Origin of the sequence: Flavobacterium pokkalii (assembly GCF_014596575.1) — a bacterium.
GTDB lineage: Bacteria > Bacteroidota > Bacteroidia > Flavobacteriales > Flavobacteriaceae > Flavobacterium > Flavobacterium pokkalii.
In genome coordinates this window covers 1-57,671 of record NZ_NASZ01000009.1, presented here as the reverse complement: position 1 = coordinate 57,671, position 57,671 = coordinate 1, and the positions used below count along the sequence as shown (strand labels likewise).

Sequence of the window (57,671 nt, the reverse complement as noted above, 5' to 3'; positions counted from 1 at the left end):
AGCCGCTTCTTTAACTGATTTGGTAGAAAGAATACGTTGCAAGTCATAACTTGGTGTAGGTCCTGCAATACTGGCAAAAAAGCCTTTAAATAAAGACATTCCAACCAAGGCTCCAAACATTTTATAGCCTTCAGAATCTATCAAATTATTAAAAGTTTGAAATTTTTCACCCCAGTGCGGACCAAGTTCAGGCGAGAAAAACACATTCTTCCACTCTTCTGTAATCACCGAACTAATTTGAATATCTGTATAGGTAACCAAAGTGTAACCAGCTACTAATAATCCTGAAACAACCATAATACCATATTGTAAAACCTCAGTGGCTACAACAGAAAACATTCCTCCTTTGATAGTATAAATTGTAGTTAGAAAAATAACTAATAAGGCATAACTTTGTTCTGAAGTCAATAAAGAAAAATCACCTAAATGAATGGCTAAATCCCAAGGTAAAATGATAGTCATAAACTTACCGATTCCCTCAAAGAAGTAAGCAATAAAACCAATTGTTGATACAATAGCAAAAACAGCAACAATAATATGCGAAGCTCTCCCTGCTTTATCATTCCCAAATCGGGTCAAAATCCACTCAGATCCTGTCATGGTATTGGATTTTCTGATCCAAATGGCCAAAAACATCATCACAAAAACCTGATTCCAAATAGGCCAAAGCCACATTAAAAAGAAACTTTTAATACCATATAAAAATAGTACACCAACCATCCAGGCCGTTCCGGAAACATCAAACATTCCCGAACCATTACTTAATCCTAAATAATACCATTTTATCGAATTTCCACCTAAAAAATAATCATCAAGACCCTTAGAGGCTTTTCGTGAAATCCAAATTCCGATTCCTATTGTTAATAGGATGTAAAAAACGATTATCGATACATCTATGCTATCCATGCTTCATTTTGTTATTTAGTTAATCCCCAATTTTTGTTTGGCTCAGACCCCATAACAAAATGTAATGTTCCACCTTGTAATAGCTGTTGATGCGTAATTGTTGTTTTGTTAAATTCAACACCATTAAGTGTTGCCGATTGTATGTAAAAATTCTTGGCAGAAACATTTTCAGCTTCAATAGTAAAACTTTTACCTTCCGGAAGCTTTATAGTTGTTTTTTCAAAAATTGGACTACCAATTTCATATTCACCCGAGGCAGGATTCATTGGATACAATCCCATTGAACTAAAAATATACCAAGCCGACATTTGTCCACAATCTTCGTTTCCGCTTAATCCATTAGGAGTTGTATTGTATTGTGTATCTAAAATATGTCGAACCCAATATTGTGTTCTCCACGGCTGATTAGCGTGATTAAACATATAAGCAATGTGATGACTCGGTTCATTCCCGTGAGCATATTGCCCAATTAAACCTGAAATATCAGCCGAAACATTATTTCCGGTAATCTCTGAACTTTCAGTAAACAATTGTTCTAATTTTTGAGAGAATTTTTGATCTCCACCGTGTAATTTGATAAAAGCATTTACATCATGTGGTACAAACCAGCTGTGTTGCCAGGCATTCCCTTCAGTATAATCAGTATGTTCTCTGTGATTAGAGTGTTTTGGGTCAAAAGAAGGATTCCATGTTTTTCCATCAGCTGCTTTTCCTCGCATAAATCCAGATTTCGCATCAAATAAAAATTCGTAGGCTTTTGAACGTTTTAGAAAATAGTTGTAATCATCTTCTTTACCCAAAGCTTTAGCCATTTGAGCCACACACCAATCATCGTAAGCATATTCTAAAGTAATTGTAACCGACTCATCTAATAGATTATAAGGAATGAAACCATATTTTTTATACAAATCCAAACCACGTTCGTTTTGCATCATAGTATTTTTCATAGCTTCAAATGCTTTTTCAGCATCAAAACCTTTAATACCATTTTTATAAGCATTTACAATTACAGGAATCGCATGATACCCAGTCATTGTATTGGTTTCATTAGCATATAAAGTCCAAACGGGCAATATTTTTTTTGTTTCATAATAGGCCAACATCGAATTGATAATATCCGAAACCCTATCTGGAGCAAGTAAAGTCAACAATGGATTTTCAGCTCTGAAAGTATCCCAAAGTGACAAAGTAGAATAAGCAGTATAATCTTTAGCTGTAAGAATGGTATCGTCTTCTCTTCTAAACTGACCATTCTTATCGCTATAAGTCACCGGCGCTAATTGAGCATGATACAAAGCTGTGTAAAAAATTGTTTTAAGAGAATCAACCGTGGTTTCCACTTCAATTGTAAACAAAGAGTGATTCCAGTTTTTTTGAGCTTCTGATTTTACTTTCTCAAAATTAAAACCTCCGGCATCTAAATTATCTTTAGCATTAGCTACACTCACTGAAGACAGTGCTACTTTAGCCAATAATTCATTTGAATTTTTATTATCAAAAAACAATTGTGCAATTGTTTTTTCTCCTGAAGCATTTATGCCGGCTACATTCTTTTCATCAGCAACTAATCCCCATTTAGAAATAGGTTTTGAAAATTGAGCTACGAAATAAACTTTTTGATTTTTAGCCCAACCTGTACTGTAACGATAACCACTTATTGTCGTTTCATTTTCAATGGTAATTTCGGTTTTGGTAGCCTTATCCCAATTGATAGCAAAACCTAAATCGATAATTACGGATTGTAAATCTTTATCTTTAAAAGTATATTTATGAAAAGCGGTTCTTTGCGAAGCTGTTAATTCAACATTGATTTTAGAATCGTTTAAATAAACCTGATAATAACCCGGTTTAGAAGTTTCATTTTTATGAGAATAAGTAGATTTATAGGATAATGAATCTCTGGAAGTAGCTTTAGTTGTTAATTCAATTTTTTTATTGATTGGCATCAAAAGAATATCAGCTAAATCACCAATTCCTGTACCGCTTAAATGCAAATGACTAAATCCGGCAACAATCGAATCGGAATAATGATAACCCGAACACCAATCCCAACTTGAAATTCCATTATCAGGACTAAGCTGTACCATTCCAAAAGGAACCGTTGCTCCCGGATAAGTATGACCGTGTCCTCCAGTACCTATTAAAGGATCAACATGACGCGTTAAAAAAACATTTTTATGTTTATTTTTGTCTATATTTACCCTGCAACCCGCGACCAGAATTACACCTAAAATAACGATTCCGAATTTCCTCATATCAAACAATCTTTAATTTAACTTTAAATTTAGATAAATTTGATTTCTACTGAAATTAATTTAGACGGATGACATATAAACTTAGCTAAACATCAAAAAAAACGAATAAACAATCCATTTTTTTATGCTTTTTAACAATAACAAATTATACCGATTACCACTGCGCTACCATGTACTTTTTTGGATAGTCTATTTTATATTTAACACCTTTAGATGGGGCAGTTATTTTAATGATTATCTCTATTCTTTAAAGACAAACTTATTAGGTTTCCCTATTCACATGAGTCTTTGTTATTTGAATATTTTCATCTTAATGCCTTATTTGTTATTTCGAAAAAAATATGTCTTTTATATAATTACCCTGCTGGCTGTTATATTTCTTATGGTTGTGGTAAAATTTAATCTTACTTATTTTTTAATTAATCACAATGTTTGGCCGGAAGGTCCGGAATACATGGACAGCCTTTCCCTCAATTACTGTATCGATATGATGCTGGGAGAGCTTTACGTAATCACTTTTGTCACGGCTATTAAAATTACATTTGACTTTTTAGAAGAACATAAAAGAGTAACCGATTTGGAAAAATCACAATTAGAAACCGAACTCTTATTTTTAAAATCACAAATTTCCCCACACTTTTTCTTCAACACCTTAAATAATATTTATTCCTTATCAGTCGAAAAATCAAATAAAACGCCTAAAATTATTTTGAAGTTATCTGAACTAATGCGGTATATGCTTTATGAAACACAGAGTAAAAAACAAAGTTTAGAAAATGAAATTCTTTGCATTCAAAATTACTTAGACCTGGAGCGAATCAGACATGATGAGAGACTGGAAGTCAATATGTATATTTCTGGTGATATCCAAGATAAAGAGATTTCTCCTATGCTTTTACTGACCTTTATAGAAAATTCTTTCAAACATGGTGCTAATAAAAATGTGGGAAATGTTAAAATCGATATCAATTTTAAAATCAAAGAAGATTATCTCTATTTTTCGGTATCAAACCCGATGCCTACAGTAACGAATCATGTAGATAAATTGAACAAATCAAGCGGAATAGGTATCGAAAATGTTAAAAAAAGATTGGAATTAGGTTACAACAAAAATGATTATAAACTGTCAATTAAGAATAAAAATAATATTTTTGTAGTAAAGCTAAAAATCAAAGTTTCATAAACAAACTTTCAAAATTCAGCTAACAAACTTTCCGATTATTTTGACCCTAAAAATTACATATGAAAATTAAATGTCTAATAATAGATGATGAACCATTAGCAATTAATGTCATTAAAAATTATATTGAACAAATTGAAGAATTAGAATTTATAAATTCCTTTAGTAACCCTATTGAAGGGCTCAATTTTTTAAAAAACAATTCGGTCGATGTCATTTTTTTAGACATCAATATGCCTGTTTTAGATGGTATTAATTTTATAAAAAGTTTAGAAAATCCGCCTTTGTTAATTATTACGAGCGCCTATGGTGAATTTGCTATTGAAACCTACGAATTAGATGTTTTAGATTATCTGGTAAAACCAATTGAATTTCCCAGATTGATGAAAGCAATAAACAAAGTCCACAAAAGGCTTGATACTACTAGTAGAATAGCTATCGATAATAGTAAAGAGAATCCATTTATTTTTGTAAAAATTGACAAAAAAAGGATGAAGAAGATTTTTTTAAATGAAATTTTAGTCATCGAAAGCCTGAAGGATTATTTAAAAATCAACACCACAACAGGTAAATATATTATTCACAGTACATTATCAGACTTTACCAGTTTGCTACCCGAAAAAGATTTTTTAAGAATCCACCGTTCCTATACCATTGCTATTGATAAAATTGATGCTGTTGAAGGAAATAGCATTGAAATTGAAGGCCTTCGATATGTTATAGGTCGTTCTTATATAGACGAAGTGAAACAACGAATATTAAATGCTTCTATATAAATTATAAAACAACACTAATAAAAAAAGCAACCTTTTCAGGTTGCTTTTTCAATATAAATAACCAACCAAACAAATGTTATCTATATCTAGTTAAAAGAAAAGTTAAAAATGATAGCGTTTAAACGCTTCAATTGCCGCATATTCGGCTAATCCTAAATCATTATATTTTTTAGCTGTCGCTCTGTTTCTGTCTTCAGCTCTTACCCAAAATTCGCGGGAATCATCTCCTTGGAACATCACACCATCTTTTTGAGATTGATGATAGAAAATAGCATAACGTTTTTTAAGAACCTGATCAGGACTCATTGGCACCGCCATTTCAATCTCATAAGTTTCCCACTCATGCCAGGCACCACGATACAACCAAACCCAACAATCATCCATAAAACTTTTGCTTTTTAGTCGCTTTAAAGCCTCAAACAAACTATCCAAACAAACCTTGTGAGTTCCATGCGGATCGGCTAAATCTCCGGCAGCATAAATTTGATGTGGTTTTACCTCTTCAATAAGATTACACATAATATCAATATCTGCATCGGTAAGGTTCCCTTTCTTTACAGTACCGGTTTCGTAGAATGGAAGATTCAAAAAGTGAACCTGTTCATCCGGAACGCCTAAATACCTTGTAGCACCAAGAGATTCACTACGTCTGATAAGTCCTTTTAATTTTCTAACTTCAAGAGTATCAATATCATTTTTAGATTTATTTTTTAAAAAATTAATAATACTATCCGATTCGCTAGATTTTGAATTTAGAACTGTAGAAACTTCTGCAAATTTTAAAGCTTCTTCATTAGAAACTGCAATATTTCCGGATGTTTGATAAGCAATGTGTACTTCATGACCTTGTTCTACCAATCTGTCAAATGTTCCTCCCATCGAAATCACATCATCATCCGGATGCGGACTAAAAATAATGATTCGCTTCTTAGCCGGAGTTGAACGTTCCGGTCTGTAAGTATCGTCAGCATTAGGTTTTCCGCCCGGCCAGCCTGTAATAGTATGTTGCAGGGTATTAAACATCTTAATATTTAAATTATAAGCTGTTCCCTCTTCGGCTAACAAACCTGACATTCCATTATCATTATAATCTTTATCGGTAAGTTTCAAAATTGGTTTGCTTGTTAGTTCACTTAACCAAACGACTGCTTTCAATTTTAATTCATTTGTCCAAAAACATGATTTAACTAGCCATGGCGTTTTTACTCTTGTTAGTTCAGACGAAGCTTCGGTATCTAAAACAAAAGTTGTATTTGGATGTTCCTGTAAATAAGTTGCCGGAACCTGAGAAGATATTTCTCCTTCAATCGTTTCTTTGATAATATCAGCCTTACTGATTCCCCAGGCCAGAAGCACGATTCTCTTTGCATTTCTAACAGTTCCTATTCCCATAGTAATGGCTTTTCGGGGTACATTATCTACACCTAAAAAAGCGGGTGCCGCATCTACACGTGTAATATGATCTAATGTGATACTTCTGGTTGCTGAATTAACGTGTGATCCCGGTTCATTAAACCCGATATGTCCGGTTCTCCCAATTCCTAATAATTGAAAATCCAAACCACCATAAGAATTAATTTTCATATCGTAATCAATACAATATTGACGTAATTCTTCGGCACTAACTTTTCCGTCAGGAATATTAATATTTTCAGCCGGAATATCAACATGATTAAATAAATGTTCATGCATAAAATAATAATAACTCTGAATATTATCTTTATCCATAGGATAGTATTCGTCTAAGTTAAAAGTTATTACATTTTTAAAACTGAGACCTTCTTCTTTATGCATTCTAACCAATTCTTCATATACTTTTATAGGTGAAGAACCTGTAGCCAGCCCTAAAACACAAGGTTCATTTAATTCTTCTTTTCTCTGAATCAAATTAGCGATTTCATGTGCTACCAATAATGAAGCCTCTTTTGAAGAGTCAAAAATTACATTGTGAATTTTTTCAAAACGGGTTTCTTCAAACCTTCCTGCTTCTTTGAAATTAATATCTTCCTTAATCATTTTATTGCTGAATTAAATTATTAAGATAAAATTACTGTTCTTTTACTGCTTAAAATTATTTATTCGACTAACAACCCTTGTGCTTCGGCAAAAAACACAATTAAAACTTTTAATCTTTTTTTACCTTATTCTATTATTCCTCAATCACACTCAACTCCCCTATAGAAACCCTTTCTCCCTTACCAATCGCGGATAATGCCACAAAACGCAAATATCGCGCTTTAACCTTTTTAAATATTTTCAACTGTTCTATAGGATTGTTTTTAATATTTGAAAATTCTCCTTCTGATTGTTTTGTCCACTTTTTAGCATCTTTACTTGTATAAAACTCATAATTTGAAATTAAATTAAGTTGATCTCCCATTTGTAAAGGCATATAACTAAATCCCTTTATTTTTGATACTTTTCCCATATCTATAAAAACCTCCTGCGGAAATTTATGGGTACTATCTCCAAAAGTCCAATTTGTTTCAGGATTCTCATCAATAACCTTTTCTGCTTCTTTGATATCACCGCTGGAAACTTTCCATATTTTCCAATTGGTTTTAGAAAGACCAAATTTTACGGTTTTAACAGCGCTGTTTATTTGCTCTGAAGTATTTCTGGCAATAGCTTTTACAACTGCAGTTTTATCAAACATAAAAGTTCCTTGATATAATTGACTCTTTTCAGTTGGTTCTGTTCCATCAACGGTATAATAAATTGCATTTCCTCCGATGGTTTCCATAGTAACAACCCCGTTTTTATCTCTTTGAACTATTGGCATTTTTACAAAAGTAGGCGCATTATAAGCCTTAATTTCAGAAAGTACTATATTAGCTTTTGCATTAGTAATACTAACACGTAAAGCTGTCGCCTTTACACGGTTTATCCTTAATATCCTTTTGTAACCAATAGTTGTTTCATTTGCTACAATTAACCATTCCCCATCTACTTCAGCTTCAACAGTAAAAGCTTTAACTCTTTGTCCCAGCTTAATATACTCTTGAAGTAATATTCTATTAATTGCTGTTGGTTTTTCAAATTGAAATTCGATACTGGCATTTTTAACTCCGTCATCGGTAGCCCAATACGTATTTTTATCGCCGTCTATCAAATTTTCAGCCGAAAAAAGACGATTATTATCTCTGATATTTGAAGCTTTAACTTTCGTTCCTCTCAATAATTCCGTTTTAAAATCGGCTTTTATAACTGCTACTAATTCTTTTAATCGCTTTTCATCATTCTCATTCACCAAACCTCTTTTATCAACCGGAAGATTAAGCAAAAGATTCGCATTTCGCCCTACTGATTTATAATAAATATCTACCAGTTCATCCAATGAACGTACTTTATCATCTTCAGCAGCATGATAAAACCAACCTGGTCTTATAGACACATCTGCTTCACCGGATACCCATTTTTCTCCATCTTCATGTCCCGACATATATTCCGTATAATGTACTTTTCCTGCTAAATCATCTTTTTGACGTAAAAGACTCCAATTGGTTTTATTAGCATAACCATCTTCATTTCCTATCCATCTGGCTTCTGAAGGACCAATTCCCCAAACCAAAGTATTAGGTGCCAGATTATAAATCATTTTATAGGTTTCTTCCCAATTGTAATATTCCATCGTATTTATTTTTCTGATTTCATTAGCTCCTCCATAATAACCATCGCCACCATTAGCTCCGTCAAACCACATTTCGAAAACGTCTCCATGATTAGTCAACAATTCTTTCAATTGATTTCTGAAATAAGTAATGTATTCCGGCTTACCATATTGTGGATGATTACGATCCCAGGGAGAAAGATAAAGTCCTAATTTAAGATTGTACTCTTTACATGCTTCGGCTAATTCTTTGACCACATCTCCTTTTCCATTTTTCCAAGGTGAATTTTTCACCGAACGTTCAGTATATGCCGACGGCCATAAACAAAATCCATCGTGATGTTTTGCTACCAAAATAATTCCTTTCATTCCGGCATCTTTAACAATTCGCGCCCATTGCCGTACATCTAAATCTGTTGGACTAAATAATTGTGGTGATTCATCTCCAAAACCCCACTCTTTATTTGTAAAAGTATTTAATGAAAAATGGATAAAAGCATAAAATTCCATCTCCTGCCAGTCGAGCTGTTTTTGTGTAGGTACTGGTCCAAAAGGCTTGGGTTCATTAATTAATTCCTGGCTATGAACAAAGTAAAATATCGAAAAGAAATTTAATAATAAGAATAGTTTTTTCATTAGTATTTACACTTTTTCTTAAGTTATTCAATTAAGTTAAAGTATAAATTTAAAACTTAATAATTTTCTAAACATATAATTTCGACCAACAACAATTATAAAAGCACTTAAGAAAAAAAAGCTATCTTTTATAGATGTTGCTAAACCAAAAGAAAACAAATAAATCATACTTTTACGGCTTTAAAAAGCTAGTGTTATTTATGGAAAATGAGAATTTTATCTTTTGCCTGGAAGCCGTTCCGGATATAGATCATTTAATAGAAACTGAAGTGGTCAAAAATTTGGAAACGCTTGCTTTTTCTCACGAAATTGCTAGTATTTACAAAACTTGCGACACCATTGAAGGACTGGAAGAAAGTTTGAACGCCCTGCTTTATGACGAGCATTTTAAAGATTACGAAATCATTTATCTGGTGATGCCCGGTCAGCAAAACAACATTTGCCTACACGATTATTATTACAGTCTGGAAGAAATTGCCGAAATATTTGAAGGAAAATTAAAAGGTAAAATCATCCATTTTTCGAATAAAAAAATTCTGGATTTAACCGAAGATGAAGCACAATATTTTTTAGATATTACTAATGCCAAAGCGATTTCGGGATACGGAATTAAACATAGCAAAGTGGACAGTATTCATCTTGACAGAGTATTTTTTAGTCTCTTTCAGGATTCTGACGATCCTATTGAAAATGTGGAAGAATTGCATCAAAAACATTATGCTCTTTGTAAATTCCTTGATTTCAGATTGTATTATTAAAAGCTTTATTCTTTTTAACACTTCTTCAAAAGCAGATAAAATTCTACGGCATATTTTTTGTTTTTGGGTTAATCAATATAATTTTACACAAACTTATCTGTAATGAAAAAATATTATTTACATAACGGTGTGGAGAGCAGCGGTCCATTTAGTTTAACCGAATTAGAGGAAAAACAAATTACTGCCGCAACACCGGTATGGTTTTCCGGAATGCCCGATTGGAAAACTGCAGGCGAAATCGAGGAACTTCAAACGCTGTTAAAAGTAACTCCGCCTCCTTTTAAAAGCAATTCGCCAACTCCCAAAAGCAAAGAAAAAAGCAACAAAATTATGGTGCTGAACAAAGGACGATTCTATTTGTTTGCGTTTTTAACTTTACTGGTAATTGGAAGTTTTACTTTAAATTTTATTAACGAAAATCGAAAACAGGAATTAGAAGCAAGAAACAATAAAACCGAAAGGGAAAATCGTCAATTTCTATTGCAGGAAGAAGAAATTAAAGCCCAAAAAGAACAACTTGCCGAACAGCAAAGACTCGAAAAAGAACGTATCATCAAAGAAAAAAAAGAAATAATTACTAAAAGACTGGCTGAAATTCAGATTGAGAATACTGAAAAACAAAATCTTTTTGAAGCAACTAAAAATGAATTGGTTAAAGCAAATCAATTTCATTTTTTTAGAACAGAAGAGGAAAAGAATAACGAAATCAACATTATCCAAACCAAACTCAAGCTTTTGCAAGACGAACTGGAATCACTCGACCGAGAACGAACTCAATTGAATTTGGAATTAGAAAACATTCAATTAAAACACTAAAAAAATCATCGATAGTATTTAAAAATATGCAAAATCGTTATTCGTTAGTCATCAGTCCTTCTGAGGAAATCATTGCTTTTGTAAAAAAAATGAAAGACGATTTAGCCAAAGAAATCGGCTGGTTCAACAGTAAAAACTCATTGGCTCATATTACGATAAACGAATTCATGGCTACTGAAAACGAAATAGAATTAATCAAACAACAATTATTTCAAATTTGCGACTGCCTTAGCCCAAAATCAGTCTGCTTAGATTCTTTTGCTACTTTTCCAAACGGTGCTTTTTTTATAGCTCCTAACGAAAATTCCAAAAAAGAATTGAAAGAAATCATGAAACATATTAATCAATCCTTTCGTCCTAAAACGATTTTTAAAAACAATGAGCCTCATCTTTCAATTGCGCGCCGACTAAATCCTGAAAAAATTGCCGCAGCCTATCACCTTTTTTCTGAGGAAATTCAATTGAATTTTATTTGCGACAATATTGCACTTCGGCTTTTTAACCCAAAAATCAAACAATTTGAAATTATTGACCGCTTTCACTTCAACAGTAATTCCAAACCTTCATTCGAACAGGGAACACTTTTTTAGAAACTTAAACAACTAACTTTTAGCTATTTTCTAAATTTATTTCGGCATCAAACCGAAAAAACGTAAATTTAGAATATGGAAAAGCATTACAACATTATCATTGCCGGAGCCGGCGGTATAGCCGAAGCAGCCGCTTTAATTCTCGCCGAATGGAGCCTTATTACTCCCACCATATATATTGGAAACCGAACCCTTTCTAAAGCCCAATCTGTTGCCGGATGGGTTGAAAAAGGAACAGCCAAAAACGTCACGGTTAAAGCTTTTCATCTCACTCCGGACGAAATTACACCGGAAATGAGAGCTATTTTCACTCAGGGAAACATTATTTTAGATTGTCTTCCGGGAAATCAGGCTCCTAAAATTGCGCAAATTGCCAAAGATTATCATTTGTATTATGCTAATCTTACCGAATATGTGGATGAAACAGCTCAAATCATGGCTTTAGCCAAAGATGCCGAAACGGGATTTGTTCTACAAACAGGAATTGCTCCCGGTTATATTGATGTTTTGGCGAATCATTTGTTTCAGGAATTCTGCTCCGATTTCAATGTCAATTCAGCCGACAAATTAGAATTTAAAGTTGGAGCGCTAACTAAAAATGCCGTTGCACCTCATTATTACGGATTCACCTGGAGTCCAATAGGCGTTGCAACCGAATATTTGAAAAATGCGAACGTCATTCGAAATTTCAGCAAAATCGAGCTTCCCGCCTTATCCGAAAGAAGTTCCATAATTATTAATGGCAAAACTTATGAAGATGATTTAACTTCGGGCGGTGCCGCTGATTTACCGGATGCTTTAAGTGGAAAAGTTCGCGATTTAGACTATAAAACCCTCCGTTTTCCCGGACATTATAGCTGGGTTCAAAACCAATTAAAAACGATAGATTCTTCCAAAAACAAGATAAAAAATTTAGAAAAAATCATGCAGAAAGAAATTCCGTTAATGGAAGACGATCAAATAATTCTTTACGCAGCCGTGGAAGGAAAAGACATCAAAGGTATTTTAAGAAGACGCGAAATTGTCAAAGAAATTCAATCTTTGCAAGTTGGAAAACACAAATTAAGAGCCATACAAGTCACAACAGCAGCTCCTTTGGTACAATCAGCTCAATTATTACTGGAACAAAACTTAAAAGGTGTTATTTTGCAAAGTCAAATCGATGCTAAATCATTTTTAAACGGAAATTTCATCGTTCCGGTTTATGGAAAAATTGAATAGAATTTAATTACAGATTCAAACTTTTTTATCAAAAGAGTTGGAACACATATTTTAGAAATTACTTAAATCCCTAAAATCTATGTTCCAAATCATTTCAAATTCTTTTCGAAGACTGTCTGACTATCAATTCCGGTTCTAAAATAATTCGGTTAACCGTTTTTTTCTTCGGATGGCTCATTCGATTTAAAAAAGCTTCAGCAGCCAATTTGCCTATTTGGTCACTATGCTGATTAATCGTAGAAATGGAAGGTTGTGTAAGCGAAGTAAACGGCTCATCACTAAAACCAACCAAAGCTATTTCCTCCGGAACCTTGATATTGTTTTCCAAAAGCACCTGTAAAGCTCCTAAAGCCGCAATATCACCCGCCACGTAAACCGCATCCGGTCTTTCTGGAGCATCCAATAATTGTTGCATGATTTGGCGTCCGTCCTCAATACGCAAATTACTTTCAATAATCCAATTGTCCTGAATATCTAAATTCCATTTCTCCAATGCGTCTTTATAACCGTGAATTCGTTCTTTATAAATTCGAATATGATGAAAACCGGCAATATGTGCAATACGCTTGCAATTTTGTGACACCAAATGATCAACCACCAAATGACTACTTTTATAATCATCAATCCCCACATAATCCACATTCAGCTCCTCTTCTCCTCTGTCAAACAAAACCAATTCGGTTCCTCTGGATTTTATTTTTTCGTAAAACTCTAAATTGGTCGTTTCATTAGCCATCGATGCAATAATGCCATCCACCTGAATTTTAAGCAAAGTATCAATTTCCTGGCATTCTTTAGCATACAATTCATTCGACTGCGTCATGATGATATTGTAACCGTTGAGATTGAGCATTTTTTCAATATTTTCAACTACAGAAGAAAAAAAATGGCTGTTCACACGTGGAATTATCACACCAACCAGATTACTTTTTCCTTTTCGTAACGCACTCGACAAAAAATTTGGCTGATAGTCCAATTCTACCGCCATTTCTTTAACGGCAAGCTTGGTTTTTTCGCTAATTCTGGGGTGGTTATTCAAGGCTTTTGATACCGCCGAAGGGGTTAACCCCAGCGCCGCCGCAATATCTTTTATCGTAGATTTTTTTTTATTTTCCAATTAGTTTTTATATTTGTTCAAACGATGGAACAAAAATAGCATTTTAAATGAAAAACACAATAATTATCAAATTGTGTTTTTTTTATTTCTACAACTGTTCAAACGTTGGAACAAAATAAATAATTCATTAAAAAACCAAATAAACAATCAATATCAAATGAAATACATTGTTTGCGAAAAACCGGGAGAATTTATTCTGAAAGAAAAAGAAGCTCCGGTTAGAAAAGAGAACGAAGCTTTATTACAAATCAACAAGGTTGGAATCTGCGGAACCGATTTACACGCTTATGGCGGAAATCAGGCGTTTTTTACCTACCCTAGAATTTTAGGACACGAATTAGCATCCACTGTTTTGGAAATTGGAGACAATCCAAAAGGAATTAAAGCCGGAGACAATGTTGTGGTAATGCCATACGTGAGCTGCGGAACCTGTATCGCTTGCCGAAACGGAAAAACAAACTGCTGTACCAACATCAAAGTTTTAGGCGTTCACGCTGACGGCGGAATGCAGGAACAAATTACCGTTCCTACCTCTATTCTTTTACCGGCAAATAATTTAACTGATGATCAAATGGCAATTGTGGAACCTTTAGCAATTGGCGCACACGCTATCCGCAGAGCAGCCATTGTTCCGGGAGAAACTGTTGCCGTGGTAGGTTGCGGACCTATCGGAATTGGAATCATGAAACTGGCACAAATTGCCGGTGCTAAAGTAATTGCCATTGATATGAATGAGCAGCGTTTGGCTTACGCCAAAGAAAAAATCGGAGTAGATTACACCGTAAAAGCAGGAGAAAACACCGTTGCAGAAATTACTAAAATCACTAACGGTGATTTATGTACCGCTGTTTTTGACGCTTCCGGACACAAAGGTGCTTTAGAAACCTGCCCAAATTACATGTCTCACGGAGGACGTTTTGTATTAGTTGGTTTATCAAAAGGGGAATTGACTTACAGCCATCCGGCTATTCATGCCAAAGAAATGACTTTAATGTGCAGCCGAAATGCAACAACTGAAGATTTTGAGCATGTAATCAATGTACTCAATCAATTCCCTACAGATTCTTTTATTACGCATACTGTACCTTACACTGAAATGATTGAAAACTTTGACAGCTGGCTAAATCCTGCAACCGGAGTAATTAAAGCTACTGTTGATTTTAAATTAAAATAATATGGTAATCGATTCGCATCAGCATTTTTGGATTTACGAAGCCGAAAAACACGCCTGGATTGACGATAACATGAAAGTCATTCGTAAAGATTTTTTACCTGAAGATTTAAAAATCATTTATCAGCAAAACAATATTGATGGTTGTGTAGCGGTTCAGGCCGACCAAACATTGGCTGAAACTGATTTTCTTTTGGATTTGGCAGCCAAAAATGATTTTATCAAAGGAATTGTAGGTTGGACTGACCTGAGAGCAACTAATATTGATGAAGTTTTAGAAAAATACAGTCAATTTCCAAAACTGAAAGGTTTCCGCCATGTGGTTCAGGGGGAAGCGGATCATAATTTTATGTTGCGCCCTGATTTTTTAAACGGAATTGCAGCATTGGAAAAACACAATTTTACGTATGATATTTTGATTTTCCCACATCAATTAGGGGCAGCTTTAGAATTAGTCCGTCGTTTTCCAAATCAAAAATTTGTTATTGATCACATTGCAAAACCATACATAAAAGATGGATTTTATGATGGTTGGGCAACTTCAATGAAAGCGATAGGCGAACACCAAAATGTCTATTGCAAACTATCAGGAATGACCACCGAAGCTGATTATAACAATTGGACTTCGGAACAAATTGAACCTTACATACAATTGGTTTTAGACGCATTTGGAGCCGATAGAATCCTTTTTGGTTCCGATTGGCCGGTGTGTTTAGTAGCCGGAAACTATACAAAAACAAAAGAATTAGTAACCAATTTTATTGCAAAATTAAGTCCGGATGAACAAGCCGGAATTATGGGGAAAAACGCAATTAAATTTTATAACTTATAAATTATGGATTTAGGATTAAAAGGAAAAGTAGTTGTCATCACTGGTGCAGCTGGAATTAAAGGAAGTATTGGAGAAACTATTTTGCAACATTTAGCTGCCGAAGGTGCTATCCCGGCGGTTATTGACCGAAACGACCGAGGATTTGCCTATATTGAAGAATTACAAAAAAAAGGAATTGATGCTTTATTTTGTAAAACCGATGTAACAGATCCCAAACAAATCGAAGCTGCAATTACACAAATTGCTGCTAAATACGGTCGCATCGATGCTTTAATTAACAACGTTGGAGTAAATGACGGTGCCGGACTGGATGCTTCTTACGAAGAATTTATGGATTCTTTGAAATTAAACATGGTAAGCTATTTTGTGACCGTAAAAAGTGCACTTCCTTACCTAAAAGCTTCCAAAGGACCTATTTTAAATATTGGTTCCAAAGTAGGATTAACAGGTCAAGGTGGTACTTCAGGATATGCTGCTGCCAAAGGTGGCGTATTAGGATTAACCCGTGAATGGGCAGTAGATTTAATCAAACATTCTATCCGTGTTAATGCGATTATCATTGCCGAAAGCTGGACACCTGCTTACGATAACTGGATTAAAACTTTGGAAAACGGAGAAGAAAAATTACAATCTATCGTTAAAAAAATTCCTTTGGAAAACCGCATGACAACTCCGGATGAAATTGCCGATACTTGTTTGTTCACTATTTCCGAAAGATCTTCACATACTACAGGTCAGTTTATCTTTTGTGACGGTGGTTATGTTCACTTAGACCGTGCCTTACTAACGGAATAAAATTTTCAAAACAACAAAGAACAAATCATAAGTTTCTTATGCTTTGTTCTTTTTTTTTACCAATCAACCAATTTTATTAAATTTATAAAAATGAATCAATCCACTTCAATTGCGGTTGTAAAAAAGGATTTACTTTTTCCTTTTATCATCATCACTTCATTATTTGCTTTATGGGGAGTTGCCAATGATTTAACCAATCCTATGGTTTCTGCTTTCAAAAAAGTAATGCCTGAATTATCAAATACTCAGGCTTCATTAGTCCAATTTGCTTTCTACTTTGGTTATTTTTTCATGGCATTACCCGCCGCTTTATTCATCAGAAAGTACAGTTATAAATCCGGAATCATTTTAGGCTTATGTCTGTATGCTACTGGTGCTTTCTTATTTTATCCTGCAGCAGCCTATCAGGATTATAATTTCTTCCTAATCTCTCTTTGGGTAATCACCTGTGGATTAGCCTTTTTAGAAACAACATCTAATCCTTTAATTTTAGCTTTAGGTGATAGCGAAACAGCTACCCGAAGATTGAATCTCGCTCAATCTTTTAATCCTGTAGGTTCTTTAATGGGAATGGTGGTAGCTCAACAATTTGTTATTTCAGCGCTTCGATCCGACGATAAAGATGCTTCTGGAGCCTTAATTTACGATACACTATCTGATACCGCCAAAGCAAGTATTCGCGAAAATGATTTAGGAGTAATTAGTGTTCCTTATATCATATTAGGTCTAGTTGTTTTGAGTATTATGGCAATTATTCTTTTTACTAAAATTCCAAAAACTGCCGATCATGATAAAATGTCTATTTCGGAATCTTTTAAAAAGTTATTCGCAAATAAAACCTATATTCAAGGCGTAATTGCGCAGGCATTTTATGTAGGCGCTCAAATTATGTGTTGGACTTTTATATTTCAATACGTAGATAATATTAACGAAGGCTTACCACAAGAACAACAACTTACTGCGTCCTGGTATAATATTTCGGCAATGATTATTTTTCTGAGCGGAAGATGGATAGGAACAGCTCTTATGAGAACGATTAATCCGTCTAAAATATTAATGCTTTTTGGTATTGGCGGTGTTTGCTGTTGTGCCGGAGCTATTTTGTTACCGGGAACTATTGGGCTTTATTCTTTAATTGGAATTTCTTTATTCATGTCAATTATGTTCCCTACTATTTATGGAATTGCGTTAAAAGGAATGGGTGACGAAGCTAAAATAGGTTCGGCCGGATTAGTAATGGCGATTGTAGGAGGTGCTTTAATGCCGGTTTTACAAGGAAGCGTTTTAGACTGGGGAGGTCCCGGATTTTCAGATGTGAAAGTTTTAGGTTTTATTCCGGAAGTTAACTTTTCATTTATTTTACCGCTCATTTGCCTTGCTGTAGTAGCAAATTATGGAAGAATGACACTTAAGAAATAATTCTTATCTACATCATATAAAAAGTTCTTCATTTATAAATATGTAAATGAAGAACTTTTTGATTTTAAGTAATTTACCAAAACTTAATTATTCTAAAATTACAACTTACTGATGTAACTTCCATAAATATCCTTAAACTGATAGCCTTCAGAAATTCTATCCTTGCTTAATTTTCGAAATTCAACCAATCCCCAAAGCACAAATTCTTTCATGAATAACTTATCTTCTTTAACTAAATCAGCCTGGTATTTTTTTAATAATATTTCTAAAGGAACTATAGCTGCTAAAATGTTTTGATATTCCTCATCAGAACAGTCATCCAACAATTCAAAACCATTTTCGGCAAAAAACCATTCTATCAAATCAGAATAGGCTGTTTTTTCATTCGGTTTTTCTAATTTTTCAATTTTAGGAAAATAATTTGGGAATAAAGTGCGAACCGCAGCTGCAATTAAGCGCTCGGCTACAGCAGCAGCTCCCTCCTGCTCTCCTTCGTAAACCAACTCTACTTTTCCGGTAATGGCGGGAATAATTCCCATAAAATCCGACAAACGAACTGTAGTTTGAGTTTCTCCTGATTTCAATGCGCGACGTTCAGCAGTGCTGATTAAATTTTCATAAGCCGTGATACTCATACGGGCACTTACACCACTTTTATGATCGACATACTCACTTTCTCTGGCTTCAAAACTTATTTGTTCCAATAAATCTTTGGCTAACGAAGGCACATAAACGGTGTTATTCTGATTAGAATCAAATTGAGCTTCCTGTTCAGTAATGGTTCTGGCAATTTGAATATTTTCGGGATAATGTGTTAAAATTTGAGAACCAATTCGGTCTTTCAACGGTGTTACAATACTTCCTCTGTTAGTATAATCTTCCGGATTGGCCGTAAATACAAATTGCATATCCAATGGCATTCGCAACTTAAAACCTCTGATTTGAATATCGCCTTCCTGCAAAATATTAAACAGCGCCACCTGAATTCGGGCTTGCAAATCAGGCAATTCATTTATCACAAAAATACAACGATTGGCACGCGGAATCATCCCAAAATGAATCACACGGTCATCTGCATAAGACAATTTCAAATTAGCTGCTTTAATTGGATCAACATCCCCTATTAAATCAGCCACGGTAACATCAGGTGTGGCTAATTTTTCATAGAAACGCTCACTTCGGTGCAACCATGAAATTGGGGTTTCATCACCTTTGGCAATAATTAAATCCTTAGCAAATCGGGAAATAGGATTAAATGGATCGTCATTAATTTCAGAACCACTTACATACGGAATGTATTCATCCAACAATTCGACCATTTTACGCGCCAGTCGGGTTTTAGCCTGACCACGAAGTCCTAATAAATTGATATTATGACGCGAAAGAATCGCTCGTTCCAATTCCGGAATCACCGTATTTTCAAATCCATGAATTCCTTCAAAAGTTGGACTCCCTGATTTGATTTTCTCCCGAAGATTATCTCTCAATTCGTCTTTAATACTTTTACTTTGATAACCAGATGCCCTTAACTCACCTAAAGTATTTATATTTTCTATTTCCATGTTTAATTTAAATTGAAATATTTAAAAGATTAAATAATTAAAAAATGGTTTCCATTTTCATTATTTCTAACATCTTTTCTCTTGCTTCTTACTTCTATTTTCTAATTACTTAATTCTTTTCTTCCGATTGGTTTCATAATCTTCAAAAATCATTTCACCCAAACCTTTCAAACCGGTATAAAACGCTTTTCCCTGATTGGCTTCGGTGAATCTTTTGACAAATTTTTGCAAATAAGGATCACTCGCAATCATAAAAGTGGTGATGGGAATATGCAATTTCCGGGCTTGTTGCGCCTGCGTATAACATTTATCCACAATGTATTCATCCAACCCATTACTGTTCATATAATACGAACCATCCCGCTCTTTAACGCAGCTTGGTTTACCATCGGTAATCATAAAAATTTGCTTGTTGGTGTTGCGTTTTCTGCGTAACATATCCATCGCCAATTGCAAACCGGCAACCGTATTGGTGTGAAAGGGTCCAACTTTTAAATAAGGTAAATCTTTGATAGCTATGGGCCAGGCATCATTTCCAAAAACCAAAATATCGAGCGTATCTTTAGGATAACGTGTGGTAATTAATTCAGCCAAAGCCATCGCCACTTTCTTGGCGGGAGTTATCCGGTCTTCGCCATACAAAATCATACTGTGGCTAATATCAATCATCAAAACCGTACTCATCTGGGCTTTGTATTGCGCATCTTCAACTACCAAATCATTTTCAGTGAGCATAAAATCGGCAACACCATTATTGATTTGGGCATTTCGCAAACTTTCAGTCAACGAAATTCGCTCCAAACTGTCTCCAAAATGAAATTCACGAAATTCTCCCGTGTGTTCATCGCCACTGCCGGAATATTTGGTTTTATGATTTCCGTTTCCGGAGCGTTTTAATTTCCCAAAAATCTGATCCAGGGCTTGCTGACGAATGGCTCTTTCGGTTTTTGCAGTAATTCCTAATCCGGAAGTTCCATCTTCTTTGACTTCATCTTTAATATAACCTTTCTTCTTTAGGTCTTCAATAAAATCATCAATGGTATAATTTTCGTCGGTTAACTTGTATTCTTTATCTAATTCGCGCAACCAACTGATAGCTTCGTCAAAATCTCCCGAAGTATAAGTGATTAATTCTTTGAAAATTTCAAATAATTTATCAAATGGAGACTGATTAGGAGCCTGATACTGTTTAAAATAGAATCCTTTTTTAATACTGTTTTCCATAGTCTTTAAAATTACAGCATTTTAAAGAGTACTTCAAGCAAACAATTATTAATTTTTAGTTAAAAAGAACTCAGACAATTTCAATGACAATTTCAAAAAAACTAGTTCTTCAATTAAGGGAATTAATAATACTCCCCGTCAACATAATACCAAATCCCATCTTCCTGAGCGAAAGTGGAAAATTCATGATGAATATGCTGTTTTTCATTGGAATCCAAATAATAAGCTTTAAACTCAACAGTTGTTGAAGTAGCGTTTAAAACTTCTAATTTTTGCCATTGGTTAGCCGTAGCCCAAAGCAAAATATTCGCTTTAGAATGCAGCGCTCTTTGAGAAACATGGGTCGTTGCCACCAAATAATCCGCCTGATGAGTAGCATAAGCACTATATCGGGAACGCATTAATGCTTCGGCTGTGGGTGCATTTTTTTGACCTTTAATATAAGGTTCACAACAATCTTTAAATTGTTTTTGAGAATTACAATAACATAAATTCATCCTGAAAATCTTAAGCCTGACCGTTAAGAGCTACTATTTTTTGATACAGTTGATTTAACAACACCTGATATTTACTTAGCTCAATTAAATCCTCATCTTCATCACTGGTGTCCAGTAAATCATCCAGTTGCTCGCTTACGTCAACTAATTTATTATTGGCTTCTTTGGCATTTTTTGCCGCGATTAAATCAATTATTTCCTGAACTTCCGCTTTTAGCGAAGCATATTTATCGTTTGTCATTTTTATTTGTTTTCTTCGTTTTTATCTTCATTAAATTTCTTCACCATCTCTTTCAACTTTTCTTTTCTAAGCATTTCGGCCTTCTTAGCTTTGGCTTGCGCCTTATGCAACTTATCGTTATGCTTCTTTATATTCTTTTCATTATTTCTTCCCATAACTTTATTATTGGCTAAAATAAAAACTGCTATTTTGGCGTTTCTTCACTAAAAAAAGCATCTTATTTGAGACATTAAATTCAGTTCTCAAAATTACTTATTTTTTATTCTTTTTTTGACAAATTATCGGGATTTAAAACATAAAATTAAACTGATTAAATCACCGTAAAAAAAACACTTCTGTGTCATTATTTATTAATTATTTTTATTAGTTTTGGACTAAACACAAGCTGTTTTATTGAATGTTTTTTATCATTTCCCAGAAAAAAATGATAAATTAATCCTTATTACTGATTTTATATAATAAAAAATGAATCTAACAAAGTCGTTACTAAGTCATAACAAATGGTTTACATTAAAGCCGAAATTGACGGGGATTTTTGTTTTTTTATTTTTTTGTATAATCTTTTCTTTGATTATTTCACAACAATATCATATCGCTCAGAAAGCTAAAGATGATGAGATGAGTGGAATTCTTCAAAACATTCATAAAAGCATAGAACAATCCTTAAAAGATAATTATGTTGGCGCTTTAACACTGGCTTTAACGATTAACGACAAAGGGATTCCTGAAAATTTTGAAGCCGTTGGAAAACAAATTCTGGCTAATGACGAATATATAGATGCCGTTCAATTAGTCCCTGACGGCATTATCCGTTATACTTATCCATTAGAAGGAAATGAGGCCGCTATAGGAATCAATTTACTCAAAGATGAAAAATACCGACATGAGGCTTTGAAAGCCATTCAAACCCGAAAAATGTATTTTGCAGGCCCTTTTGAATTAAAACAAGGCGGATTAGGGATTTTAGGCCGTTTGGCTATTTATAAAAACAACAAATTTTGGGGATTTTCGGCTGTCATTATTCGCTTCGAAACCTTATTGAACAATCCCGAAATTAAAAACATCGACCATTCGAGATATGCTTTTCAAATTTCTAAATTCAGCAGTATTACCCAAAAAGAAAATTTCTTTTTAGGCTCTAATCAAAAACCGGATCCTAAAAATACCGTTACTGCTTTTGTACCGGATGGTGACTGGAAACTTTATTTGATTGACAAACAGCCTAACGAATTTTTTGCAGCTTATATACTTAAAGGAATTTTGGGCTTTATAACGGCGCTTCTTATAGGATTTTTAACGACTGCTTTTTTCAAAAAACCAGCCGAATTAGAAAAACTACTCAAAAAACAAGCTGATGAACTTTTAAAAAACGAAATAAAATTTAAAAGTGTTTTTGATCAGGCAGCCGTAGGAATCACTTATGTAGATACGGTTACGGGACAACTTTTAGAAGCTAATAAAAAATATTGTGATTTATTAGGCTATACTGAAGAGGAAATAAAACAAAAAAACATAATAACGATAATCCATCCCGATGATTTAAAAAAGTCTTTTAAAAATTTTGAAAAATTAAAAAAAGGAATCATTCGTGAATATTCAACTGAAAGAAGACACATTACAAAATCAAATGACACCATTTGGATTAAACTTACCATTTCTCCACTTTGGGAAATAAACGGAATTCCAACTAATCATATTGCTATAGCCGAAGATGTAACCGAACGCAAACTTGCCGAACAAGTTATATTAGATTCACAAAAAAGAATGGAATCACTTATCAATACTATTGATGGAATTGTTTGGGAATGTAATGCCGAAAATTTTGAATTTACTTTTGTAAGCAAAAAAGTAGAATCCATTTTAGGGTATACCTCTGAAGAATGGCTTAAAACGTCTAATTTCTGGGTAGATCATATTTATCCCGAAGACAAAGACTATGCTGCTAATTTTTGCGTAGATCAAACCAAAAAATTAAAAAATCATGATTTTGAATACCGAATGATTGCTAAAGACGGTTCGGTTGTTTGGGTACGCGATATAGTAAATGTAATCTCTGAAAACGGAAAAGCCAAAAAGCTAAGAGGAATTATTATTGATGTAAGTAAAAACAAAGAGACTGAAAAAGATTTAAACAACTCGTTTAACTTAGTAACAGAACAAAATAAGAGACTACTCAATTTTTCGTATATTGTATCCCATAATTTAAGATCACATACCAGTAATATTTCTTCGATTGTAGATTTAATCGATAATTCGGAATCTGAAGAAGAGAAAGAAGAAATGATTCAACTCTTAAAATCCGTTTCTGATTCATTAAACGAAACGATGTTGAATCTAAATGAAGTGGTCAATATTCAAACCAATATAGGCATTGTAACCGAACAACTGAATTTAAAACAATATTTAGACAACACACTGGCCGTACTTGCGGATCAAATTGAATTGAAAGGCATTAAAATAATTAATTCAATTAAAGAGGATATTGAAGTTATTTACAATCCGGCTTATCTGGAAAGTATTTTATACAATCTTATCTCCAATGCCATCCGATACAGTCACCCTGAAAAACACCCAATAATCACTATTGATTGTTATACAGAACACAACAAAACGGTACTTAAAATATCGGATAACGGAATTGGGATTGATTTAGCCAAAAACGGTCACAAAATATTTGGAATGTATAAAAAATTCAGCACTCATAAAGACTCAAGAGGTATTGGATTATTTATTACCAAAAATCAAATTGACGCTATGGGCGGTAGTATAACCGTGGAGAGCGAACCCAATTTAGGTACAACTTTTAAAGTGTATATATCATGACAGAAAAAACTATTTGGGTTGTAGATGATGATCCTATTTATCAAATCATCATGAAAAAAATCATCCTTAAATCAGGGATTTTTTCGGCTGTACGCTCTTTTTCAAACGGAAAAGAGGCTATTGATGTTTTAAGAAGCAATATTCTGAAACAGAAAACACACCCCAATATTATTCTGTTAGACATCGAAATGCCGGTTTTGGACGGTTGGGGATTTATGGATGAAATTGCCACATTGAAACCTCAAATTACAGGCGAAATTCAAATTTATATTTCCAGTTCTTCCATTGCCATACAGGACAAAGAAAGAGCTAAATACAATCCGGATATTTTTGGATATATGTCTAAACCAATCAGTCTTGAAGATTTGGTTAAAATTTCAGCTGTTTAAGATTCTAATTTTTCTGCTACTTCTCTTTTTATTTCTTCCAGACTCTTATTGGTATAAATCAATTCATCAATAATTAATTTTCGCAAAAGACCAATATCATCGCAATCAAAATGTTTCGCCCAGGAGCTGAGTTCAATCAAATTCCGAATTTGTTTAATTCTTTTCGTGGTGGCTAAACTGGTACGAAGTACTGCTTGCTGATTGTACTTTGGATTATTTTTATGCTGATAACTAACCGTATTCTTAGCATAATCCATTTCTAAATAATACAACTCGTCTGTAGTGTTATCAGGATAAAAACCATCCCATTTGGCAAAACCAATTTTATATTTAGAAGTCGTTTCGGGTTCCATCGGAATCAGGCGCCATTTGCTGTTAGCCAGTCTTCCCCAGTGATTAGAAATCCGGTACATCCCTTCGGTTGAATAATAATAACTACTCCCCGCCTTGCTTTCAAATTGTTTTTTTAAGCCTTCAATGGCCGCAGGAAGTACTTCGTGAAAAACACAAAAAGTATTTTTAAATGAATTAGGATGTGGTTTGTAATTTTTTTGCATGCTGCAAATATACTTAGAAAGCTTAAAACTCTCTAAAGGCAATATTAATTGATTACCTTTGCACTGAATTTTAAATAAAATATCATGAGCAAGGCTTCAGGAGAAAAGATGTTGCAAAAAGGCGTATTTACAGGGATTATTGAAAAAGATGAAAACAACAACTTTTTTTGTGGAGAATACCTGTTAGATTATAAAATGGTTCAGGCAAAATTTACTGTAGGAGATTGGATAACAATAAAATCAGTAATTGAAAACCCAAGTGACATCAGTTATAAAAAATACCCTAAAAAATCTAAAAATTTCGACAAAGCCAACAACAAGCCGGAACAATAAATACTGATTATCTGATACTTAACTTCAAAAAACTTTTTTCTTTTTTTTAAATGAAAAATTGAAAACTTAAAAAAAAGTGTACCTTTGCAAAAATTTTGTCAAATACGAAACCAAAAATAATTGGTTATAAACTAAAAGACAAGTAGTTACATAATTTATGAAAAAAATAGTTGAATACCGCAAGCTCTTAAATGTTGATAAAACTGTACAGCTAAAAGAATTGAAAACCATTTATCGTAACGCGATGAAAGAAGCTCACCCTGATAAATTTCAAGGAGATGAGGCTGGTTTAAAAGCAGCTGAAGAAAATAGTAAAAAAATCATTGAAGCTTACCACCATTTAGTAAGCATCAATCCTGAAACTATCAAACAAAACTTGCCGGAATATCAGGAAACTATTGCAACTGCAACCATTACAGATTATAAATTTGAAGAAGCAAGACTAATTGTGAACTTTTCAAACGGTAGTGTTTACGAATACATCAGTGTTCCTAAAGCTACTTATGTAAAAATGGTTAATGCTGATTCTCCAGCTCGTTTTGCTAAAAGACATGTTTTTGGTTCTTTCCCATACAGAAAAGTAACTAATCAGGATTAATTAAGATTAATCTCAAAATATAAAAAAGCCCGTAAAATCATGTTTTACGGGCTTTTTCATTTCCATTTCCTTATATTATTTTTATTCCAAAATAAAATTCACACTTACATTAGCCGTAATTGTAATTTCTCCCATAGCCAGAGTTTCTCTTGGAGCAGCATCACTTTCCATTGCCATTGTTTTAAATCGGGCGTAAACCGGTTGCGCCGTATAACTTTGAGTATTGTCTGAAATTGTCAAAGCGCGTCCTACTTTTTGACCTAAAACCGAAACATAGTCTTCTGCCTTATGTTTGGCTTCTTTCATCGCTAATTTTCTCGCTTCCGATTCGTATTGCGCTAATTTAGACGATTGAAAAACCACATTATCAATTCGGTTAATTCCCTGATTGACCAAACCTTCCATTAATTCGTCATATTTATTCAAATCTCTAACGATAATTTCGATAGTCTGAGTAGCATTATAAGAAGTTTTCTTTTTCTCGTAATCATATTGCGGATTCAAGCTTACACGTTGGGTTCGGTAATCTGCTGGAGCCAAATTCATTTTCTTGATGAGTTTTAAAACAGCGTCAATTTTTTCGTCGTTTTCTTTTTTAACATCTTTGGCGACGTTTCCTTTGGTTTCTACCGAAACTGAAACCGTTGCCTCATCCGGGATTACTTTTACTTTACCTTCTCCTGAAACGGTAATTTGAGGAACTGGTTTTGTTTCCTGACCATAAGATAAAGTCATTAACATCAAGGCTAAAAATACTATTGTTCTTTTCATGTTTATATTTTTTAAAATTTATAGAAAGCAACCAAAAGTTGTGCCATTAAAACTTCTTCATCTTTATTAAAATGAAAAGAAGCACTATCGGAATCGTTAACAAACTGACCATCAACGGATGTAACACTAACAAATCCGGATAAACTAATAAGGTAATTAAATAGCCGCCAATAGCTCCGCCAAAATGTGCCGTATGTCCTATACCGTCATTTTTGGCTTTCATTCCGTAAATGGAATACAACAAATACAAAATTCCAAAAACATAAGCCGGCATCGGAATTACAAAAAAGATTCCCAACATCATATCAGGACGCAACAAAATGGCCGAATATAAAACTCCTGTAACCGCCCCCGAAGCTCCGATTGCCCGGTAATTGTACTCGTTTTTATGGATAACCAAAGTAAGCAAACTTCCAAAAATTAAACTCGCAAAATAAATGATTACAAACATCAAATTTCCTAAATAAGAACTCACAACCGGAGCAAAAAAGAAAAGTGTAATCATATTAAAAGCCAAATGTCCCAAATCGGCATGAAGAAAACCGGAAGTGATCATTCGAATTTGTTCTCCGGAACGAATTCGCCCAATATGGAATTCGTATTTTCTAAAAAAAGAATAATCATTAAAACCTTTATAACTAAAAAGTATATTGGCAACAATTATTGCAATCAAAAAAGTATTCATAAGTCGTTATTATTTACGAGGGTAAATATAAGAATTCCTTTAGAGGCTTCAGGCATCTGAACACAGTTTATTATGATTGTCATTTTTGACTTATATTTGCTAAAAAAACCTGCATGCAATTTTTAGCCTATATTATCGCTTATCCTCTGCTTTGGCTGATATCGATTTTACCTTTTCGAATATTTTACTGGATTTCTGACCTGGTCTATTTGGTTGTTTACTATATCATTGGCTATCGCAAAAAAACCGTAAAACACAATTTAAAAATTGCTTTGCCGGAACTGAGTGACGAAGAACGTCTACAAATTGAAAAAAAATTCTATCATCATTTTTGTGACTTATTTATGGAAATGGTTAAAACCATGTCTATTTCGGCCGAAGAAATGCAGGAAAGATTTAAAATTACCAATCTGGAATTACTCGAAGAATACGAAGCAAAAAACCGAAGTATTATGGTTTTAGCATCCCATTATGCCAGTTGGGAATGGTTAATAGCCATCAATCTTAAATCTTCTTATCAAGGAGTTGGTGTTTATAAAAAAATTGCCAACCGTTATTTTGACAAACTGGTCAAAGACATTCGTTCTGAATTCAAAACCGAATTAGTATCCACTGACAAAACGATTCCGTTAATGGCGAACAACCAGCGAAAAGGAATTTTGTCACTGTACGGACTGGTTAGTGACCAATCGCCAAAAACCAAACAAATAGCGCATTGGGAAAATTTTATGGGAATGGAAACTCCGGTTCATATTGGTCCGGAATTATTATCTAAAAAATACAATCTGAATGTGGTTTTTGCCAAAGTAACCAAAGTAAAAAGAGGTTATTATGAAGCTACCTTAGTTCCAATAACCGATGATCCAAAATCGCTTCCGAATTACGAAATCATCCATCGCTACATCAAAGAAGTCGAAAAGCAAATTTATGAAGCTCCTGAATATTATTTCTGGACACATAAAAGATGGAAACACCATAAAAACTAAACTAAAAAAGCTTAGCCAAAAAATTAAGGCTAAGCTTTTTTTATATCATTCAATTGACAGATTTGTGGCTTACAAATCAATTCCTAAAGAAAACATCCAAAGTCTGTTTTGGGCTTTCTGTTCGTCATATAAATCTCCTAATCCCAGATGGTATCTTACACCAAGGCTAATTCCTGAATCGGTTTTAATACCCGCTCCAAAATTCATTCCCCAGTCAAAACTATCCGGATTGTATTCCTGAGTACTGCTAAATACTCCGTCATATACTTCTTTATGTGTTACGGCAACTCCTATTTGCGGTCCCGCTTCCAGAAAAAAGTTTCGGGAAGGATAAGCCTTAAACATCACCGGCAAGTTGATATAATTTAACTTTTGGGTAAATTTTCCGGAATTATTAGTCACTTCATAACCCTGTTGCGAAAACAACAACTCCGGCTGAATCGAAAAGGCTTCACTCAGGAAAGATTCTCCATAAATCCCCACATGAAAACCATGACGCTGATCGGTTTCTCCGTCACCATCAAAACTTACGGAAGCCAAATTATAACCCCCTTTAATTCCTACATGTGACTCATTACTATTTTGTGCTTTCATTCCTGCTGTTATTCCAAATAACAACAGTATAATCAATACTTTTTTCATAATTTCTATTTTTTATTTCCCGCCGTTAGCCTGAAGATCGGCAATGCATTGCGCATCCAACTGCGGAATGTTTCCTCCAAAAAGATTAGTCCCTGATTCGGCTTCCCAATACATTAAACAGCTGGACACATTACAATGTCTTTTATGATTTGCATCTTCATGATCTGATTGCATAACGGTTCCGGCATTCGTTAATCCTAAAATATGACCAAATTCATGACTCATAACCGTAGTTTCTAATACTGTTGTACTAGGTTTATTAAGACCGCCACTTAATTTTTTTACTGTATTTTCATAGATTACAAAAGAGGTATTCCTGTAAGCCGTCCCTAAAATAACCGAAGTATCAGTGTCCTTGGAAGATTTAGCATCTGCAAAAAAAGCCCAAACTGCAATTTGACTGCCGTCATTATAAAAAATTCTGTTTGCATTCTCTATTGCAATAATTTGTGCATCTGAATAACTTGCATTACCCGGAGACGGAATGGCTCTTTTTTCAATGGTAATCCCTCCTGATTTATTAATTCGGCTCGTTAAGAAATTTTTAAAATTAGTTATTGCTGTTGCCGAAGGTTCATAGCCTTCTACATAAACCACTTCAATTATCATACTATCAAACTTGTCTTCAGACAATAAATCGTGAGCTGAAGTCCCTAATCCTTTTTGGTTAGCGGATTTACTATTCGTATCTGAATTAGAATCAGAACAAGAGGTTAAGAACAAACAACTTAAAGCAATAACAGCTAAAATTTTCTTCATTTATTTATGTTTTAAAAACGACTTTCTTTTGCAAAATAGAAATTAAAAACAAATTATCTGCAAAAACGAACCTTAAACCTTTAAATTTGCTTCAAAACCAAAGTAATGGCGCTATTCGTTTTACTTTGCAAAGTAATCGTAGAACTTGTAAAGCTACTTACTTTCCATTCGCTGTTAAACAAACTAAAATTAGTACTTCCTGTAAATCCAAATTCTAAATACACTTCAGTTTCAGATGTAACGGAATAAGTTCCCGATGCAATAGTGGTTAATGCATTCATGGATTTTACTTTCCAGTCATTAGCAAAATCAATCGTTGCATTCGTATAATTATTGGCAGAATCAACTCCTGCATTGATAAACGAATTTACTTTAAAAGTACCGTTTACTAAAATAGCCTCTAATTTGGCTTTATTTTCAGCGGCAACTTCCATCGAAGATTCGATAGCTAAAGCAGCATTAACACTGGATTTTAATTCTGAATCACTGTTTACTTCCATCGTAGAATCATCAGCAAGTGTTACTGTAATTGGGTATTTTATTGAATAGTAACCCGTTGCACTTAAATTAGTCATATAGTTAAACAATTGTTGCTCCGTTAAAATCACTACACTTCCTGTTTGTTCTAAACTCGCATCATAAGTTAATATTGTGATTGGGAAACTAATATTTAAAGAAGAAATAGCATCTTTACCATCATCTTCAACTTCACTACAACTATTCACTATTGCATCATATTGGGACTGACTGCTAACAGTAACCTCAGTATAATCACTCATTTTAATTGTTACAGGAAACTGAATTTCTACGGTATCAGTATCATTATTGAATTCGCCAAGAATACTTATTGCGGATTCATAACTCAATTGACTAATAAAATTAACAGTCACTCCGTTTACTTTGGCTACAAAAGGAAATTTTATCGAAGAACAGGACGAACCATCAATAAAATCATCCGATGAACCATCATACATGGAAACTCTTTTCAGATTAGTAGTCGTGGTCGAATTAGCCGTATTCGTATTAGGATTGTCTCCCTGTACGTCATCTACTTCACTTTGGCATGATGTTAAACTAAAAATACTCATCAATGCAATTCCGGTAATCATTTTTAATGTTTTCATAACTTCAAATTTAATATTTTCTAATTGTTAATAATGACGATTTATTCGCATTTCTGATAGTAAGACAACTGAGGTGTTTTTTTCCCCACCCTAAAAATCAAAAAAAATCACAATCAATTTTAAACAACTAAAGACCAATAAATTATACTCTTTTAAATTTTTAGTTTTATTTCAAGTTATACAGTTTAAAAAAAAATAAGCTACTTTTACATTAACCAAATTCCAAACCTACCAGAATGCCAGAGAAAAAAAATAGCCTTTGCGAAGAATCCTATTTTAGTGATTTTTACATCAAAAATATTCAATCGGCTACCAATTTTGCCTACTATAAATCAGGAGACAGCGAAGCAGCTTTGGATTTAGTTCAGGAAGCCTTTGCTAAAATTTGGGAAAATTGTTCTCAAATTGATTTTACCAAAGTCAAAACCTATTTATTTACCTCAATCAATAATCTTTTTCTAAATTCGGTAAAACATCAAAAAGTAGTTTTGGCTTTCGCCAAAGACACTCCGCCTCAGGACAAAACCAATCAGAGTCCGGAATATCTTTTAGAAGAAGAAGAATTTAAAATCAAACTGCAAAACGCCATCGCTTCCTTAAGCCAAGCACAAAGAGAAGTTTTTTTGATGAATCGCATTGACGGAAAAAAATACCGGGAAATTGCCAAAATTTTAGGAATCAGTCAAAAAGCAGTCGAAAAAAGAATGTCGGCAGCTTTAAAAATATTAAAAGAACAAATAGAAAATATTTAATTCACTGAAAGTAGGGTAAATAACGACACAGTTGTCTTACCACTATAGCGAGAACTAATGAAAAAGGAAAAAGAAATATTAAAATGGCTTAACGGAGAACTTTCGGACAGGGAAATCGAAGATTTAAAACAATCGGAAGATTTCCATACACTGGAAAAAATTGCGCATTATTCCGCGCATTTGGATACTCCGAAAATTGATGCTCAGGAGGCTTTAGCAGCGTTCAAAAACAGAAATCTGACTAAAAAGAAACCTAAAGTACGTCCGTTATATTTTAAAACTATTTATAAAGTTGCGGCGATTTTTGTGGTTTTACTGACTTCGGCTTATTTCTTATTTTCAAACAGTACTCAGTCTTTTGAAACCGGAATTGCACAAACCAAAACATTTAAATTACCCGACAATTCCAAAGTTTTGCTAAATGCCTCATCTAAAATTACATTTAACGAAAAAAACTGGAACCAACAGCGCGATTTAACTTTGGAAGGAGAAGCCTATTTTCAGGTGCAAAAAGGAAAAACCTTTAGCGTAAAAACTGCTGATGGAATTGTAAAAGTTTTAGGAACTCATTTTGACGTAAAACAAAGAGACAACTATTATGAAGTAAGCTGTTTTGAAGGTCTAGTAAGTGTAACTTATAAAAATACGACCGTCAAATTGCCTCCGGGAAAAAGTTTCAGAGTCATTAATAATCGTATTGAAAAAACAGACGATTTTGATGCCGAAACGCCTTCCTGGTTGCAAAAAGAATCGAGTTTTAACCAAATTCCACTGCATCAGGTTATTGCCGAATTGCAACGTCAATACGGCATAAAAATTGAAACTGAGAAAATTGATACCACGCAATTATTCACCGGAAGTTTTACGCATACCAATCAAAAAACAGCCTTGGAATCGGTGACTATTCCGTTGCGATTAAGCTATAAAATAAAAGGAAAAACGATTATTTTTTACAAATATGAAGTTCAGTAAATGGATTTTTATTTTAGTTTTCAGCATAGGTTATTGGAGTTGGGCGCAACAAACCACTACTCCGTTACCCCTGACTACTATTATCAAAAATATTGAAGAACAGTATAAAGTAAAATTTTCCTATGCCGTAGCCGATATTGCCACTATCAGTATCGAAAAACCTGCTGCTAAGCTCAGCCTTGAGGAAACTATTGCTTATTTGAATGCCAAAGTTCCGCTTAATTTTAAAGCACTGGACGAGCGATACATTACTATTTCGGCCTTAAACAAAACCATTACAATTAACGGAACGGTTCTCGATGAAAATTCCAATACCGCACTTCCGGGCACTTCTGTCCGAACCAGTAACTCTAAATGGGCTATCAGCAATAAAGACGGAAATTTCAGCTTAGAAAACATTCCTATCGATGCTGCGGTAACCATTTCGTACATAGGTTACGGAACCAAAGAATTCAAAGCCAAAGACTTTTTTGCCTCCGGAAAAAAAGGTTTGTCAATTTCTTTAAAACCCACAAAAGAAGAATTAAATCCGGTTTTGATCCCGGTATTTCTAACCGCCGGATTGCAAAAAAACACCGATGGAAGTACCGTTTTAAACACCAAAAAATTTGGCATACTTCCCGGACTGAGCGATCCTGATGTATTGCAATCGATTCAAACTTTACCCGGAGTGGAAAGCATTAACGAAAGCATTGCCAACATCAACATTCGCGGCGGTACGAACGATCAGAATTTAATACTTTGGGACAATATCAAAATGTATCATTCGGGACATTTTTTTGGTTTGATTTCGGCTTATAATCCTAATTTGACCAATAAAGTTGTGGTGACTAAAAACGGTACCAGCGCCGAATTTAGCGAAGGCGTTTCAGCAACGGTAAACATGAGCACCAACGACGAAATTAAAAATTCGGTTTCGGGCGGAGCCGGAATTAATCTGATTAGCGGAGATATTTTTGTCGAAATTCCATTGGTAAAAAATCTGGAAATTGATCTTTCGGCGCGACATTCCATCACCGATTTTATCAATACGCCTACCTACTCCAATTATTACAAAAAAAGTTTTCAGGACACCGAAATCAATGCCGATAACACCGATAAAAACACCCAATCGGATTTTTATTTCTACGATTATACCGCTAAAATTTTATACAATTTGAATGAAAAACACCAGTTTAGAGCCAATATTATCGGGATTATCAATGAATTAAATTACGCTGAAAATTATAATTCATCAGATGATACTAAATCCAAATCCAGTGCACTTTCGCAAAAAAACATGGGACTTGGCGGAAACTGGAAAGCCCAATGGACTAACAAATTTTCCAGCCAATTAAGCAGCTATTATTCGAGATACAATATTGATTCCCGCGATTATCGCATTACCAACGACCAGCTTTTAACCGAGGCCAATGAGGTTATTGAAACCGGAACCAAATTGAATTTGCATTATATTTTTAATGAAAATTTGCAACTTTTAAGCGGTTATCAAATTAACGAAACCGGCATGCTCAATCAAACCCGTGTCAACAATCCGTTTTACTCCAGTACAAAAAAGAGTGTTTTGCTCAATCACGTGTTGTTTAGCGAATCGACCTTTCATAAAAACAATACTTTTTTAAGACTGGGGGTGCGTTTAAATTATTTTCAAAAATTTCAAAAACTACTTTTAGAACCCCGAATCAATTTCAGACAGGTACTTAACAAACAATTGGCTTTGAAAATAGAAGGCGAATTTAAAAATCAAACCACCACTCAAATCATCGATTTTGAAGACGATTTTCTGGGGGTGGAAAAAAGACGCTGGCAATTGGTCAACAACAACACGATTCCTATTGCAAGAAGTAAACAAGCTTCGACAGGATTTGAATTTCAACAAAACAACTGGAATATCGAACTTACCGCTTTTTACAAACTGGTTGACGGAATTACCGCTTCCAATCAGGGATTTTACAACAATTTTCAATACAAAAATGCGCACGGAAGTTATACCGACAAAGGAATCGAATTCCTAATTAACAAAACCAACCAAAAATACAGCAGCTGGCTCAGTTATACTTTTAGTCAAAACAATTATGATTTTGAAAGTTTCTCCCCTGCTGTTTTCCCTAATAATGTCGATATGCGACATGCGGTGACTTTTGGATTCAATTACAATATTCTGGAAAATTTTAAAATCTCCATTGGCGGAAATTACCACAGCGGTATTCCTTACACCAAGCCGGTTGAAGGAAATGAAACCGTGCAAAACGGCAACAACTATTTTGTGAATTATGATGCCCCAAACAGTTTAAACCTGGATGATTTCCTTCGTTTGGATGCTTCACTCAGTTATAATTTCAAATTCAATTCGACAGTAAAAGCAACTGTAAGAGCCGCAGTGATTAATATTAGTAATCAAAAAAACACAATTAATCGTTATTATAAAGTCGACCCAAATGATCCTTCAAAAGCCATCCAAGTAAACAACCAATCTCTGGCCTTAACACCTAATGTGAGTTTCAGAGTGAATTTTTAATTAACAAACTTCCGTTAATAAAAAACAACTATTAATAAAACAGGCTGTAGTAGTTTGTACTAATTTATCTATATATTTGAATAAAACAAATACATCCGAAAAAGGATGACTTTGTATTATTTTGTCTTATATATAAACTAGTTAGCGGAAATGCTAAAAAAATGCATAGAAATTAAAACAATATGGTTCAAGATATAAAAATTGCTTCTTTAAGAGAAAATACTCTAGCTTCAATAGCTGAATTCTTACTTGATGAAAATTTTCAGAACAGCACAATTCTGAAAGAAGGAATACTTGAATTAATAAATCTTTTGGCCGATTACTATGAAGAAGGAACTCATTTATTTCCTCAAGTATTAATAACAAACAATTCTACAGAATTTTTTAAAACAATTTCGAATAGAGAAATTTTAATATCTAACCAATCACTTTCTGTTTCAGAATTTAAGAACATTATAAAGTTATGTGCTCCATTAACTGTTGGAAGTTGGATAATTTATATTGAAGTAAATGATAATAAACTAAAATATGGTTTAGTTGATGCTGAAATGACAGAAACAAGTCCATCTATTTATGAGCAAACAGTTGGTGAATTAAAAGTAGACCCAAAAGATATTAATATTGCATTTTTAAGAAATATAGGTAGTAAAACGGTAGAGTTAACTGGACTGAAAAAAAAATTAATTGTTTCACTGACTTTGGATAAAATTGAAATTTCTGACAATGTAATTTTGCAAATATCAAAAGAAATAACAAAAAGTTTAGACCAAGAATACCAGATTCCAATTATGACTTTCATTGACAAAACTATACAAGACGCAGTTAAACAAGGTCATGGAAACTTAATTGGAGTTGTTAAAGATGATGAAACAATAATTAGTAAACTTAAAGATAGTCTTTCTGACGGAGTATATCTAAATACTCCTATTGATATTGCAGACTATATAATTTATACAGAAAAAGAAAAGACAAATGAATCCTCAATATCTTTGATGGCGTTTAGTAAAGTTATGATATCTATGTTAAATCACGATGGAATAACTTTATTGACAGACAAAGGTAGAATATTAGGATATCACATATTTATAAAATCAATAGAAATAAACGGAATACAATTAGTTGGTGGAGCAAGAACAAGAGCTTTTCAATCTATGGTAAATTTAGATATGTTTTCAGCATGTCTTTATAAATCACAAGATGGTAACTCAAAAATATGGATAAAGTAATGAATGAAATACAACTTTGGCAAGGACCTGACGGCATAAATATACCTGCAAATGTAAACGATACAAATAAAATCGTTTCATATGCAAATTACTTAACTGATAAACAAAAAAATCAGATTATTGCTGCTTTTCAGATAGAAGCATATGATATGGCAGCTGAATATGCTTGGAAAAAAGCTATGGTTAAACTAAAAGAAACCATAGCGACTTTAGGTATGAAGTTTATAGGTGAAATGCTTAATAGAGAAGACATTGATGAATATTCAACTATAGATACTGCACTTACAGATTTTACTACGATTCAATTAGCTGAACAATTGGGAGTTATTGGAACAACAGCATCTTTAAAACTAAAACAAGCAAATGAATTAATTACACATTACTTTTCAAAAGATGCTACAGAAGAAATTGACAATATTTCTGCTATTCATATAATTAAGTCAAGTGTTCAATATATACTTGGAGAAGCAGACATTTCAATTGCTATAGAATTTTCACAGTTTAGAGAAAGATTATTAAGCGAAACATTGTCATTGAAAGATCCACAAGTTGATCAATTGATTAATTCGCCTTTATTTTATTTAAGAACAGTTATGTCAATCTTATTAGCATCAGTTAAAAACGATAAAGGTGCTAAACTAGAACATTCATTATCTAATCTAAACCTACTAATTGAGAGTATTTGGAAACATTTAGGTGAAAATGACAAATGGAATATTGGAACAGCATATAGAGATGTAACTGCCGCAGGTAATACTATAGCATCATCTGGTCTTAAGAATGCCTTGTTAAAAGTTGGTGGATTTGATTTTGTCCCAGAAAATTTAAGATCAGTAACATTTAAAAAAGCAGCTGCAGCAGTTCTAGAAACTCATTATGCGTTTAACAATTTTTACAACGAACCGTCAGTTGTCAGAAAACTTGCAAGTTTAGGAAGTACAATTCCTGCACCAGCACTAATAGATTGTTTTCAGGCATATTTAGCAGTATATCTAGGAAATGGATATGGAGTCTCAACTATAGCGGCTGATATAGCATATGAAAAGTTGTCAGAAATTTCTAAAGAAAGATGGTATTATTATTTTGAAAAAGTCATTCAAGATGACGAGATTGTACTATCCAAAATTTTTGGTACAAGAAGAATTGAAAGATTTAGAAATCTTTTAATATCAAACTCTTATAATGACTTTCAAGATTTACCTAGAGATAATCAGCAGTTATATGAATCAATTATTGAAAATAAAACTTTAAAGGCTCAAGGAATAAGTCAAACTTTATATAATAGAATTAAGAAAAAATAGGTCCAAGCTACCGCGAGCGTTTTTCTTAAAGTTCGCTAGCGCGAGCGTCTCGCTCGTGCCCGTAACAATATATAAACTTATTTTAGCATTGGGCACGAGCGAGACGCTCGCGCTAGCGAAAAAAAGCATTAATTTTAATGGCTGTGCATCCTCGTGTCCACAAAGTTGAACAAGTTATTTTTATCTATTAAAAAAAACAATGAGCCGAAAATATAAATTTGGAGAAAAATCAGGAGCTTATTTCATAAGTTTTGCAACCGTAAACTGGATAGATGTGTTTACCAGAGATGATTATTTTTGGTTATAATAGAGTCGTTAGATTTTTGCAGAAAGAATAAAGGAATGGAGCTCTATGGTTATTGCATCATGCCGAGCCATGTACATTTAATATTTCGTTCCGCATTAAATGATCCTTCGGGATTGATAAGAGATTTTAAAGGATTTACCTCAAAAAAAATGCTCAAACTCATAGAAGATAATCCGCAAGAAAGTAGAAAAGAATGGATGCTTTGGATGTTTGAGAGAGCCGGAAAAAAGAATAGTAATGTTACCAATAGACAGTTTTGGCAACAAAATAATCAACCAATTGAGATTTGGTCATTGAAAGTATTTGAGCAAAAGTTAGAATATATTCACAATAATCCTGTGGAAACAGGATTTGTAACCGACCCTATAGATTGGAAATATAGTAGTGCTAGAAATTATGGTAATAATGACCAAACTATTTTGGAAATTGACAGGAATTAGAGGATGGGCACGAGCGGGACGCTCGCGCTAGCGACAGAAAAGCACTAATTTTAATGGCTTTACATTTAAAAAACATCACTGCTCACTCAAGCGTCCCGCTCGTGCCCGTAACAAAAAATTTAATATCAATTTGGATACAAGCGGGACACTTGCACTAATTCCTGTGGGGAATTAGAAAACAGATTAGCGGAATAAATAAAGATGATTTGACAAAATCCAAACTAAATTTTACAATAAAATCTTATTTTAAATAAAATAGCAGTATTTTAGTTCAAACTATTAAAAAATAAAATTATGAACAAAAACACTGATTTAGGTTTACTCATCCTTCGAATCGCTGTGGGAGGATTAATGTTATTACACGGAATTGCTAAAATTGGAAAAACGTCATTCATTGCAGGAATGCTGGAAGAAAAAGGATTACCTTCCCTACTATCTTATGGCGTTTATTTTACTGAAATTATCGCTCCTTTATTGATTATTGCTGGTTTTAGAACCAGATTATCTTCGGTAGTTTATATTTCAGGTGCATTATTTGCCCTGTTTTTAGTACATAGCAATCAAATTTTTTCTCTTAATGAAGCCGGCGGTTGGCAATTAGAATTATTAGGTTTATACATTTCCGGGGCTATAACTTTATTTTTTACCGGAGGCGGAAAATTAGCGGTTTCTTCCTCTAATCAATGGGATTAAATATAAAAGCCCTATCTAAATAAATTTCTGAAAGAATTTTTCAAAATCAAATACTATTAACCTAAAACCTTTTACAACATGATGTTATTTCCTTTCTTTTTTGTGATAATCTACATAGCGATTTTATTTGGAATCTTTTATTTGATCTATACCTGGGTTAACAAATTCATCCGTTTAAGAGAAGAACACAATGACTTGCTTAGAGAAATTATTAAAAAAATGGATTCAAAATAAATTAAAAAATCCCTTTCAAAATCAAATTTGAAAGGGATTCTTCTTTATAAAAACAGCAATTAAATTCCTGCGATTGCTTTGATTTCATCAATAATGCGTAAGGCCAAAGCATCAGCCTGTGATTGCAAAGGCGCTTCGGTATAAATACGAATAATTGGTTCGGTATTCGATTTTCTTAAATGTACCCATTCGTTAGCAAAATCAATTTTAACACCGTCGATAGTAGTAATATCTTCGTTTTTGTATTTCTCTGTCATGGCTATCAAAATCGCATCCACGTCAATTTGAGGCGTTAATTCAATTTTATTTTTGCTCATATAATACTCCGGATAAGAAGCACGCAAAGCCGAAACACTCATTTTTTTATTGGCTAAATGCGTCAAAAACAAAGCCACTCCAACCAAACTGTCACGACCATAATGGGATTCCGGATAAATGATTCCTCCGTTTCCTTCGCCACCAATAACGGCATTGTTTTTCTTCATCAATTCCACCACATTCACCTCACCTACTGCACTGGCTTCGTAACTTCCGCAATGAGCTAAAGTCACATCGCGCAAAGCACGGGAAGAAGACATATTAGAAACCGCATTTCCAGGCGTTTTACTCAATACATAATCGGCCACAGCAACCAAAGTGTATTCTTCACCAAACATTTCTCCGTCGTCACTTATAAAAGCCAAACGATCTACATCCGGATCGACCACGATACCAAAATCGGCTTTTTCTTCAACTACCAACTCGCAGATATCTGTCAAATGTTCTTTCAACGGTTCCGGATTGTGAGGGAAATGTCCATTTGGTTCGCAATATAATTTTACAACTTCCACGCCCATTACTTCTAACAACTTAGGAATAATTACCCCTCCGGAAGAATTCACACCATCAACCACAACTTTAAATTTAGCCGCTTTAACCGCCTCAACATCCACCAAAGACAAATTCAACACTTCGTCGATATGAATATCCATATAAGCATCATTTTCAATCACTTCTCCTAAATTATCCACATCCGAAAATTCAAAAGCTTCTGCCTCAGCAATAGCCAGAATTTTTTCGCCTTCCACTCCGTTTAAAAACTCTCCTTTATCATTTAGCAATTTCAAAGCATTCCATTGTTTGGGATTATGCGAAGCTGTCAAAATAATTCCGCCATCAGCGCTTTCTAACGGCACTGCTACTTCAACCGTAGGCGTTGTCGAAAGTCCTAAATCAATGACATCAATTCCTAAACCAACAAGGGTATTTACTACCAAATTATGAATCATTGGTCCCGAAATTCGGGCGTCACGACCTACTACTACTTTTAAATTTTTAGCATCCTGCCCTTTTGTATTTTTCAGCCAGGTTCCGTAAGCCGAAGCAAATTTTACCGCATCAACCGGAGTAAGATTATCGCCTACTTTTCCGCCAATGGTTCCTCTAATTCCTGATATTGATTTTATTAATGTCATTCTTGTTTCTATTTAATTTATTTGGTTATTTAAAGAATATTGGGAACAAATATAACAATTGACAGCTAACAAAAGTCAATTAGATTTCATATTTTAGACGAATGAATTTCTTAGCACACATCTATCTTTCCGGAAACAACGAATATATAAAAATTGGCAATTTCATGGCTGATGGTATTCGGGGAAAACAATTTGAAAAATATCCGGAAGCCATTCAAAAAGGAATTTTGCTACATCGGGCTATCGATACTTTTACTGATGAGCATCCGCTTTTCAGGCAAAGTACCAAAAGGCTTCACGAACGTTACCATCATTATGCCGGTGTGATTGTCGATATTTATTACGATCATTTTTTAGCCAAAAACTGGGAAAAGTACTCTGAAGAAAATTTAGAGGATTTTGTATCCGAATTTTACCAGTCGTTGCATCAAAATCATGCCGTTTTAAGCGAAAAAACTAAAAATATCCTTCCATACATGGAAAAACAAAACTGGCTTTCGAGCTATCAAACCATCGAAGGCATTCACCAAATTTTGACGCAAATGGATCGACGAACCCAAAATAACTCCAATATGCGTTTTGCTTCAGAAGAATTGCTAGCTTTTTACGACGAATTTGAAAATGAATTTACACTCTTCTTTGAAGATATCCGAAATTATTGTTCTCAAAAACTAAATGAATTTTAAAATGACCTTTATAGCTCAATTAGAAATAGCATTTCAGCAAAAAGCCAATCCCGAAAATGCCTTTCCGATGGCCAAATACATGAAAAATCATTTTGTTTTTTACGGCATCAAAACCACCGAAAGAAGACTAAAGTTTCAGGAAATTTGGAAAGCAAACAAAACGGAAGTTTCAAAAAACGCCAGAACCATCGCTTTAGAATTGTATACCAAAGAGCCCAGAGAATTACACTATTGCGCGATTGAAATGCTAACAAAAGAACTCAAAGGAAAATACAAAAAAGAAGACATTCAACTCATTGAAAATTTAATTATTACCCATTCCTGGTGGGACAGCGTAGATACGATTTCGAAATACATTTTAGGACAATATCTCATAGAATTTCCCGAAATGATTCCGAAAGTAATCCTTAAATTTTCAAATTCCGAAAACATGTGGCTCAACAGAAGTGCTATTCTGTTCCAATTGGGTTACAAAGAAAAAACCGATTTTGAATTGCTACAATCCATTGGTGTCCAACATCAAAATTCGAAGGAATTTTTTATTCAAAAAGCACTCGGCTGGGCATTACGGGAATATGCTAAAACCAATCCCGAAGCCGTATTTGATTTTGTTTCAAAAAGCAATTTGAAGCCATTAAGTAAAAAAGAAGCCATAAAAAATATAGGTCGTCCTTAAAATATGTAGTAAATTTGTTCACTCAAAAAAAACTAAGCATCAATGTTCAAAAAATATCTTTCTAAATTAGAAATTATCATTGATTGGGCACAATCTATCTTAACCGAAAAACAATTTATCTTTCTTTCCAGCGTATTAGTTGGAATTTCTTCGGCCTGTGCAGTAATTGTATTAAAGACTTTCGCACACTGGGTTTATATTTTTGCTACTTATGTCAACAGTATTTTAAAACTTAGTTTTATCAACAGTATATTACCCATTGCCGGGTTGTTGCTAACGGTTTTGGTTGTCAAAAGACTCTTAGGTGGCTCTATCGAAAAAGGAACGCCTCAAATTTTATATTCCGTTGCCAAAAAAGCGAGTATCATTCCCCGAAAACAAATGTATGCGCATATTATGACCAGTTCCTTAACCGTAGGTTTAGGAGGTTCTGCCGGATTAGAAAGCCCGATTGTGGTTACCGGAGCGGCTTTTGGTTCTAATTTTGGTCAAAATTACAAACTGAGTTACAAAGACCGAACCTTGTTAATTGGTTGCGGTGTGGCTGCAGGTATTGCTGCGGCTTTTAACGCACCCATTGCCGGAGTTCTTTTTGCCATCGAATTCCTTTTGGTCGATGTGAGTATTTCGGCCTTCACTCCTATTATGATTGCTGCGGCTACAGGAGCTTTAGTATCCGAAATTATTTTGGACGAAACCGTTTTATTAAATTTTAAACAACAACAGGATTTTGACTATCATAAAATTCCTTTTTATGTGATACTGGGAATTTTAACCGGACTTACTTCTGTTTATTTTACACGAAATTTCCAAAAAACCGAACATTTTTTCTCGCATTTGAGAATGAATCCTTTCAAAAAAGCTTTTTTTGGAGCCCTTCTTTTAGCCGTTTTAGTTTTTGTTTTCCCAACACTTTTCGGGGAAGGTTACGAAAGCATTAAAATCCTGGCCGAGAGTCATCCGGAAGAAATTTTAGAAAACACCCTTTTCGAAAGTTTTAAAGACAACAGCTGGGTATTACTCGCTTTTGTTGCCGCTACGATGCTTATGAAGGTTTTCGCCACAGCAATTACGCTAGGTTCTGGAGGAAACGGAGGAAATTTTGCGCCGTCTCTTTTTGTGGGTTCTTATGTAGGTTTTGTGTTTTCAAAAGTACTTAATCTTACCGGACTGACTCATTTACCGGTGAGTAATTTCACGATGGTGGGAATGGCCGGAATCCTAAGCGGCTTATTCCACGCGCCACTTACCGCCATTTTCCTTATTGCCGAAATTACGGGCGGTTACAGTCTGATGCTTCCGTTAATGATTGTTGCTTCAATTAGTTTTGCGATTTCCAAACGTTTTGAAAAACACTCGATGGACGTTAAAGAATTAGTTAAAAAAGGACATGCTTTTACCAGCAACAAAGACCATAATGTACTTTCGACTTTAAATACCAATTCGATTATTCAAACCGATTTCCTGACCGTTTCTCCTGAAGAAAATTTGGAAAAATTAGTGGATTTAATTTCGCATTCTAATCAAACCTATTTTGCTGTTGTGGACAAAGAAAGTCATTTACTTGGAATTGTGAACTTTAATAATATTCGCGAAATTATTTTCAACAAATACCGCGTAAAATATACGCTTATCAAAGATATTATGATTCCTCCGGTTGATGTGATTTATCCTTTTAACAGTATGGAAACCGTGATGGACAAATTTGAAAAAACCAAAGCAACATTTTTACCGGTTATTAAAGACGAAAAGTATTTTGGTTTTATTTCAAAAGCGGCTGCACTGGAAGCGTATCGAGCCAAATTAAAATCGATGACGATAGAGTAACATTTCACAGAGATTCGCAAAGTTAACACAGAGATACACAAAATATTTCTCAAAATCTGAGCTAACTTTACGAATCTCAATAAAATCACTCTTTTACTATAAATTCTCTTCGATACTCTGCGTTAACTTTGCGAATCTCTGCGAAACAAATAGTAACTTTGCTTCCGACTATTCGGAATTTGCAAAAAAATATGTTAGACACAGACAATACTATAGAAGTTTTAGGTGCCAGAGTTCACAACCTTAAAAATATTGACATTTCCATTCCCCGTGAAAAGATGGTGGTTATTACCGGACTTTCGGGTTCCGGGAAATCATCCTTAGCATTTGATACGATTTATGCCGAAGGACAACGCCGTTATGTAGAAACTTTTTCGGCTTATGCCCGTCAGTTTTTAGGCGGACTGGAACGTCCGGATGTGGATAAAATTGACGGATTGTCACCTGTAATTGCCATTGAGCAAAAAACTACTTCTAAAAGTCCGCGTTCTACCGTGGGAACCATCACCGAAATTTACGATTTCCTGCGTTTGCTTTACGCCCGTGCCGCCGATGCATACAGTTACAACACCGGCGAGAAAATGGTTTCCTATTCTGACGAACAAATCAAAGATTTAATTGTCACCGATTTTAAAAACAAACGCATCAATATTCTCGCTCCGGTAATCCGAGCCAGAAAAGGTCATTATGGTGAATTATTCCAGCAAATTACCAAACAGGGATTCTTAAAAGTTCGTGTGAATGGCGAAATTCTGGACATCAGTCCGGGAATGAAACTCGACCGTTATAAAACCCACGATATCGAAATTGTTGTGGATCGAATGCTGATTGAAGACAATGAAGAAAACCAAAAACGATTGTCAGAAAGCATCAATACTGCCATGCATCACGGCGAAAATGTATTGATGATTCTCGATCAGGACAGTCAGGAAGTGCGTTATTTCAGCCGAAATTTAATGTGTCCTTCCACCGGAATTTCGTATCAAAATCCGGAACCCAATTTATTTTCGTTCAACTCCCCAAAAGGTGCTTGCGAACATTGTAACGGACTGGGAACGGTAAACGAAATCAATGTTGGTAAAATAATTCCTAATCCAAAACTTTCCATCAAAGCGGGTGGTTTTACGCCATTGGGCGAATACAAATCTTCCTGGATTTTCAAACAATTGGAAATCATCGGACAGAAATACAATTTTAAAATTACCGATCCTATTGAAAATATTCCGGCCGAAGCTATGGAAATGATTCTCAATGGCGGAAAAGAAAAATTCACCATCAATTCTAAAGATTTAGGAGTTGCCCGTGATTACAAAATTGATTTTGAAGGAATTTCTCATTTTATCAAAAACCAACATGATGAGAGCGGTTCTTCAACCATTAAACGCTGGGCAAAAGATTTTATGGACGAATTGAAATGCCCGGTTTGTGAAGGTTCCCGACTAAAAAAAGAAGCCTTGTTTTTTAAAATCGATGAAAAAAATATTGCCGAATTATGCAATATGGATATTTCCGATTTGACCAAATGGTTTCATAATTTAAATTCGCATTTATCAGACAAACAACTCCTTATAGCTTCTGAAGTAATTAAAGAAATTAAGGATCGTCTAGACTTCCTGATGAATGTAGGTTTGGATTATTTGGCTTTAAGCCGAAGTTCGAAATCACTTTCCGGTGGTGAAGCGCAGCGCATCCGATTAGCAACCCAAATTGGTTCGCAACTCGTTGGCGTTCTCTATATTTTGGACGAACCTAGCATTGGTTTGCACCAAAGGGACAACGAAAAACTGATTCATTCTTTGGAACAATTGCGTGATATTGGTAACTCGGTGATTGTGGTGGAACACGATAAAGACATGATTGAGCGCGCCGATTATGTCATTGATATTGGTCCAAAAGCCGGAAAATTTGGCGGTGAAATTATCAGCATTGGCACACCAAAAGAAACCCTGAAATCCAATACCATTACGGCACAATATCTCAACGGAAAAATGAAGTTTGACATTCCTGAAAAACGTCGGGAAGGCAATGGAAAAACAATGAAACTATCCGGAGCAACAGGAAATAATTTAAAAAATGTTTCTGTCGAATTTCCTTTAGGAAAAATGATTTGTGTGACTGGTGTTTCAGGCAGCGGAAAATCGACTTTAATTAACGAAACACTCTATCCTATCTTGAATGCCCATTATTTTAATGGCGTCAAAAAACCACAACCTTATAAAAAAATTGAAGGTTTAGAACATATCGACAAGGTGATTGATATTGACCAAAGTCCGATTGGACGAACACCACGTTCCAATCCGGCGACTTACACCGAAGTTTTTACCGAAATCAGGGCTTTGTTTACCAAAACTCCGGAAAGCATGATTCGCGGTTACAAAGCCGGACGTTTTAGTTTTAACGTAGCCGGTGGCCGTTGCGAAAGCTGTCAGGGTTCCGGCGTTCGAACGATTGAAATGAATTTTTTACCGGATGTTTATGTAGAATGCGAAACTTGTCAGGGAAAACGCTTTAACAGAGAAACTTTAGAAATTCGTTATAAAGGGAAATCAATTTCGGATGTTTTAGAAATGACTGTGGACGAAGCCGTTCCTTTTTTCGAAAATATCCCTAAAATTTACCGAAAAATAAAAACCATTCAGGACGTTGGATTGGGTTACATCACTTTAGGACAACAAAGTACCACGCTTTCCGGTGGTGAAGCGCAACGCATCAAACTGGCAGGCGAATTATCTAAAAAAGATACCGGAAACACCTTTTATATCCTTGATGAACCTACAACCGGATTGCACTTTGAAGACATTCGTGTGCTGATGGAAGTCATCAATAAACTGGTTGACAAAGGCAATACTATTTTGATTATCGAACACAATCTGGATGTGATCAAACTAGCCGATTATATCATCGACATTGGTCCCGAAGGCGGAAAAGGCGGCGGAACAGTCGTTGCACAGGGAACTCCGGAAGAAGTTGCCAAAGTTAAAAAAAGTTATACAGCCAAGTTTTTGAAGAAAGAATTGGAATAATAATTACTTATTTATTTTAAAAGCCTTTTTCGTTGAAAAAGGCTTTTTTCTATATTTATAACACGTATTAAACTACAAAAACTACTTTTTTTAAACATTTTTAAATTTTTTGTTGCATCGAAAAAAGGATAAAACTACTTTTGCTTAAAATAAATCTAAATAAGAATAAGTTAAATTTTACCCTATCAAAATGACTTTTAAATCACTAGTCTCTCTGACGTTCTTTTTTATTACTTCAATAATTTCTGCCCAAACCTTAAAAATAAGGGTAGAAAACAATTCAGGAAAAGCTATAGAAAACGCTACAATTTCTTCCGGAAATATAGTCCTTTCCAAAACAAATTCAGATGGTGAAGCACAAATTTCTGCTTCGAAAATTATTAAAGGAAACATTTTGGTTACCGCTTATAATTATGCGGAAACTTTGTACAGTTTTACTAACATTAATACTCAGGAAACAACTGTTATCCAACTGGAAAAAGAAGAAAACAAATTACAGGAAATTGTAATTACCGCCGGTAGAAAAAAGGAAAATATCTCCACTATTCCATCCTCAGTAACGATTTTAAATCAAAGAGATATTCAAAATCAAACGAATATCAGCACGAATTTATCTTCCGTTTTAGGAAATTTAGTTCCTGGATTGGGTACAACAACAAACAAGGCTACTAATGCCGGACAAACCTTAAGAGGAAGACAGGTTTTAGTTTTAATTGACGGAATTCCGCAATCGACACCTTTGATGAACGGACAAAGAGATATCAGAACTATTGATGCTAATGCCATTGAAAGAATTGAGGTAATTAAAGGAGCAACATCTATTTACGGAAATGGTTCCGGAGGTGGAATCATCAACTATATTACCAAGAAAAGTCCTAAAAGCGATTCGTTTCACGGAAACACTACTATTGGAACAACTTTTAATCCAATACACAGTTCAGAAACTTTTGGCTATCGCCTTTCACAGTTCTTTAATGGTAAAAGAGACAAATTCAGCTTTGTAGCAGGAGGTTCTTATGATTACACGGCTTTACAAAGAGATGCCAAAGGAAAACCGCTTGGTCAAACTGACGGATTGTCAAATTCAGATCAGATAAACCTATTTGCCAAATTAAATTACGCTATCACCGACCATACCAGTATCAATTTACTGTCTAACTTTTATAACAGCACTCAACATGCCAAATATATCAGTCAAACCGGAGTTTACGGAGTAACACCTACCATTGGAGTACCTGGAGAAGACCCGGGACAAAATGCAGGAACGCCATACAATTATAATTTGATGCTTAGTTTTTCAAAAGATAATTTGTTTCAAAACACCCAATTAGATGTTGCTGCTTATTTGAATTCATTCCGTTCCATGAATCGCTATGTTGCCAGTGCTTCGGCATGGTACGGACCGGGACAAACGATGATTAACTCAGACAAGAAAGGAATACGTATTAATTTCAATACTCCTTTTTCTATTGGAAATATCCCAACCGAAATCACTTATGGTTTAGACCTTTTGAACGATGTTACTTATCAGGATTTGGTAGATGGTCGCGTTTATATTCCTAAAATGGACATGACCAACATTGCTCCTTATGCCCAATTAAAACTGGACATTTTAGAAAATTTAATTTTCAAAGGAGGAATCCGTTATGAAAATGCAACGGTTCGCGTAAAAGATTACAACACCATTGCAACCGGGGCTAACGGAGCCGGAAGTATTTTTGTAAAAGGAGGCGATATTCCATACAATGCAACCATGTTTAATGCCGGATTACGTTTTAATAAATACGATTGGTTCAATCCGTTTATTAGTTTTTCACAAGGTTTTGCAATCAATGAATTAGGTCGAATTCTAAGAAGAGCCGATGAAAACACCATCGATAATCTGGAAACAGATCCAATTATCACCAATAATTACGAGATTGGTTTTTCAAGCAGAATTTCAAACATTAATCTTTCGGCAGCTTACTACATCAGTACTTCAAAACTGGGAGCTAATTTAGTAGATGTAGGTGGTTATTTAGTAGCACAACGTGAACCGGAAACCGTAAAAGGATACGAAATATCACTAGATTACAGAATCTTAGAGGAATTAAAAATAGGAGGAAATTATTCATTTGTAGAAGGAAAAGCAAAATTTGATGACGGTAGCAAAGTATATCTAAACGGTTCCCGAATTGCTCCTGCAAAAGCAACGGCTTTCATCAACTACAAACCTACAGAGAAAACTAACGTACAAGTTTCTTGGGTAAATACCGGTTGTAGAAATCGTTTTGAACCTGCCAGCAACGGAAAATATAAAAATAGCGAAGGACCAATTTCAACGGTTAATTTGCTAAATTTATCCGCTAATTATGCTTTCAATTCTAAGTGGTCCATTAGCCTTGGAGTAGAGAATTTATTAAACAATTATTATTATCCAACAGTAAGTCAATATCGAGCTTTGGATGCGGAATATGTGTTAGGAAGCGGAATGACCAGCAGTTTAAATTTACATTATAATTTTTAATGATATTAAAAAAACAGATTTTATGGCTTCATAAATGGCTCGGATTAATTTCCGGAATTGTCATTTTAATTGTAAGTCTTACCGGCTGTATTTATGTTTTTCAGGATGAACTCAAATTAGTAGTTTATCCTGAAAAATATTTTATAAGCCACCCTACTCCGGAAACCAAATCCACCATTGCTTTAAGCAAACTTATTGCCGTTGCCGAAAAAAACTTAAATCCCGGTGAAAAAATTTCAAGAGTAGATATTTTTCCGCAAAAAAACCGAACCTGGGTTTTCAGAGCGACCAAAACCAATAAAAAAGCCTTTTTTTACACTGATTATTTTACTTATAACAAAAGAGTATTTATCAACCCTTATTTAGGAACTGTACAACAAATTGAAAACACTAAAACCGAGTTTTTCCAAATTGTGTTGCAACTGCACATGAATTTACTTTTAGGTAAAAAATACGGTCATCTAATTATTGGTTTTTCGACACTTTTTTTCAGCCTGATTTGTATTAGCGGTTTCTTTTTGTGGTGGCCAAAAAAATGGAAGCCTAAAAATATCAAACAACATTTTAGCATAAAATTTTCTGCAAAACCCAAGCGTCTAAACTACGATTTGCACAATGTTTTAGGATTTTATGTCTTACCCTGGGCGCTGCTTTTTTGCTTTACCGGCTTAGTCTTTGCTTTTCCTGTTTTCAAAAAAGGAGTCAACAATAGCCTTAATACGCTAGATACAAAGAAGAAAAATACAATTGTACAACTGGATTCTATTCCGCAAAAAACGACTAACACACTCGATAACGGATTGTTTTATGTGTTGTCCAAACACGCTCAGGCTGATCAGTATTCCATTCGTTTACAGGAAGAAAAATCAGAACCACATGATATTCAGGTTCGACTGGATAAAAACAGAACGGGGAATTTCTATCGCTATTATTTCGACCAGAAAAGCGGACAAATTGACAGCATGAAAACCTCCGAAAATTTACAACTAGGAGGCAAAATCACTTCTATGAATTACGATTTACACACCGGAACTTTTGGTGGTTTAACTACTAAATTTCTGGCGTTTTTTGCTGCGCTAATTTGTGCTTCATTACCAGTTACAGGCTTTATTATTTGGTTAAACAAATCCAAAAAAGAAAGAAAAAACAATAAACTTAAAAAAGAAGCCGCTTCTACCCTCTCTTTTTAAATTCTTTTTCTCTGATTAGAATCACAACTAATTGTTTTACAAATATTTAATCATAATCCGATTTTTATCCTAAATATTATTCGGGAATCAGTCTAGTTTTTATACCCAAAAAACCTTACTTTAGTAGAAAGTCACTCTGGCAATTGCTTCTTTTATGCACTCAAAAAGTATTTGCAGCTGACAAAAAAACTACAATCGAATTATATAAAATATAAAAACCATGAGATTAGAAGATTTTGATAATGACGAAGAAAAAATAATCCAGGATAAACTGAAACAAAAAACATGGAATGAAATTCGTACCAATGACAGTTGGGCGATTTTCAAAATCATGTCGGAATTTGTTAATGGATATGAAAATATGGGACGTATTGGTCCCTGCGTTTCTATTTTTGGATCGGCACGAACACAACCTGATAATAAGTATTACCAACTGGCCGAAAAAATTGCTTTTAAAATCAGCAAAGCAGGCTACGGAATCATCACAGGCGGCGGCCCGGGAATTATGGAAGCCGGTAATAAAGGCGCGCATTTAGGCGGCGGAACATCTGTGGGATTAAACATTGAATTGCCTTTTGAACAACATTTTAATCCTTATATCGATCAGGATAAAAACCTGAATTTTGATTACTTTTTTGTTCGAAAAGTAATGTTTGTCAAATATTCACAAGGTTTTGTGGTAATGCCCGGAGGTTTTGGAACTTTGGATGAAATGTTTGAAGCAATTACTTTAATCCAAACTAAAAAAATTGCCCGTTTCCCAATTATCCTTGTCGGCAGCAGTTATTGGTCCGGATTAATCGATTGGATAAAGACGGTCGTGGAACAGGAAAAAAATATAAGCCCGGGAGATTTAAATCTGATAAAAATTGTTGACAACGAAGACGAAGTTGTAGAAGTTCTCGATAATTTCTATAAAAAATACACTTTGAAACCCAATTTTTAAAAGCTGTTTTTTTACAGCTTTTTTTTACAGCTTTTTTTTATTTTACTGTAGTTGGTAAAATAAAAAAATGTAAATTGAAATACTTTTTAAAACCCGGACTACCATTGAATTCGATTGCTAAAATCTGTTTGTTTTTGATTGTTTTTTTTGCTGCTACAAGTACTCTTATAGCACAGCATCATAATCGCCTTTATGTTGATGTAGATCCGGAGACACACACTTTGAACGTCAAACAGGAACTTGAATATTTTAACAACAGTAATGATAGTATCTCGGAAATTGTTTTGAACGATTGGAATAATGCCTATTCTAATGTTCACACACCTTTAGCACTTCGGTTTTCTGACGAATTTTATCGCGGATTTCACTTAGCCAAAGAGGAAGAGCGCGGCAAAACTTCCAAAATAACCATTTTAAATAAAGATCATTTGTTCTTTTCCTGGAACAGAGCCCGAAAACATCCCGATCTTATTGTGGTAAATCTGCCAAACAAATTGGCTCCAAACCAAAAAATTGATTTGGAACTGAATTACAATGTAAAAATTCCAAATAATAAATTCACCAAATACGGCTATGACGATTTTGGCAACATCAATTTAAAATCCTGGTTTTTAACTCCGGCACGTTATGAAAACCACGCTTTTGTAAGATACAGTAATGAAAATCTGGACGACATTGCCAATGCCATTTGCCATTTTGATGTAGAACTTAAACTTTCCAGCGATTTTGCAATTACGACAGATTTAGACACCACCGAAGAAATCAATAAAGACGACTACACCATTTATAAATTTAATGGTCAAAACAGAGTTGATTTTAGTCTTTTTATAGAACCGGAATCCAATTTTACGAGTTTTAAAAATGATAGTTTTGAAGTTCTAACCAATTTAGACGGTGAAAAAATTACGCCAACAGCTCAGGCTCAGGCTATCGATTGTGTCGTTCGTTTTGTTAAAAGACAAATTGGCGATTATCCTTTTAAGAAAATTGTGATTTCACAAACCGACTACGAAAGAAATCCATTTTACGGACTGAATCAATTACCTTCCTTCATTAGACCTTTTACAGATGAATTTACCTTTGAAATTAAGTTTTTAAAAACCTATTTAAACGTATTTCTCAACAACAGTCTTTATATTGATAATCGCAAGGACAGCTGGGTTCATAACGGAATTCAGGTCTATATCATGATGAAGTATATCGAAGAAAATTATCCCGGAACTAAAATGCTGGGAAATGCCGCTAATTTCAAATTATTAAAAAGTTTCAACCTTACTAATATTGATTTCAACGAGCAATACAGTTATTTTTATATGTTAATGGCCCGAAAAAATCTGGATCAGGCTTTAGGCGAACCTAAAAACAACTTGATAAAATTTAACGAACAAATAGCCAGCAAATACCGCGCTGGTCTAAGTTTGCGTTTTTTAAACAGCTATCTTGAAAATGAGGCTGTAACTAAAAGTATTCGCGAATTCTATATTGCTAAAAAGAAACAACAAACCGATGCCGCTGATTTTGAAAACATCCTGAAAAACCAATCTTCAAAAGATATCAACTGGTTTTTTAAAACCGTTATATATTCCAGAGATTTAATTGATTACAAATTTAACAAAGTAAGTAAAACCAATGACAGCATTTATTTTTCTTTAAAAAACAGAACCGGAATCAACGTACCGGTTCCCGTTTACGGTATTTTAAAAAAAGATATTGTTTTCAAGAAATGGATAGAACCGAATTCGATTGACAGTACTTTTAGTTTTGCCCGAAACAATGCCAACAAAATTGTATTGAATTATAAAAATGAAGTCCCAGAATACAATTTGAGAAACAATTGGAAATCATTAAAGCCTTTTTTCCCAAACAATCGCCCGATTAAATTTGTTTTGATGAAAGATTTGGAAGATCCTTACTATAACCAAATTTTATACGTCCCTTCGTTAGAATACAATTTATACGACGGATTTATAGCAGGAATTCGTCTTCATAATAAAACCATATTGGAGAAACCTTTTATTTTCAACATAACGCCTTCTTATTCAACTAACTCAAAAACCATTTCGGGATCAGGTTCTTTTTTGATTAATAAAAATTACAGAAACAGCCGTTTATACAATGTGAAATATGCTTTGTCCGGCTCTTATTTTCATTATGCTCCTGACGCCACTTACACAAAACTGAATCCTAGTGTGCAATTAAGTATAAGACAAAATGACTTTAGAGACAATCAAAAACAATATGTTTATCTACGACAACTATTTGTTAATCGCGAAAAAAGTGCAATTGTAACCGACAATTCAACTGAAAATTATTCTATTTTCAATCTAAAATATATCAATACCAAAACCGAAGTTACCAAACATTTGAGTTTTGCAGGCGACATTCAATTTTCAAAAGAATTTGGAAAATTAGCTGCTGAAATAGAATACCGCAAACTATTTGAAAACAATCGCCGAATAAATTTTAGATGGTATACCGGAAGCTTTCTCTACAATAAAAGTGACAACGATTATTTTAGTTTTGGATTGTATCGCCCAACTGATTATTCCTTTGATTATAGTTTTTACGGAAGATCAGAAAGTACAGGTTTTTTCAGTCAGCAATTTATTTTGGCAGAAGGTGGTTTTAAATCAAAACTGGATACTCCCTATGCTAATCAATGGATGAGTACCATCAATACAGGTTATACAATTTGGAATTGGATTGAAGTTTATGGTGATGCCGGTTTTATAAAAAACAGATTTCAGGATCCTAAATTTCAATTTGACAGTGGTATCCGTTTAAATTTAGTAACCGATTATTTTGAATTATACCTTCCGGTTTATTCTTCAAACGGTTGGGAAATAAGCCAAAACAAGTACAATGAAAAAATTAGATTCATCATTACTTTTTCTCCAAAAATACTTATCAACCTATTCAATCGGAAATGGTTCTAAACAAATAGCTTACTACAAATCATTACAAAAAAATCAGTTTTTGAACCAAAAAATTATTTTTTATTAAAAAAACAATATTATTTTTAAATAAAAACACCGTAAAGTAGTTCTTTTTTATTTTAATAGATTATGATAATAGCCAGTTTTTAAGTAAATTTGCGCCAAAGAATTATAATCTTTCAATTATGATAAAAGAACAAACCAATACTACATTGACATTTGAGGATTTCAGGACTGAAGTATTGAACGATTATAAGATAGCCGTAACTAGTCGGGAATGCAGCCTTTTAGGTCGCCGAGAAGTACTGACGGGTAAAGCAAAGTTTGGCATTTTCGGAGACGGAAAAGAGGTGCCACAAATAGCAATGGCTAAGTTTTTCAAAGATGGAGATTTTCGCTCCGGTTATTACCGCGACCAAACTTTTATGATGGCTATTGGCGAACTGACAACCGCTCATTTCTTTGCCGGATTATATGGAAATACCGATATTAAACAAGAACCAATGTCGGCCGGAAGACAAATGGGAGGTCATTTTGTTACTCATAGTTTGAATGAAGACGGAAGTTGGAAAGATTTAACGAAACAAAAAAATTCCAGTTCCGATATTTCACCTACAGCAGCTCAAATGCCGCGTTTGCTGGGTTTGGCTCAGGCATCAAAAATCTATCGTGAGATAGATAATATTCCAAACCAAAAAAACTTTTCGGACAAAGGAAACGAAGTAGCCTGGGGAACTATCGGGAATGCCAGTACTTCCGAAGGAGTGTTTTTCGAAACAATTAATGCTGCCGGAGTATTACAAGTTCCTATGGTTATTAGCGTTTGGGATGACGAATACGGAATTTCGGTTCATGCCAAACACCAAACAACAAAAGAAAATATCTCTGAAATTTTATCCGGTTTTCAACGCGATAAAAATAATGACGGAATTGAAATCATCACGGTTAAAGGCTGGGATTATTCCGATTTGATTTCTGCTTACGAAAGGGCTTCGAGAATTGCCCGCGAAAAGCACATCCCGGTTTTAGTTCACGTAACTGAACTTACGCAACCACAAGGGCATTCCAGTTCGGGATCGCACGAAAGATACAAAAGTACCGAAAGACTAAATTGGGAACGCGAATTTGATTGTATCAGACAAATGCGCCTTTGGATGATTGCCATCAATATTGCTTCAGCCGAAGAACTGAATGAAATTGAAGCTACCATTAAAAAAGAAGTTTTAGAAACTAAAAAAACTTCCTGGACATCTTTTATCGCTCCTATTGTCGAAGAAAAGAATGAATTGCTTAGCATTTTAGATAAGGCTGCTCCTTTAAGTAAAAATAAAGAGCAAATTCTAAAACTTTCCAATGCGCTAAAAGTAATCAAAGATCCTCTAAAAAAAGAAATTCTGGTAACCGCAAGGAAATCCCTGCGTTTGCTGGCTCACGAAGCACATAAAACAGAATTAGCAAACTGGATTCAAAAATACTTTGAAAAAACACAGCCGCTTTTCAGTAACAATTTATATTCTGAAACAAAAAACAATGTGCTTTCTGTAAAAGAAATTTTACCTGTTTATCCTGAAGATGCTAAAAAAGATACTGACGGGCGAATGATTATTCGTGATAATTTCGACGCTCTTTTTGCCAAATATCCCGAAGTTTTAATTTTCGGAGAAGATTCCGGAAATATTGGCGATGTAAATCAGGGCTTAGAAGGCATGCAGGAAAAATACGGAGAAACACGTGTAGCCGATGTAGGAATTCGTGAAGCCACGATAATCGGACAAGGAATTGGACTTGCCTTAAGAGGTTTAAGACCTATTGCTGAAATTCAGTATTTAGATTATTTATTATACGCGATACAAATTTTAAGTGACGACTTAGCCTCTTTACTTTACAGAACAGCAGGAAAACAAAACGCTCCGTTAATCATCAGAACCCGAGGACACCGATTAGAAGGCATCTGGCATTCCGGTTCTCCAATGGGAATGATTATTAACGCCATAAGAGGAATTAATGTTTTAGTTCCAAGAGATATGACTAAAGCTGCCGGTTTTTACAATTCCCTTTTAGAATGTGACGAACCTGCTTTAGTAATCGAATGTTTGAACGGATACCGTCTTAAAGAAAAAGCACCAGTGAATTTTGGTGAATTTAAAACTCCGATTGGCGTTGTTGAAACCATTAAAACCGGAACCGATATTACTTTAGTTTCTTACGGATCTACATTACGATTAGTTGAACAGGCTGCTAAAGAATTACAGGAAATAGGAATTGAGTGCGAAGTAATCGATATTCAGTCGTTAATTCCTTTTGACATCAATCATGATATTGTAAAAAGTATCCAAAAAACTAATCGTCTGTTAGTAATTGACGAAGACGTTCCTGGTGGCGCTTCGGCTTATATTTTGCAAAAAATTATTGAAGAACAAAATGCGTATCAATTTTTAGACAGCAAACCACAAACTTTATCAGCTCAGGAGCACCGACCTGCTTATGGAACTGATGGCGATTATTTTTCCAAACCATCAGCAGAAGATATTTATGAAAAAGCATACAGTATTATCTCAGAAAGCAACCCAACTAAATATCCAAAATTATATTAGAATAAATCTTTCTATAAACAAAAGAAGCCGTCTCAAAACTGAGGCGGTTTTTTTTGTGCTTTATATTTGGTTTAACATAAGTTATTTCGTATATTTAGTCGTTGATTTACAACTGAT

47 protein-coding genes and 1 pseudogene (1 of these 48 running past the window's edge) are annotated in these 57,671 nt (G+C 34.3%); 31 read left to right on the top strand and 17 right to left on the bottom strand.

The genetic code is table 11. The annotated features are described in order from the left end of the window. Together B6A10_RS07755 and B6A10_RS07750 are read right to left on the bottom strand one after the other, a co-directional pair. Positions 1 to 906, bottom strand: partial view of a sodium:solute symporter family protein gene (locus tag B6A10_RS07755; protein WP_188220418.1) — the start only. It extends 972 nt beyond the left edge of the window; 906 of the gene's 1,878 nt are visible here — the first part of the coding sequence; its start codon is at positions 904 to 906; its stop codon lies off the left edge, out of view. A gap of 11 nt (positions 907 to 917) precedes the next feature. Beyond that, positions 918 to 3,161: a GH92 family glycosyl hydrolase gene (locus tag B6A10_RS07750; protein WP_188220417.1), complete on the bottom strand. Its 2,244-nt coding sequence runs from the start codon at positions 3,159 to 3,161 to the stop codon at positions 918 to 920. Between the two features lie 124 nt (positions 3,162 to 3,285). On the opposite strand from B6A10_RS07750, the gene B6A10_RS07745 reads away from it, so the two are divergent. Together B6A10_RS07745 and B6A10_RS07740 are read left to right on the top strand one after the other, a co-directional pair. Then, on the top strand, positions 3,286 to 4,344 hold the full coding sequence (locus tag B6A10_RS07745) for a sensor histidine kinase (protein WP_055092124.1): 1,059 nt from the start codon (positions 3,286 to 3,288) through the stop codon (positions 4,342 to 4,344). Between the two features lie 59 nt (positions 4,345 to 4,403). Continuing rightward, positions 4,404 to 5,117, top strand: coding sequence for a LytR/AlgR family response regulator transcription factor (locus tag B6A10_RS07740; RefSeq protein WP_055092126.1), 714 nt, complete (start codon positions 4,404 to 4,406; stop codon positions 5,115 to 5,117). A gap of 102 nt (positions 5,118 to 5,219) precedes the next feature. Here the strand turns inward: B6A10_RS07740 and nagB are convergent, their stop codons facing one another. Then, complete coding sequence (nagB, locus tag B6A10_RS07735) at positions 5,220 to 7,133, bottom strand: glucosamine-6-phosphate deaminase (protein ID WP_026714395.1); 1,914 nt, start codon at positions 7,131 to 7,133, stop codon at positions 5,220 to 5,222. Between the two features lie 133 nt (positions 7,134 to 7,266). Next, positions 7,267 to 9,363 (bottom strand): alpha-L-fucosidase, encoded by a 2,097-nt coding sequence (locus B6A10_RS07730; protein WP_188220416.1) that lies wholly within the window; start codon positions 9,361 to 9,363, stop codon positions 7,267 to 7,269. A 200-nt stretch (positions 9,364 to 9,563) separates the two neighbouring features. Here B6A10_RS07730 and B6A10_RS07725 point away from each other — a divergent pair, with 200 nt between their 5' ends. From B6A10_RS07725 to B6A10_RS07710, 4 genes are all read left to right on the top strand, one after another. After that, entirely contained in the window at positions 9,564 to 10,121 is a 558-nt protein-coding gene (locus B6A10_RS07725) for a DUF6642 family protein (protein ID WP_188220415.1), read from the top strand. 102 nt (positions 10,122 to 10,223) lie between these two features. Beyond that, the gene (locus B6A10_RS07720) at positions 10,224 to 10,937 is read left to right on the top strand and encodes a DUF4339 domain-containing protein (RefSeq protein WP_188220414.1); all 714 of its coding nucleotides are present in this window, start codon (positions 10,224 to 10,226) and stop codon (positions 10,935 to 10,937) included. Between the two features lie 26 nt (positions 10,938 to 10,963). After that, a complete protein-coding gene (locus B6A10_RS07715; RefSeq protein ID WP_188220413.1) occupies positions 10,964 to 11,527 on the top strand; it encodes a 2'-5' RNA ligase family protein in 564 nt (187 codons plus the stop codon). A gap of 75 nt (positions 11,528 to 11,602) precedes the next feature. Next, a complete protein-coding gene (locus B6A10_RS07710) occupies positions 11,603 to 12,748 on the top strand; it encodes a saccharopine dehydrogenase family protein (protein WP_188220412.1) in 1,146 nt (381 codons plus the stop codon). Positions 12,749 to 12,842: 94 nt separating this feature from the next. Here the strand turns inward: B6A10_RS07710 and B6A10_RS07705 are convergent, their stop codons facing one another. After that, positions 12,843 to 13,865, bottom strand: coding sequence for a LacI family DNA-binding transcriptional regulator (locus tag B6A10_RS07705; protein WP_188220411.1), 1,023 nt, complete (start codon positions 13,863 to 13,865; stop codon positions 12,843 to 12,845). A 157-nt stretch (positions 13,866 to 14,022) separates the two neighbouring features. On the opposite strand from B6A10_RS07705, the gene B6A10_RS07700 reads away from it, so the two are divergent. From B6A10_RS07700 to fucP, 4 genes are all read left to right on the top strand, one after another. Next, positions 14,023 to 15,039 (top strand): zinc-binding alcohol dehydrogenase family protein, encoded by a 1,017-nt coding sequence (locus B6A10_RS07700; RefSeq protein WP_188220410.1) that lies wholly within the window; start codon positions 14,023 to 14,025, stop codon positions 15,037 to 15,039. Position 15,040: 1 nt separating this feature from the next. Then, positions 15,041 to 15,868 (top strand): amidohydrolase family protein, encoded by an 828-nt coding sequence (locus tag B6A10_RS07695; protein ID WP_188220409.1) that lies wholly within the window; start codon positions 15,041 to 15,043, stop codon positions 15,866 to 15,868. A 3-nt stretch (positions 15,869 to 15,871) separates the two neighbouring features. Next, positions 15,872 to 16,663 (top strand): SDR family oxidoreductase, encoded by a 792-nt coding sequence (locus B6A10_RS07690; RefSeq protein WP_188220408.1) that lies wholly within the window; start codon positions 15,872 to 15,874, stop codon positions 16,661 to 16,663. A 90-nt stretch (positions 16,664 to 16,753) separates the two neighbouring features. Next, positions 16,754 to 18,082 carry an L-fucose:H+ symporter permease gene (gene fucP / locus B6A10_RS07685; RefSeq protein ID WP_188220407.1) on the top strand — a complete coding sequence of 443 codons (1,329 nt, stop codon included), beginning with the start codon at positions 16,754 to 16,756 and terminating at the stop codon, positions 18,080 to 18,082. A gap of 98 nt (positions 18,083 to 18,180) precedes the next feature. Here the strand turns inward: fucP and B6A10_RS07680 are convergent, their stop codons facing one another. From B6A10_RS07680 to B6A10_RS07660, 5 genes are all read right to left on the bottom strand, one after another. Beyond that, positions 18,181 to 19,644, bottom strand: coding sequence for a magnesium chelatase (locus B6A10_RS07680; RefSeq protein WP_188220406.1), 1,464 nt, complete (start codon positions 19,642 to 19,644; stop codon positions 18,181 to 18,183). Positions 19,645 to 19,749: 105 nt separating this feature from the next. After that, positions 19,750 to 20,868 (bottom strand): vWA domain-containing protein, encoded by a 1,119-nt coding sequence (locus tag B6A10_RS07675; RefSeq protein WP_026714383.1) that lies wholly within the window; start codon positions 20,866 to 20,868, stop codon positions 19,750 to 19,752. Between the two features lie 122 nt (positions 20,869 to 20,990). Continuing rightward, a complete protein-coding gene (locus B6A10_RS07670) occupies positions 20,991 to 21,365 on the bottom strand; it encodes a YchJ family protein (RefSeq protein WP_188220405.1) in 375 nt (124 codons plus the stop codon). Between the two features lie 10 nt (positions 21,366 to 21,375). After that, the gene (locus tag B6A10_RS07665) at positions 21,376 to 21,606 is read right to left on the bottom strand and encodes a hypothetical protein (protein WP_055092151.1); all 231 of its coding nucleotides are present in this window, start codon (positions 21,604 to 21,606) and stop codon (positions 21,376 to 21,378) included. 2 nt (positions 21,607 to 21,608) lie between these two features. Beyond that, positions 21,609 to 21,761: a hypothetical protein gene (locus B6A10_RS07660; protein WP_188220404.1), complete on the bottom strand. Its 153-nt coding sequence runs from the start codon at positions 21,759 to 21,761 to the stop codon at positions 21,609 to 21,611. Positions 21,762 to 22,173: 412 nt separating this feature from the next. Between B6A10_RS07660 and B6A10_RS07655 the strand changes: the two genes are divergently transcribed. After that, positions 22,174 to 24,429 (top strand): PAS domain S-box protein, encoded by a 2,256-nt coding sequence (locus B6A10_RS07655; RefSeq protein ID WP_188220403.1) that lies wholly within the window; start codon positions 22,174 to 22,176, stop codon positions 24,427 to 24,429. Further along, positions 24,426 to 24,818, top strand: a complete 393-nt coding sequence (locus B6A10_RS07650) for a response regulator (protein WP_026714380.1) — start codon at positions 24,426 to 24,428, stop codon at positions 24,816 to 24,818. The genes B6A10_RS07655 and B6A10_RS07650 overlap by 4 nt, the downstream gene beginning before the upstream one ends. On the opposite strand, the gene B6A10_RS07645 is transcribed toward B6A10_RS07650, so the two are convergent. Continuing rightward, positions 24,815 to 25,375: a hypothetical protein gene (locus tag B6A10_RS07645; RefSeq protein ID WP_188220402.1), complete on the bottom strand. Its 561-nt coding sequence runs from the start codon at positions 25,373 to 25,375 to the stop codon at positions 24,815 to 24,817. The genes B6A10_RS07650 and B6A10_RS07645 overlap by 4 nt on opposite strands. Before the next feature lie 84 nt (positions 25,376 to 25,459). Here B6A10_RS07645 and B6A10_RS07640 point away from each other — a divergent pair, with 84 nt between their 5' ends. Continuing rightward, positions 25,460 to 25,708: a hypothetical protein gene (locus B6A10_RS07640; protein ID WP_188220401.1), complete on the top strand. Its 249-nt coding sequence runs from the start codon at positions 25,460 to 25,462 to the stop codon at positions 25,706 to 25,708. A gap of 157 nt (positions 25,709 to 25,865) precedes the next feature. Further along, entirely contained in the window at positions 25,866 to 26,306 is a 441-nt protein-coding gene (locus tag B6A10_RS07635; protein ID WP_055092157.1) for a KTSC domain-containing protein, read from the top strand. Positions 26,307 to 26,387: 81 nt separating this feature from the next. On the opposite strand, the gene B6A10_RS07630 is transcribed toward B6A10_RS07635, so the two are convergent. After that, on the bottom strand, positions 26,388 to 27,077 hold the full coding sequence (locus tag B6A10_RS07630; protein ID WP_188220400.1) for an SIMPL domain-containing protein: 690 nt from the start codon (positions 27,075 to 27,077) through the stop codon (positions 26,388 to 26,390). Positions 27,078 to 27,123: 46 nt separating this feature from the next. Further along, complete coding sequence (locus B6A10_RS07625) at positions 27,124 to 27,762, bottom strand: rhomboid family intramembrane serine protease (protein WP_055092160.1); 639 nt, start codon at positions 27,760 to 27,762, stop codon at positions 27,124 to 27,126. 113 nt (positions 27,763 to 27,875) lie between these two features. On the opposite strand from B6A10_RS07625, the gene B6A10_RS07620 reads away from it, so the two are divergent. Beyond that, on the top strand, positions 27,876 to 28,748 hold the full coding sequence (locus B6A10_RS07620) for a lysophospholipid acyltransferase family protein (protein ID WP_055092162.1): 873 nt from the start codon (positions 27,876 to 27,878) through the stop codon (positions 28,746 to 28,748). A 69-nt stretch (positions 28,749 to 28,817) separates the two neighbouring features. Here the strand turns inward: B6A10_RS07620 and B6A10_RS07615 are convergent, their stop codons facing one another. From B6A10_RS07615 to B6A10_RS07605, 3 genes are all read right to left on the bottom strand, one after another. Continuing rightward, complete coding sequence (locus B6A10_RS07615; RefSeq protein ID WP_188220399.1) at positions 28,818 to 29,390, bottom strand: porin family protein; 573 nt, start codon at positions 29,388 to 29,390, stop codon at positions 28,818 to 28,820. A gap of 12 nt (positions 29,391 to 29,402) precedes the next feature. Beyond that, entirely contained in the window at positions 29,403 to 30,149 is a 747-nt protein-coding gene (locus B6A10_RS07610) for a membrane metalloprotease (protein ID WP_188220398.1), read from the bottom strand. A gap of 80 nt (positions 30,150 to 30,229) precedes the next feature. Then, positions 30,230 to 31,273 (bottom strand): hypothetical protein, encoded by a 1,044-nt coding sequence (locus tag B6A10_RS07605; protein ID WP_188220397.1) that lies wholly within the window; start codon positions 31,271 to 31,273, stop codon positions 30,230 to 30,232. A gap of 236 nt (positions 31,274 to 31,509) precedes the next feature. Here B6A10_RS07605 and B6A10_RS07600 point away from each other — a divergent pair, with 236 nt between their 5' ends. From B6A10_RS07600 to B6A10_RS07570, 7 genes and pseudogenes are all read left to right on the top strand, one after another. Next, positions 31,510 to 32,025 (top strand): RNA polymerase sigma factor, encoded by a 516-nt coding sequence (locus B6A10_RS07600; RefSeq protein WP_188220396.1) that lies wholly within the window; start codon positions 31,510 to 31,512, stop codon positions 32,023 to 32,025. A 57-nt stretch (positions 32,026 to 32,082) separates the two neighbouring features. Further along, the gene (locus B6A10_RS07595) at positions 32,083 to 32,997 is read left to right on the top strand and encodes a FecR family protein (protein ID WP_188220395.1); all 915 of its coding nucleotides are present in this window, start codon (positions 32,083 to 32,085) and stop codon (positions 32,995 to 32,997) included. After that, positions 32,984 to 35,515: a TonB-dependent receptor plug domain-containing protein gene (locus tag B6A10_RS07590; RefSeq protein ID WP_188220394.1), complete on the top strand. Its 2,532-nt coding sequence runs from the start codon at positions 32,984 to 32,986 to the stop codon at positions 35,513 to 35,515. The genes B6A10_RS07595 and B6A10_RS07590 overlap by 14 nt, the downstream gene beginning before the upstream one ends. Before the next feature lie 182 nt (positions 35,516 to 35,697). Then, the gene (locus tag B6A10_RS07585) at positions 35,698 to 36,741 is read left to right on the top strand and encodes a hypothetical protein (protein ID WP_188220393.1); all 1,044 of its coding nucleotides are present in this window, start codon (positions 35,698 to 35,700) and stop codon (positions 36,739 to 36,741) included. Continuing rightward, the gene (locus tag B6A10_RS07580; RefSeq protein WP_188220392.1) at positions 36,729 to 38,042 is read left to right on the top strand and encodes a hypothetical protein; all 1,314 of its coding nucleotides are present in this window, start codon (positions 36,729 to 36,731) and stop codon (positions 38,040 to 38,042) included. The genes B6A10_RS07585 and B6A10_RS07580 overlap by 13 nt, the downstream gene beginning before the upstream one ends. A 199-nt stretch (positions 38,043 to 38,241) precedes the next feature. Next, positions 38,242 to 38,789 (top strand): annotated as a pseudogene (locus B6A10_RS07575) (REP-associated tyrosine transposase). 294 nt (positions 38,790 to 39,083) lie between these two features. After that, positions 39,084 to 39,482, top strand: a complete 399-nt coding sequence (locus B6A10_RS07570) for a DoxX family protein (RefSeq protein WP_188220391.1) — start codon at positions 39,084 to 39,086, stop codon at positions 39,480 to 39,482. 293 nt (positions 39,483 to 39,775) lie between these two features. Here the strand turns inward: B6A10_RS07570 and glmM are convergent, their stop codons facing one another. Continuing rightward, positions 39,776 to 41,170: a phosphoglucosamine mutase gene (glmM, locus tag B6A10_RS07565; protein ID WP_188220390.1), complete on the bottom strand. Its 1,395-nt coding sequence runs from the start codon at positions 41,168 to 41,170 to the stop codon at positions 39,776 to 39,778. A gap of 101 nt (positions 41,171 to 41,271) precedes the next feature. Here glmM and B6A10_RS07560 point away from each other — a divergent pair, with 101 nt between their 5' ends. From B6A10_RS07560 to B6A10_RS07520, 9 genes are all read left to right on the top strand, one after another. After that, entirely contained in the window at positions 41,272 to 41,856 is a 585-nt protein-coding gene (locus B6A10_RS07560) for an acyl carrier protein phosphodiesterase (RefSeq protein ID WP_188220389.1), read from the top strand. A 1-nt stretch (position 41,857) separates the two neighbouring features. Further along, positions 41,858 to 42,532 (top strand): DNA alkylation repair protein, encoded by a 675-nt coding sequence (locus B6A10_RS07555; protein ID WP_188220388.1) that lies wholly within the window; start codon positions 41,858 to 41,860, stop codon positions 42,530 to 42,532. A 42-nt stretch (positions 42,533 to 42,574) separates the two neighbouring features. Next, positions 42,575 to 44,359, top strand: a complete 1,785-nt coding sequence (locus B6A10_RS07550) for a chloride channel protein (RefSeq protein WP_188220387.1) — start codon at positions 42,575 to 42,577, stop codon at positions 44,357 to 44,359. Positions 44,360 to 44,550: 191 nt separating this feature from the next. Continuing rightward, entirely contained in the window at positions 44,551 to 47,382 is a 2,832-nt protein-coding gene (gene uvrA / locus B6A10_RS07545) for an excinuclease ABC subunit UvrA (protein WP_188220386.1), read from the top strand. Between the two features lie 190 nt (positions 47,383 to 47,572). Then, positions 47,573 to 49,888 carry a TonB-dependent receptor gene (locus B6A10_RS07540; protein ID WP_188220385.1) on the top strand — a complete coding sequence of 772 codons (2,316 nt, stop codon included), beginning with the start codon at positions 47,573 to 47,575 and terminating at the stop codon, positions 49,886 to 49,888. After that, positions 49,888 to 51,078 carry a PepSY-associated TM helix domain-containing protein gene (locus B6A10_RS07535; protein ID WP_188220384.1) on the top strand — a complete coding sequence of 397 codons (1,191 nt, stop codon included), beginning with the start codon at positions 49,888 to 49,890 and terminating at the stop codon, positions 51,076 to 51,078. Before B6A10_RS07540 ends, B6A10_RS07535 begins: the two co-directional genes overlap by 1 nt. A 220-nt stretch (positions 51,079 to 51,298) precedes the next feature. Continuing rightward, positions 51,299 to 52,024 carry an LOG family protein gene (locus B6A10_RS07530; RefSeq protein WP_026715019.1) on the top strand — a complete coding sequence of 242 codons (726 nt, stop codon included), beginning with the start codon at positions 51,299 to 51,301 and terminating at the stop codon, positions 52,022 to 52,024. A 74-nt stretch (positions 52,025 to 52,098) separates the two neighbouring features. After that, entirely contained in the window at positions 52,099 to 54,960 is a 2,862-nt protein-coding gene (locus B6A10_RS07525; RefSeq protein ID WP_317172011.1) for a gluzincin family metallopeptidase, read from the top strand. 185 nt (positions 54,961 to 55,145) lie between these two features. Then, the gene (locus B6A10_RS07520; protein WP_188220383.1) at positions 55,146 to 57,554 is read left to right on the top strand and encodes an alpha-ketoacid dehydrogenase subunit alpha/beta; all 2,409 of its coding nucleotides are present in this window, start codon (positions 55,146 to 55,148) and stop codon (positions 57,552 to 57,554) included. The last annotated feature ends 117 nt before the right edge of the window (positions 57,555 to 57,671 follow it).

Excerpts from the sequence above, each read along its gene's own strand:
- B6A10_RS07750 (WP_188220417.1), bottom strand. The coding sequence starts at position 3,161 with ATGAGGAAATTCGGAATCGTTATTTTAGGTGTAATTCTGGTCGCGGGT.
- B6A10_RS07745 (WP_055092124.1), top strand. The coding sequence starts at position 3,286 with ATGCTTTTTAACAATAACAAATTATACCGATTACCACTGCGCTACCAT.
- B6A10_RS07740 (WP_055092126.1), top strand. The coding sequence starts at position 4,404 with ATGAAAATTAAATGTCTAATAATAGATGATGAACCATTAGCAATTAAT.
- nagB (WP_026714395.1), bottom strand. The coding sequence starts at position 7,133 with ATGATTAAGGAAGATATTAATTTCAAAGAAGCAGGAAGGTTTGAAGAA.
- B6A10_RS07730 (WP_188220416.1), bottom strand. The coding sequence starts at position 9,363 with ATGAAAAAACTATTCTTATTATTAAATTTCTTTTCGATATTTTACTTT.
- B6A10_RS07725 (WP_188220415.1), top strand. The coding sequence starts at position 9,564 with ATGGAAAATGAGAATTTTATCTTTTGCCTGGAAGCCGTTCCGGATATA.
- B6A10_RS07720 (WP_188220414.1), top strand. The coding sequence starts at position 10,224 with ATGAAAAAATATTATTTACATAACGGTGTGGAGAGCAGCGGTCCATTT.
- B6A10_RS07715 (WP_188220413.1), top strand. The coding sequence starts at position 10,964 with ATGCAAAATCGTTATTCGTTAGTCATCAGTCCTTCTGAGGAAATCATT.
- B6A10_RS07710 (WP_188220412.1), top strand. The coding sequence starts at position 11,603 with ATGGAAAAGCATTACAACATTATCATTGCCGGAGCCGGCGGTATAGCC.
- B6A10_RS07700 (WP_188220410.1), top strand. The coding sequence starts at position 14,023 with ATGAAATACATTGTTTGCGAAAAACCGGGAGAATTTATTCTGAAAGAA.
- B6A10_RS07695 (WP_188220409.1), top strand. The coding sequence starts at position 15,041 with ATGGTAATCGATTCGCATCAGCATTTTTGGATTTACGAAGCCGAAAAA.
- B6A10_RS07690 (WP_188220408.1), top strand. The coding sequence starts at position 15,872 with ATGGATTTAGGATTAAAAGGAAAAGTAGTTGTCATCACTGGTGCAGCT.
- fucP (WP_188220407.1), top strand. The coding sequence starts at position 16,754 with ATGAATCAATCCACTTCAATTGCGGTTGTAAAAAAGGATTTACTTTTT.
- B6A10_RS07680 (WP_188220406.1), bottom strand. The coding sequence starts at position 19,644 with ATGGAAATAGAAAATATAAATACTTTAGGTGAGTTAAGGGCATCTGGT.
- B6A10_RS07675 (WP_026714383.1), bottom strand. The coding sequence starts at position 20,868 with ATGGAAAACAGTATTAAAAAAGGATTCTATTTTAAACAGTATCAGGCT.
- B6A10_RS07670 (WP_188220405.1), bottom strand. The coding sequence starts at position 21,365 with ATGAATTTATGTTATTGTAATTCTCAAAAACAATTTAAAGATTGTTGT.
- B6A10_RS07665 (WP_055092151.1), bottom strand. The coding sequence starts at position 21,606 with ATGACAAACGATAAATATGCTTCGCTAAAAGCGGAAGTTCAGGAAATA.
- B6A10_RS07660 (WP_188220404.1), bottom strand. The coding sequence starts at position 21,761 with ATGGGAAGAAATAATGAAAAGAATATAAAGAAGCATAACGATAAGTTG.
- B6A10_RS07650 (WP_026714380.1), top strand. The coding sequence starts at position 24,426 with ATGACAGAAAAAACTATTTGGGTTGTAGATGATGATCCTATTTATCAA.
- B6A10_RS07645 (WP_188220402.1), bottom strand. The coding sequence starts at position 25,375 with ATGCAAAAAAATTACAAACCACATCCTAATTCATTTAAAAATACTTTT.
- B6A10_RS07640 (WP_188220401.1), top strand. The coding sequence starts at position 25,460 with ATGAGCAAGGCTTCAGGAGAAAAGATGTTGCAAAAAGGCGTATTTACA.
- B6A10_RS07635 (WP_055092157.1), top strand. The coding sequence starts at position 25,866 with ATGAAAAAAATAGTTGAATACCGCAAGCTCTTAAATGTTGATAAAACT.
- B6A10_RS07630 (WP_188220400.1), bottom strand. The coding sequence starts at position 27,077 with ATGAAAAGAACAATAGTATTTTTAGCCTTGATGTTAATGACTTTATCT.
- B6A10_RS07625 (WP_055092160.1), bottom strand. The coding sequence starts at position 27,762 with ATGAATACTTTTTTGATTGCAATAATTGTTGCCAATATACTTTTTAGT.
- B6A10_RS07620 (WP_055092162.1), top strand. The coding sequence starts at position 27,876 with ATGCAATTTTTAGCCTATATTATCGCTTATCCTCTGCTTTGGCTGATA.
- B6A10_RS07615 (WP_188220399.1), bottom strand. The coding sequence starts at position 29,390 with ATGAAAAAAGTATTGATTATACTGTTGTTATTTGGAATAACAGCAGGA.
- B6A10_RS07610 (WP_188220398.1), bottom strand. The coding sequence starts at position 30,149 with ATGAAGAAAATTTTAGCTGTTATTGCTTTAAGTTGTTTGTTCTTAACC.
- B6A10_RS07605 (WP_188220397.1), bottom strand. The coding sequence starts at position 31,273 with ATGAAAACATTAAAAATGATTACCGGAATTGCATTGATGAGTATTTTT.
- B6A10_RS07600 (WP_188220396.1), top strand. The coding sequence starts at position 31,510 with ATGCCAGAGAAAAAAAATAGCCTTTGCGAAGAATCCTATTTTAGTGAT.
- B6A10_RS07595 (WP_188220395.1), top strand. The coding sequence starts at position 32,083 with ATGAAAAAGGAAAAAGAAATATTAAAATGGCTTAACGGAGAACTTTCG.
- B6A10_RS07590 (WP_188220394.1), top strand. The coding sequence starts at position 32,984 with ATGAAGTTCAGTAAATGGATTTTTATTTTAGTTTTCAGCATAGGTTAT.
- B6A10_RS07585 (WP_188220393.1), top strand. The coding sequence starts at position 35,698 with ATGGTTCAAGATATAAAAATTGCTTCTTTAAGAGAAAATACTCTAGCT.
- B6A10_RS07580 (WP_188220392.1), top strand. The coding sequence starts at position 36,729 with ATGGATAAAGTAATGAATGAAATACAACTTTGGCAAGGACCTGACGGC.
- B6A10_RS07570 (WP_188220391.1), top strand. The coding sequence starts at position 39,084 with ATGAACAAAAACACTGATTTAGGTTTACTCATCCTTCGAATCGCTGTG.
- glmM (WP_188220390.1), bottom strand. The coding sequence starts at position 41,170 with ATGACATTAATAAAATCAATATCAGGAATTAGAGGAACCATTGGCGGA.
- B6A10_RS07560 (WP_188220389.1), top strand. The coding sequence starts at position 41,272 with ATGAATTTCTTAGCACACATCTATCTTTCCGGAAACAACGAATATATA.
- B6A10_RS07555 (WP_188220388.1), top strand. The coding sequence starts at position 41,858 with ATGACCTTTATAGCTCAATTAGAAATAGCATTTCAGCAAAAAGCCAAT.
- B6A10_RS07550 (WP_188220387.1), top strand. The coding sequence starts at position 42,575 with ATGTTCAAAAAATATCTTTCTAAATTAGAAATTATCATTGATTGGGCA.
- uvrA (WP_188220386.1), top strand. The coding sequence starts at position 44,551 with ATGTTAGACACAGACAATACTATAGAAGTTTTAGGTGCCAGAGTTCAC.
- B6A10_RS07540 (WP_188220385.1), top strand. The coding sequence starts at position 47,573 with ATGACTTTTAAATCACTAGTCTCTCTGACGTTCTTTTTTATTACTTCA.
- B6A10_RS07535 (WP_188220384.1), top strand. The coding sequence starts at position 49,888 with ATGATATTAAAAAAACAGATTTTATGGCTTCATAAATGGCTCGGATTA.
- B6A10_RS07530 (WP_026715019.1), top strand. The coding sequence starts at position 51,299 with ATGAGATTAGAAGATTTTGATAATGACGAAGAAAAAATAATCCAGGAT.
- B6A10_RS07520 (WP_188220383.1), top strand. The coding sequence starts at position 55,146 with ATGATAAAAGAACAAACCAATACTACATTGACATTTGAGGATTTCAGG.